General features: G+C 66.1%; 51 protein-coding genes (2 of these 51 cut by a window edge). 29 read left to right on the top strand and 22 right to left on the bottom strand.

Features of this window, described 5'->3' with window-relative positions; all coding sequences use genetic code 11:
* Together WS46_RS15535 and WS46_RS15530 are read left to right on the top strand one after the other, a co-directional pair.
* On the top strand, positions 1-3,484 hold the 3' portion of the coding sequence (locus WS46_RS15535) for an ATP-binding sensor histidine kinase (RefSeq protein ID WP_082725335.1). 2,066 nt of this gene lie to the left of the window's left edge; the window shows 3,484 of its 5,550 coding nt (coding positions 2,067-5,550); its start codon lies off the left edge, out of view; the stop codon is at positions 3,482-3,484.
* Positions 3,485-3,668: 184 nt separating this feature from the next.
* Positions 3,669-4,829 carry an NAD-dependent formate dehydrogenase gene (locus WS46_RS15530; protein ID WP_059691033.1) on the top strand — a complete coding sequence of 387 codons (1,161 nt, stop codon included), beginning with the start codon at positions 3,669-3,671 and terminating at the stop codon, positions 4,827-4,829.
* Positions 4,830-4,889: 60 nt separating this feature from the next.
* Here the strand turns inward: WS46_RS15530 and WS46_RS15525 are convergent, their stop codons facing one another.
* The 4 genes from WS46_RS15525 to WS46_RS15510 form a co-directional block, all read right to left on the bottom strand.
* Complete coding sequence (locus tag WS46_RS15525; RefSeq protein ID WP_059530666.1) at positions 4,890-5,945, bottom strand: alpha/beta hydrolase; 1,056 nt, start codon at positions 5,943-5,945, stop codon at positions 4,890-4,892.
* A gap of 225 nt (positions 5,946-6,170) precedes the next feature.
* Positions 6,171-6,839 carry a response regulator transcription factor gene (locus WS46_RS15520; protein ID WP_059691032.1) on the bottom strand — a complete coding sequence of 223 codons (669 nt, stop codon included), beginning with the start codon at positions 6,837-6,839 and terminating at the stop codon, positions 6,171-6,173.
* A complete protein-coding gene (locus WS46_RS15515) occupies positions 6,829-9,024 on the bottom strand; it encodes a PAS domain S-box protein (protein WP_059691050.1) in 2,196 nt (731 codons plus the stop codon). The genes WS46_RS15520 and WS46_RS15515 overlap by 11 nt, the downstream gene beginning before the upstream one ends.
* Before the next feature lie 42 nt (positions 9,025-9,066).
* Entirely contained in the window at positions 9,067-9,453 is a 387-nt protein-coding gene (locus WS46_RS15510; protein ID WP_059691031.1) for a response regulator transcription factor, read from the bottom strand.
* Between the two features lie 441 nt (positions 9,454-9,894).
* Between WS46_RS15510 and WS46_RS15505 the strand changes: the two genes are divergently transcribed.
* Complete coding sequence (locus WS46_RS15505) at positions 9,895-10,248, top strand: DUF4148 domain-containing protein (RefSeq protein ID WP_059530672.1); 354 nt, start codon at positions 9,895-9,897, stop codon at positions 10,246-10,248.
* A gap of 53 nt (positions 10,249-10,301) precedes the next feature.
* Here WS46_RS15505 and WS46_RS15500 read toward each other — a convergent pair whose 3' ends face one another.
* A complete protein-coding gene (locus WS46_RS15500) occupies positions 10,302-11,123 on the bottom strand; it encodes an alpha/beta fold hydrolase (RefSeq protein WP_059691030.1) in 822 nt (273 codons plus the stop codon).
* 322 nt (positions 11,124-11,445) lie between these two features.
* Here WS46_RS15500 and WS46_RS15495 point away from each other — a divergent pair, with 322 nt between their 5' ends.
* The 7 genes from WS46_RS15495 (at position 11,446) to WS46_RS15465 (ending at position 18,822) form a co-directional block, all read left to right on the top strand.
* Positions 11,446-12,753: a sensor histidine kinase gene (locus WS46_RS15495; RefSeq protein ID WP_059691029.1), complete on the top strand. Its 1,308-nt coding sequence runs from the start codon at positions 11,446-11,448 to the stop codon at positions 12,751-12,753.
* An 80-nt stretch (positions 12,754-12,833) separates the two neighbouring features.
* Positions 12,834-14,066, top strand: coding sequence for an MFS transporter (locus tag WS46_RS15490; RefSeq protein WP_059691049.1), 1,233 nt, complete (start codon positions 12,834-12,836; stop codon positions 14,064-14,066).
* Positions 14,067-14,306: 240 nt separating this feature from the next.
* On the top strand, positions 14,307-15,338 hold the full coding sequence (locus WS46_RS15485; protein WP_059530679.1) for a DUF4331 family protein: 1,032 nt from the start codon (positions 14,307-14,309) through the stop codon (positions 15,336-15,338).
* Between the two features lie 74 nt (positions 15,339-15,412).
* Positions 15,413-16,522, top strand: coding sequence for a HoxN/HupN/NixA family nickel/cobalt transporter (locus WS46_RS15480; RefSeq protein ID WP_082725334.1), 1,110 nt, complete (start codon positions 15,413-15,415; stop codon positions 16,520-16,522).
* Between the two features lie 43 nt (positions 16,523-16,565).
* Entirely contained in the window at positions 16,566-17,471 is a 906-nt protein-coding gene (locus WS46_RS15475; protein WP_059530682.1) for an SDR family oxidoreductase, read from the top strand.
* Positions 17,472-17,575: 104 nt separating this feature from the next.
* A complete protein-coding gene (locus WS46_RS15470; protein WP_059530685.1) occupies positions 17,576-18,316 on the top strand; it encodes an SDR family oxidoreductase in 741 nt (246 codons plus the stop codon).
* A gap of 155 nt (positions 18,317-18,471) precedes the next feature.
* Entirely contained in the window at positions 18,472-18,822 is a 351-nt protein-coding gene (locus WS46_RS15465; RefSeq protein WP_059691028.1) for a hypothetical protein, read from the top strand.
* 83 nt (positions 18,823-18,905) lie between these two features.
* Here the strand turns inward: WS46_RS15465 and WS46_RS15460 are convergent, their stop codons facing one another.
* Genes WS46_RS15460 through WS46_RS15450 form a run of 3 tightly spaced genes read right to left on the bottom strand, consistent with a single transcriptional unit; the run spans position 18,906 to position 20,525 of the window.
* On the bottom strand, positions 18,906-19,337 hold the full coding sequence (locus WS46_RS15460) for a DUF3331 domain-containing protein (protein WP_179949155.1): 432 nt from the start codon (positions 19,335-19,337) through the stop codon (positions 18,906-18,908).
* Positions 19,337-19,588: a hypothetical protein gene (locus WS46_RS15455; protein ID WP_059530693.1), complete on the bottom strand. Its 252-nt coding sequence runs from the start codon at positions 19,586-19,588 to the stop codon at positions 19,337-19,339. Before WS46_RS15455 ends, WS46_RS15460 begins: the two co-directional genes overlap by 1 nt.
* A complete protein-coding gene (locus WS46_RS15450; protein ID WP_059691048.1) occupies positions 19,575-20,525 on the bottom strand; it encodes a helix-turn-helix domain-containing protein in 951 nt (316 codons plus the stop codon). The genes WS46_RS15455 and WS46_RS15450 overlap by 14 nt, the downstream gene beginning before the upstream one ends.
* Positions 20,526-20,683: 158 nt before the next feature.
* Between WS46_RS15450 and WS46_RS36450 the strand changes: the two genes are divergently transcribed.
* The 4 genes from WS46_RS36450 to WS46_RS15425 all read left to right on the top strand — a co-directional run bounded on the left by WS46_RS36450 (position 20,684) and on the right by WS46_RS15425 (position 28,205).
* Positions 20,684-21,565, top strand: coding sequence for a BON domain-containing protein (locus WS46_RS36450; protein WP_257129999.1), 882 nt, complete (start codon positions 20,684-20,686; stop codon positions 21,563-21,565).
* Between the two features lie 406 nt (positions 21,566-21,971).
* A complete protein-coding gene (locus WS46_RS15435; protein WP_059691025.1) occupies positions 21,972-25,220 on the top strand; it encodes an efflux RND transporter permease subunit in 3,249 nt (1,082 codons plus the stop codon).
* Positions 25,221-25,276: 56 nt separating this feature from the next.
* Positions 25,277-26,656: an efflux RND transporter periplasmic adaptor subunit gene (locus WS46_RS15430; RefSeq protein ID WP_059691024.1), complete on the top strand. Its 1,380-nt coding sequence runs from the start codon at positions 25,277-25,279 to the stop codon at positions 26,654-26,656.
* A 31-nt stretch (positions 26,657-26,687) separates the two neighbouring features.
* Positions 26,688-28,205 carry an efflux transporter outer membrane subunit gene (locus tag WS46_RS15425; RefSeq protein WP_059691023.1) on the top strand — a complete coding sequence of 506 codons (1,518 nt, stop codon included), beginning with the start codon at positions 26,688-26,690 and terminating at the stop codon, positions 28,203-28,205.
* On the opposite strand, the gene WS46_RS15420 is transcribed toward WS46_RS15425, so the two are convergent.
* Together WS46_RS15420 and WS46_RS15415 are read right to left on the bottom strand one after the other, a co-directional pair.
* Positions 28,183-29,646, bottom strand: coding sequence for a heavy metal sensor histidine kinase (locus WS46_RS15420; protein WP_059691022.1), 1,464 nt, complete (start codon positions 29,644-29,646; stop codon positions 28,183-28,185). The genes WS46_RS15425 and WS46_RS15420 overlap by 23 nt on opposite strands.
* Positions 29,643-30,320: a heavy metal response regulator transcription factor gene (locus tag WS46_RS15415; protein ID WP_027786146.1), complete on the bottom strand. Its 678-nt coding sequence runs from the start codon at positions 30,318-30,320 to the stop codon at positions 29,643-29,645. The genes WS46_RS15420 and WS46_RS15415 overlap by 4 nt, the downstream gene beginning before the upstream one ends.
* A gap of 616 nt (positions 30,321-30,936) precedes the next feature.
* Here WS46_RS15415 and WS46_RS15410 point away from each other — a divergent pair.
* The 10 genes from WS46_RS15410 (at position 30,937) to WS46_RS15375 (ending at position 40,520) form a co-directional block, all read left to right on the top strand.
* Entirely contained in the window at positions 30,937-31,443 is a 507-nt protein-coding gene (locus WS46_RS15410) for a Dps family protein (RefSeq protein WP_059691021.1), read from the top strand.
* A gap of 97 nt (positions 31,444-31,540) precedes the next feature.
* Positions 31,541-31,663 (top strand): hypothetical protein, encoded by a 123-nt coding sequence (locus WS46_RS36445; RefSeq protein WP_257129997.1) that lies wholly within the window; start codon positions 31,541-31,543, stop codon positions 31,661-31,663.
* A gap of 435 nt (positions 31,664-32,098) precedes the next feature.
* Positions 32,099-33,763, top strand: a complete 1,665-nt coding sequence (locus tag WS46_RS15405; RefSeq protein ID WP_059691020.1) for a cbb3-type cytochrome c oxidase subunit I — start codon at positions 32,099-32,101, stop codon at positions 33,761-33,763.
* Between the two features lies 1 nt (position 33,764).
* Positions 33,765-34,364, top strand: a complete 600-nt coding sequence (locus WS46_RS15400) for a cbb3-type cytochrome c oxidase subunit II (protein ID WP_059691019.1) — start codon at positions 33,765-33,767, stop codon at positions 34,362-34,364.
* Positions 34,361-34,954: a cytochrome c gene (locus WS46_RS15395; protein WP_059691018.1), complete on the top strand. Its 594-nt coding sequence runs from the start codon at positions 34,361-34,363 to the stop codon at positions 34,952-34,954. The genes WS46_RS15400 and WS46_RS15395 overlap by 4 nt, the downstream gene beginning before the upstream one ends.
* Positions 34,951-37,233: a cation-translocating P-type ATPase gene (locus WS46_RS15390; RefSeq protein WP_257129996.1), complete on the top strand. Its 2,283-nt coding sequence runs from the start codon at positions 34,951-34,953 to the stop codon at positions 37,231-37,233. The genes WS46_RS15395 and WS46_RS15390 overlap by 4 nt, the downstream gene beginning before the upstream one ends.
* Positions 37,230-38,474, top strand: coding sequence for a molybdopterin-dependent oxidoreductase (locus WS46_RS15385; RefSeq protein ID WP_059691016.1), 1,245 nt, complete (start codon positions 37,230-37,232; stop codon positions 38,472-38,474). The genes WS46_RS15390 and WS46_RS15385 overlap by 4 nt, the downstream gene beginning before the upstream one ends.
* Before the next feature lie 15 nt (positions 38,475-38,489).
* Entirely contained in the window at positions 38,490-38,924 is a 435-nt protein-coding gene (locus tag WS46_RS15380; protein ID WP_059691015.1) for a cytochrome c, read from the top strand.
* Between the two features lie 194 nt (positions 38,925-39,118).
* The gene (locus WS46_RS33955; RefSeq protein ID WP_082721789.1) at positions 39,119-39,466 is read left to right on the top strand and encodes a DUF4148 domain-containing protein; all 348 of its coding nucleotides are present in this window, start codon (positions 39,119-39,121) and stop codon (positions 39,464-39,466) included.
* 97 nt (positions 39,467-39,563) lie between these two features.
* Positions 39,564-40,520, top strand: coding sequence for a LysR family transcriptional regulator (locus WS46_RS15375; RefSeq protein ID WP_059691047.1), 957 nt, complete (start codon positions 39,564-39,566; stop codon positions 40,518-40,520).
* Between the two features lie 308 nt (positions 40,521-40,828).
* On the opposite strand, the gene WS46_RS33950 is transcribed toward WS46_RS15375, so the two are convergent.
* The 10 genes from WS46_RS33950 to WS46_RS15335 all read right to left on the bottom strand — a co-directional run bounded on the left by WS46_RS33950 (position 40,829) and on the right by WS46_RS15335 (position 49,171).
* Positions 40,829-41,257 (bottom strand): DUF3331 domain-containing protein, encoded by a 429-nt coding sequence (locus WS46_RS33950; RefSeq protein WP_082725333.1) that lies wholly within the window; start codon positions 41,255-41,257, stop codon positions 40,829-40,831.
* Positions 41,258-41,259: 2 nt separating this feature from the next.
* Positions 41,260-41,769, bottom strand: a complete 510-nt coding sequence (locus WS46_RS33945; protein WP_373558361.1) for a hypothetical protein — start codon at positions 41,767-41,769, stop codon at positions 41,260-41,262.
* A gap of 586 nt (positions 41,770-42,355) precedes the next feature.
* Positions 42,356-43,162, bottom strand: coding sequence for an extracellular solute-binding protein (locus WS46_RS15370; RefSeq protein ID WP_082725332.1), 807 nt, complete (start codon positions 43,160-43,162; stop codon positions 42,356-42,358).
* A 62-nt stretch (positions 43,163-43,224) separates the two neighbouring features.
* The gene (locus WS46_RS15365; protein ID WP_059691014.1) at positions 43,225-44,211 is read right to left on the bottom strand and encodes a malate dehydrogenase; all 987 of its coding nucleotides are present in this window, start codon (positions 44,209-44,211) and stop codon (positions 43,225-43,227) included.
* 103 nt (positions 44,212-44,314) lie between these two features.
* Positions 44,315-45,466 carry a TDT family transporter gene (locus WS46_RS15360; protein WP_059691013.1) on the bottom strand — a complete coding sequence of 384 codons (1,152 nt, stop codon included), beginning with the start codon at positions 45,464-45,466 and terminating at the stop codon, positions 44,315-44,317.
* Between the two features lie 212 nt (positions 45,467-45,678).
* Positions 45,679-45,987: an integrase core domain-containing protein gene (locus WS46_RS15355; RefSeq protein WP_179949154.1), complete on the bottom strand. Its 309-nt coding sequence runs from the start codon at positions 45,985-45,987 to the stop codon at positions 45,679-45,681.
* Positions 45,988-46,248: 261 nt separating this feature from the next.
* Positions 46,249-46,731 carry a hypothetical protein gene (locus WS46_RS15350; protein ID WP_059691045.1) on the bottom strand — a complete coding sequence of 161 codons (483 nt, stop codon included), beginning with the start codon at positions 46,729-46,731 and terminating at the stop codon, positions 46,249-46,251.
* A gap of 154 nt (positions 46,732-46,885) precedes the next feature.
* Positions 46,886-47,353 carry a hypothetical protein gene (locus WS46_RS15345; protein WP_059691012.1) on the bottom strand — a complete coding sequence of 156 codons (468 nt, stop codon included), beginning with the start codon at positions 47,351-47,353 and terminating at the stop codon, positions 46,886-46,888.
* 34 nt (positions 47,354-47,387) lie between these two features.
* Positions 47,388-48,047, bottom strand: coding sequence for a hypothetical protein (locus tag WS46_RS15340; RefSeq protein ID WP_059530720.1), 660 nt, complete (start codon positions 48,045-48,047; stop codon positions 47,388-47,390).
* A gap of 167 nt (positions 48,048-48,214) precedes the next feature.
* Positions 48,215-49,171 (bottom strand): LysR substrate-binding domain-containing protein, encoded by a 957-nt coding sequence (locus tag WS46_RS15335; RefSeq protein ID WP_059691011.1) that lies wholly within the window; start codon positions 49,169-49,171, stop codon positions 48,215-48,217.
* Positions 49,172-49,228: 57 nt separating this feature from the next.
* Here WS46_RS15335 and WS46_RS15330 point away from each other — a divergent pair, with 57 nt between their 5' ends.
* From WS46_RS15330 to WS46_RS15320, 3 genes are all read left to right on the top strand, one after another.
* Positions 49,229-50,131 (top strand): DMT family transporter, encoded by a 903-nt coding sequence (locus WS46_RS15330; protein WP_059691010.1) that lies wholly within the window; start codon positions 49,229-49,231, stop codon positions 50,129-50,131.
* A 558-nt stretch (positions 50,132-50,689) separates the two neighbouring features.
* A complete protein-coding gene (locus tag WS46_RS15325) occupies positions 50,690-51,844 on the top strand; it encodes a branched-chain amino acid ABC transporter substrate-binding protein (protein ID WP_059691009.1) in 1,155 nt (384 codons plus the stop codon).
* Positions 51,845-51,932: 88 nt separating this feature from the next.
* Complete coding sequence (locus tag WS46_RS15320) at positions 51,933-52,235, top strand: hypothetical protein (RefSeq protein WP_059530732.1); 303 nt, start codon at positions 51,933-51,935, stop codon at positions 52,233-52,235.
* Positions 52,236-52,317: 82 nt separating this feature from the next.
* Here WS46_RS15320 and WS46_RS15315 read toward each other — a convergent pair whose 3' ends face one another.
* Complete coding sequence (locus WS46_RS15315; RefSeq protein ID WP_059691008.1) at positions 52,318-55,377, bottom strand: FAD-binding and (Fe-S)-binding domain-containing protein; 3,060 nt, start codon at positions 55,375-55,377, stop codon at positions 52,318-52,320.
* A gap of 150 nt (positions 55,378-55,527) precedes the next feature.
* On the opposite strand from WS46_RS15315, the gene WS46_RS15310 reads away from it, so the two are divergent.
* Positions 55,528-56,421 carry a LysR substrate-binding domain-containing protein gene (locus WS46_RS15310; RefSeq protein ID WP_059691007.1) on the top strand — a complete coding sequence of 298 codons (894 nt, stop codon included), beginning with the start codon at positions 55,528-55,530 and terminating at the stop codon, positions 56,419-56,421.
* 24 nt (positions 56,422-56,445) lie between these two features.
* Here the strand turns inward: WS46_RS15310 and WS46_RS15305 are convergent, their stop codons facing one another.
* On the bottom strand, positions 56,446-57,297 hold the full coding sequence (locus tag WS46_RS15305) for a LysR substrate-binding domain-containing protein (protein WP_059691006.1): 852 nt from the start codon (positions 57,295-57,297) through the stop codon (positions 56,446-56,448).
* Between the two features lie 106 nt (positions 57,298-57,403).
* On the opposite strand from WS46_RS15305, the gene WS46_RS15300 reads away from it, so the two are divergent.
* Positions 57,404-57,671: the start of a LysE family translocator gene (locus tag WS46_RS15300; RefSeq protein ID WP_059691005.1), read on the top strand. Its footprint extends 380 nt past the window's final position; 268 of the gene's 648 nt are visible here — the first part of the coding sequence; the start codon lies at positions 57,404-57,406; the stop codon falls past the right edge of the window.

The following is a 57,671-nucleotide window of genomic DNA, read 5'->3' as shown; positions in this document are numbered from 1 at the left end:
GATTCCCAAGGCGGTACGGGCCGAAACGCACCGGGACATCGGTCGGCGCCTGCTACCGCATCTGCCCGACGCCCACGACGACGGGCTGCTGTTCGAAATCGTCGGGCAATTCGAGCGGGCCGGCAGTCACGCGATGTCGGCGGACGAGCGATACGTAGCGGCGACGCTCAACCTGCGCGCCGGCATTCGCTCGAAAGCGTCCGCAGCGTACGGTGCCGCACTACGCTACTTGCACGCCGGAGTGGAGCTGCTGACGCGCGTGCCGGACACGCGCTGGCCCGGCGTTCGCTTCGAGTACGAGCTGGAGCTTGCCGAATGCGAGTTCCTGACAGGCGAACTCGCGGCGGCCGAGCGCCGACTTGCGGCGTTGCGCGTCGATACGCTGAATGTAATCGATCGCGGCCGCGTCGCCGTCCGGGCGATGGACGTCTATACGGCGCTCGATCGAAGCGGCGACGCGATCGCGGTCGCGCTGGCATTCCTGTCTGGCGTGGGCATCGACGCTTCGGCGCACCCATCCGATCTGGAGGTTAGCGACGAATACTCGGCGCTTCGGCGCCGCGCGGCCGGTCTGACGGTCGACGACATCGTCGAATTGCCGTCGATGCGCGATCCAGTCGGGCTGACTACGCTCGAAGTATTGACGCGCCTGCTGTCCGCTGCGTGCTTTACCGATTTCAATTTGAATTCGCTGATCACATGCAAGGCCATCAACATCAGCCTCATCAGCGGAAACTGCGAAGCATCGTGCGTTGCGTACGGCACGTTGAGCCGGATCGCCGGACCGCGTTTTGGCGATTTCGAGCTCGGCATCCGGTTCGGCAAGGCCGGCTACCGGATTGCCGAACTCAATGCACAGCATCGGTTCCATGCGAGCACCTGCATGGTGTTCGTCATCTTCACGTTGCGCTGGATGATGCACGTCCGGCTGTCCGAGGATGCGCTGAGGCGTGTGTTCGCCGCAGCGAACAAGGCCGGCGACCTGCTGTACGCGTCGTATTCACTCACGTGCCTGAACACGAATTTCCTGTTTGCCGGCGATCCGCTGCCGGCCGTCGGCGACGAGGCCGAACGTGGACTGGCGTTCGCACGCAACGCGCGACATGGCCTCGTCGTCGACATCCTGTCGACGCAGCTCGCTCTGGTCCGCACATTGCGTGGACAAACGCGACGGCCCGGATCGTTGGATGACGCACAGTTCGACGAGCACACGTTCGAATCGCATCTCGCCGCCAATCCGGGCCTCGCGATCGCCGAGTGCTGGTACTGGATACGCAAGATGCAGGCGAGCTATCTGTTTGGCGATAACGGAACGGCGCTCGAATCGCTGCGGCGTGCGGAGTCGCTGATATGGACGTCGTCGATGTTCCTGGAGGAGGCGGAGTTCCATTTGTATGGGGCACTCACGCTGGCCGCCGCGATCGACCAGGCCGCGGCCGACGAACGCGCAGGCCTGCTCGCGCGCTTCGTCACGCATCAGACGCGTATCGACGTGCTGGCCGGCCAGTTCCCTGAGAACTTCGAGACCCGCGCGGCGCTGGTCGGTGCCGAGCGTGCGCGCGTCGAATCGCGCACGCTCGATGCGGAACATCTGTACGAGCACGCAATCCAGTCGGCCCGCGCGGGCGAATTTCCGCACCAGGAAGCAATCGCGAGCGAACTTGCTGCCCGCTTTTATCGCGCGCGAGGCTTCAACATCATAGCCGACGCATATTTGCGCAATGCCCGCAACGGATACATGCGCTGGGGTGCGGACGCGAAAGTCCGCCAGCTCGACGAGACGTGTCCACATCTTGGCGCCGAAACAGGCAGCCACGATCGCCGCGAAACGATCCGGTCAACGGCCGGCGAAGTCGACTACGCGATGTTGATCGATGTATCGCAGCGCGTTTCGTCGGAGATCGATCCGGAGAAGGTGATCGACACGTTCATGAAGGCCGCGCTCACGCACTCGGGCGCCGATCACGGATTGCTGATCCTCGCCTCCGGCGACGGCGACGCAAGCATCCGCGCTGACGCCACGGTTCACGGCGACGAGGTGATCGTCGTGCAGGAAAGCTCGCCGCTCGATGCGCGTCGCCTGCCGATTGCGACGATCAACTATGTGCTGCGAACCCGCGAGACCATATCCAGCCCCGATGCGTCGAAGGAGCCGGTCTGCGCGTCCGATCCCTATACGCTCGCGGAGCGCGTGCGATCGATGCTGTGCATGCCGCTCGTGCGCGGAGATGAACTGACCGGTGTGCTGTACCTCGAGAGCAGACTCACCACCGGCGTATTCGCACCGGCGCGCCTCGCGGCGCTCGGCGTGCTCGCGTCGCAGGTGGCGATCACGCTGCAGAACGCACGGCTGTATCGCGATCTGTCCGAGCGCGAAGCGCGGATTCGCCGGCTCGTCGATGCGAACATCGTCGGCATCTTCATTTATGCGCTCGACGGAACGATCGTCGAAGCGAATTCCGCGCTCCTCGACCTGATCGGCTACAGCCGCGAGGACCTGGAGCACGGGCAGCTGAATTGGCGATCGCTGACGCCGCCGGAATGGATCGAGGCGGATTTCCAGATCCACGAGCCGGCACTCCGGGCGACCGGCGTGCTTGCGCCGATCGAAAAGGAGTATTTTCGCAAGGACGGTAGTCGCGCACCCGTCCTGGTCGGCGCGGCGATGTTTTCGTCGACCGGTCAGCACGGCGTCGCGTTCGTGTTGGACTTGAGCGAGAGCAAGCGTGCCGACGCACGTGCGCGCGAAAGCGAGAGTCGCTTCCGCGAGATGCAGAAGGAACTCGCGCATGCGAACCGCGTGTCGGCCGTCGGGCAGCTGACCGCGACGATCAGCCACGAGGTCAAGCAGCCGATTGCCGCGATGGCGGCGAATGCCGATGCCGCGGCGCGTTGGCTGGCTGCCCGGCCAGCCAACATTGAACGGGCGTCGAAGGCGCTGGACCTGATCGTCCGCGACGCGTTGCGCGCCGGCGACGTCATCGACCGCATCCGCAACTTCGTCCGCAAATCGCCCGTTCGCGAAGAGGTGGTAGACGTCAACGCAGCGATTCTTGACATCCTGTTCGTCACGCGGCGCGACGCGGAAAAGAACGGCATCTGCATCGACACGACCTTCGCATCACCGTCACCGCTCGTTGTCGGCGATCGCGTCCAGCTCCAGCAGGTGATCCTCAACCTGATCGTCAACGCGATCGAGGCGATGCACGCAGTCAACGAGGGCCGCCGAAGCCTCGTCATTTCGACGTCGAATATCGAAGGCCGCAGCGTCGAAATTCGCGTGACGGATTCGGGACCCGGCGTATCGGACGCCCACATGGAACGGCTCTTCGAGCCCTTCTTCACGACGAAGGATACGGGGATGGGCATCGGCCTGTCGATCGCTCATTCGGTGGTTCTCGCGCACGGCGGCCAGTTGCATGCGAGCTGTCGTGAACCATCTGGTACGACATTTCACGTCACGCTTCCGTCAGCGCGAGTCTGACAGTGCTCTACAGGCAACCGCCGTGCAACGGCGGCAACGTCGCGCGTGAGCGCACTGCGATGCAGGCCCATGCGATTTGGCAAAGATCCGTGCACCGATAGAACGACGCCCTCAACACCTCTCCTAATCTGCGACGAGAACGCGTTCCGCAGACGATTGAATTCGTAAAACCAGGAGAAGAAGAATGGCGAAGGTGCTTTGTGTGTTGTATCCCGACCCGACGACCGGCTATCCGCCGTATTCCGTGCGAGACGACATACCGGTCATCACCGCGTATCCGGGCGGGCAACGCGTGCCATCCCCGCAAGGTAGCCCCGGGTTTACGCCGGGCGAGCTGGTCGGATGCGTGTCGGGTGAACTCGGCCTGCGGCCGTATCTGGAAGCGCATGGCCACGAGTTGATCGTGACGAGCGACAAGGACGGGCCGGACTCCGTATTCGAGCAGCACTTGCTCGACGCGGACGTGGTCATTTCGCAGCCGTTCTGGCCCGCGTACCTGACGCGCGAGCGGATTGCGAAAGCGAAAAATCTGAAGCTCGCACTGACCGCGGGCATCGGATCGGACCATGTGGATCTTCAGGCGGCGACGGAGCGCGGTATCGTCGTTGCGGAGGAAACTTTCTCGAACAGCATCAGCGTGGCCGAGCACGTCGTCATGACCGTGCTCGCCCTCGTCCGCAACTTTCTTCCGGCTCACCGCTTCGCGGTGAACGGCGGCTGGAACATCGCCGATTGCGTAAGCCGCAGCTACGACCTCGAAGGGATGCACTTCGGGACGATCGGTGCGGGACGCATCGGTCTCGCAGTCCTGCGCCGACTGAGACCGTTTGACGTGCATCTGCACTACTCGAGCCGCCATCGTCTCTCGTCCGATCTCGAACACGAACTCGGTCTCGTCTACCATCCCACCCCGCAATCGCTAGTGCAGGTCTGCGACGTGATCAATCTGCAATGCCCGCTGTATCCGTCGACTGAACATATGTTCGATGACGAGATGTTCCGTCACGTCAAGCCAGGCGCATACCTGATCAACACGGCGCGCGGCAAGCTGTGCGACACGGGCGCGGTCGTGCGCGCGCTCGAATCCGGACGCCTCGCCGGCTATGGCGGCGACGTGTGGTTTCCACAGCCGGCCGCGGCCGATCATCCGTGGCGCCGGATGCCGAACTCGGCGATGACGCCTCACATTTCGGGCACGTCGTTGTCCGCGCAAGCGCGCTATGCCGCCGGCACGCTCGAAATCCTGCAATGCTTTCTCGAAGGCAGGCCGATCCGTCCGGAATATCTGATCGCCGATGGCGGCAAGCTCGCCGGCACCGGCGCCGCATCGTACAACCTGACGTAAAGCGCACAGCGGGGCCGGCCAACGCCGCAGCCGGCCACGCTCGCGGCCGTTGTTGCAAGGTTACTGCCCAATGTGCTCGCGAATGCCGCTACTGATCTGCTCGAGCGCCGCCTCGGTCGACGGCACTTGACGCAGCGCGTTTAAAAGGACGAAGTCGTGAATCGTGCCGTTGTAGCGGACGGCCGCGACGCTCACGCCTGCGTCTTTCAACTTGCGTGCATACGCCTCACCCTCGTCCCGCAGCGGATCGTTCTCCGCGGTCACCACGAGCGCGGGCGGAAGCCCCTTCAGTTCATCGTTGCTTGCACGCAGCGGTGACACGTACGGGTTCTCGCGCGTCTTCGCATCGGGCGCGTACAGATCCCAGCCATACTTCATGAAGTCACGGGCAAGGAATCGCCCCTTCGCATACATGCGATACGAATCGGTATCGACGCTGGCGTCAGTCGCCGGAATCAGCAGTGCCTGGTAGCTGATCTTCGGACCGTTGCGATCCTTGGCCATCAACGTCAGCGCCGCAGCCATGTTTCCGCCGACCGAATTGCCTGCCACCGCAATCCGGGAGCCGTCGGCGCCGAACTGGCTTGCGTTGGCGGCGGCCCACTTCAGCGCCGCATATGATTCCTCGAGCTGCGTCGGGAATTTCGCCTGCGGCAGCGGCGTATATTCGACGAACACGGCGACCTGCCCCGAGCCGACCACGAGGTCGCGCACGAGGCGCTGGTGATTCGCGAAGTTGCCGACGATCCACACGCCCCCGTGGATGAACAGTAGCACGCCCGGCTTACCTTCGACGTGAGTCGGCTTCACGATGTAGAGCTTCACCGTGCGCCCGTCCTGGGTAATCGTCCGCTCGGTGGTCGTAATGCCAGACATGTCGACCGGCGTCTGATTTTGAAGATGCGTCAGGATCTCCTGCGGCTTCGGCTGCGGCAGTTCCCAGAACGGGCTGCTGTCCTTGTTGAGCGCGACGAGAAACGATCGAATCTGCGGATCGATGTGCTCGTCCGTCGCAGGATCCGCCGGTGACGCGGCGTAGGACGGCGTCGCGACGCCGAGCGTCGCACACGCGGCGATGGCCGCGACAATGAGCATCTTCCTGAGTGGCATGTTCATTTGATTTCCTTAGCATTTCCAGATGTGATGGGATAACGCGTCGCGCCTTTTCGCTGCGCCATACGCAGTGCGCGACCTGCACGCCGCGAGCGAACGTTCTCGCAGGCGGAGCCATCATGCCCAGTTGCATCGGGGGATTTTTTCGCGACCCGAGCGCGGTTGCCGATTCGAACGGCGACGCGCCTTTGCTGGCCGCTTGGGGCGGTCGCGATGCGACGCCCGGATTCAGGTCCGGCGAGTCCCCGGCGTGGCGTCGTCGGATTGAGCGATGCCCAGCGCTTCGGCCTTTTTGACGAAGTCGGCCAGCGAGCGCGCGTCCATCTTCTTCATCGCCTGCCCACGATGGATCTTCACGGTGATTTCGCTGAGGTTCATTTCGGCCGCAATCTGCTTGTTCATCAGTCCGCTCGCGACGAATGCCATCACTTCGCGCTCGCGTGCCGACAACGTTGCATATCGGGAACGCAGATCGGCCAGCGCGCGCTGCGCGCTCTTGCATCGCTCGTCGCGTGCCAGCGCGGCGGAGACGGCATCCAGCATGTCCTGTTCGCGGAACGGTTTCGCGAGGAAATCCATTGCGCCGGCCTTCATTGCCTTCACCGACATCGCTATGTCGCCGTACGCGGTCATGAAGATGATCGGCAGCCGCAGGTCGGCGGCTGCGATCTGCTCCTGAACCGCGAGACCGCTCTGACCTTTCAGGCGCACATCGAGGATCAGGCAGCTCGGCACGTCGGGTTTGTCGAACGCAAGAAATTCGTGCGCGGACGCAAACAACTGAACGCGCATTCCCACCGACCGAAGCAGCATGTCGATGGCCGTGCGCATCGATTCATCGTCGTCGACGACGTAGACGATCGACTGCTCGGGCGAATCTTGCGCGTCAGTGCTCATTACACATTTCCTCATCGATTGGCAACACGAACTGCATGACCGCACCCGGACACTCGCGCAGGTCGGCCCAGATGCGCCCGCCGTGCGCTTCCACGATCGATCGGCAGATCGACAGCCCCATTCCCATGCCATCCCCCCTGGTCGTGAAGAACGCGCTGAACAGACGGTCGAAATCGGCATGCCGGATCCCGGTGCCACTGTCCTCCACGACGACCTGAGCCTGCCCGTCGTCGCACGTGTGCGTGCGAATCCGCAAACGGCGCGCGCCGGGCGCGACGGCCGACATCGCCTGCACTGCATTCATCACTAGATTGATGACGACCTGCTGCAGTTGCACGCGGTCGCCGCGCACGCGCTGCGGTGTTGCCGAATAGTCGGCTTCGACGTCGACCCGCTGGCTGTCAAGCTCGCGGCGCACGAGTTCGAGCGATTCTCGCACAACGACGTTCAGATCGAGCGACGTCTGCTCGGGCGCGCGCTTACGCGCCATCGCGCGAATCTGCCGGATTACGTCCGACGCCCGCTTGGCGTCGCGGATCATCTGTCCGACCGATTGCTGCACCTCGCGCAGGTCGGGCTCAGGGCGGTCGATCCAGCGCAGCGCCGCGTCGCCTGCCGTCACGATCGCGGCGAGTGGCTGCGTAACTTCATGCGCGATCGACGCGGCCAGCTCGCCCAGCATCGTGACCCGCGTCGCGTGCGCGAGCTCGGCGGTGGATCGGTCAAGCGCGTCCTGCGCGACAACACGTTCGGTCACGTCCATCAACGCGCCGACGTATTCGGCATCGGCCGGGTGCGGCATTAGATGCGCGACGTAATGAACGTGCTTGACGCGGGAATCGGGCATCATCAGCCGGAACTGGATATCGAGATACGGTTCGCCGGCCATCAGCCGGCGCCACGCGTTGGTCACTCGCAACACGTCGTCCGGGTGGGTGCGGCCGGTAATCCATTCGATGCTCGGCGTCGTATCGCGCGTCAGCTCGAAGATCCGGTAGGTTTCGTCGGACCACCACATCGCGCCCTCCGGCACCCGCATCGCGATGCTTCCGGTATGGCTGAGGCGCTGCGCGTCCGACAGCAGCGCCTCGCTGCGGCTCAACGCATGCTCGGCCTGCTTGCGCGCCTCGATATCGGTATTCACGCCGTACCAGCGCACGACGCGCCCACCGTCATCCCGAAGCGGCTCGGCGCCGATGTGCACCCATCGGTAGACGCCGTCCCGACGCCGGATACGCGCGACGCTCTCGAACGGCGCCCCTGTCGCAACCGCATGCCGCCACGCGACGTGCATCGTATCGAAGTCGTCGGGATGGACGACGGCGCGCCAGATGTCTTCGCCGTTCTCGGCCACCGACACACCGAACTCGGCCCAGCGCCGGTTCACGTAACCGATCTTGCCGTCGCTGCCCGAATTCCACACCATTCCCGGTATCGCGTCGATCATCGCGCGCAGTTCGCTCTGTTGACGCAGCAGCTCGCCTTCCATGCGCTTGCGGTCGGTAATGTCGTTGTTGGTCGCGAGGATCGCGACCGGCTTGCCGCCGGCATCGCGCCACAACGCGAGCCGGCTGGAAATCATCACCGTCTCGCCGTCGCGGCGCACGCGCTGCAGTTCGCCCCGCCACTGCCCGGACGTCAGCACAATGCGGTGAATGTCCTCGAGCGGCACCGATGCTCGCGTCTGCGTCAGCTCGTGAACCGGCTGACCGATCGCCTGCTGCGCCGTCCATCCGTACAGCGCCTCTGCGCCTTGATTCCAGAATGCGATCCTGTCCTGCAGGTCATAGACGACGATCGCGTCGTGGGTCAGGTCGAGCAGTTGCAGCCGCTCGCGCAGTGTCGCGGTGTTCGACAGATTGCGCAACGCGAGGAATGCCGTGGTGACGATCGCGAGCAGGCTCACCCCGCAGCGCGCGAGCGCGCCGGCAGAATAGCGTTCGTCGTGCGATAGCGCGAGCGCGAGCAACGTGAGCGAGATGCACGTGCAGGCGGTCATTGAAGTCGCGCGACGCGAGCCGGCCGATGCGGCGAGCAGCACGACGGCCACGTACAGCACCGCGATCGCGATGTCGAGCGGCGTCAGGTCGATGACGAAGACCGCAGCGGCCAGCGCGCCGGCCAGCGTATACAACACGCGCGAGTCCTCGCGCCAGAGCTTGATCGTGCTTTGGTTGAGCATCATCGCCATCGTGCGGCACGCCGCGAGAACAAACGGAAAAGCGGATCAGCGTGCCGCATCGGTCCCGCCGGCCTTCACCGATTCCAGATGACGCGCCATTTCCGCCGAGTCCACCGGTTTGCCGAGTACGCAGATGGCGCCCATGTCGATTGCTTGCCGCCGGACCGAATCCGACGCAAACGCGGAAATGAAAATGACCGGCAGCGCGATGCCGCCGTCGACGAGACGACGATACATTTCCAGACCGGAAATGCCGGGCATCTGGACGTCCGAGACGATACAGCAGACGTCCGCGAGGCCGCCCGCTGCGAGAAACTGTTCCGCGGACGCATAGAGGCGGGCCGTCCAGCCAAGGGAACGCACCAGGCTCGACGTGGCGACGCGAACGGATTCGTCATCGTCGATAATCGAAACGATCGGATTTTTCTGCAAACCTCGGGCCCTCGGCCGAAATCGTACGACGGGCAGCCCGCTACCGGCCGCCCCAACCACAGTCATATTAGAGAAGTCGGCGGTCCGCGGAAATCATATGTACGTATAGTCGCCGCCCCTTCCCGGCCGCCATGGGCCGACGGCCGGACCGGCAACCGCCGTCGCACCGCGGCGCGACGGGCGGGCGCTGCTCGCGATCCGGCGAATTCGCAGTCTTGCGTGCGTTCGCTCAACGACGCGCGACGCGCGCTCTCTATATTCCAGGCGTCGATCAACGATCGACAGCCGGCACGCCATCGTCGCCACTCCAGTCGCGGCGATCCTGCACGCCGGGCGTACCCCCGGGCCGCCGCATCGACCGAGCTCCACGCAGCACCGGTCGTCACCGGTGTGCTTGCACGCATCGCCACCGTCCCCGCTGATATCCGAAGGAGCGTCATCATGAAGAACATCGCCGTCTCACTTATTCTGAGCGCATGCGCGCTGATCCCCGCCGCCGGTTTCGCGCAAACCGCCGCACCAATCACGCGCGCGCAGGTACGCGCGGACCTGGCTCGCGTCGAGCAGGCGGGCTATCTGCCGTCGCGCGGCGCCAATGCCGACTATCCGGCCGACATCCAGGCCGCCGAAGCGAAAATCGCTGCGGACGGCACACGGCAGGCGCTCGCGCAGGGATACGGCGGCGCGCCCGACTGGGGCCGCAGCGCGGCCGGAACCCGCGCCGCACGCACTGTCGCGAACGGCGGGAGTTGCGTCGCACCGGCCAGCTTCTGCAATCCGTACTTCGGCAGCTGAACCGCGCCGCCCGCCCGCGCGCCGAGCCTGCGCGCGCGAGGCGGGACGGCGATTCACGCGCGGATGAATGCGAGCAGATCCGCGTTCACGCGATCGGCATGCGTCGTGCACAGCCCGTGCGGCGCGCCGGGATAGATCGTCAGTCGCGCGTCGCGAACGATCTCGGCCGACAGCCTTCCCGAATCGTCGAGCGGCACGATCTGGTCGTCGTCGCCCTGCAGGACGAGCGTCGGCACGTCGATGCGGCGCAGGTCGTCGGTAAAGTCCGTTTCGGAGAAGGCCTTGATGCAGTCGTATGCGCCCTTGATGGAGCACTGCATGCCGGCATACCAGAATGCATCCACCGTGCCTTGCGAAGGCTTCGCACCGTCGCGATTGAAGCCGTAGAACGGCACCGCAAGATCCTTGAAGAACTGCGAGCGGTTCCCGGCGACCCCGCTGCGGATATCGTCGAATACCGACAGCGGCAACCCGCCGGGGTTCGCGGCAGTCTTCAACATCAGCGGCGGCACGGCGGCGATCAGCACCACCTTCGCGACGCGCTGCGTGCCGTGCCGGCCGATGTAACGCGCCACTTCGCCGCCGCCGGTGGAGTGACCGACGAGCACCGCGTCCTTCAGGTCGAGCGACTCGATCAGTTCGGCCAGGTCGTCGGCGTAACGCGACATATCGTTCCCGTTCCACGGCTGGCTCGAGCGACCGTGTCCGCGGCGGTCGTGCGCGATCGCGCGAAAGCCGCGCTCGGCGAGATACATCATCTGCGCGTCCCACGCGTCGGCATTCAACGGCCAACCGTGCGAGAACACCACGGGCTGGCCCGTGCCCCAGTCCTTGTAAAACAGTTCAGTGCCGTCTTTCAGTACGAGCTTTGCCATTTTCATGCTCCTTCGAGAATGCCGCTATCGCCCGCCATTGCGGGCATGCGGCGGTGTCGCACGGCGCGCGCTGGCCCTTTGCCGATCGCGCCGCCGTGCATCCGCGCCATTCTCGTCATCGCGTGACCGACCGGATTTCCGGACGCATGCTGCATTTCCGTTCCGCACGACGGCGACATCGGGCGTGTCGCGATCGACCGGTGCGGCTTCGAGCGGCAATCCGGCCATTTTGTCTGTGTATAATCGGCGCGCATTTTTCGGCGAGATGGTGCCCCGTGTCGTGGGGCGTCGCCCGGACGCACGGCCAACGTGGCATCCCACAATGAACGAACCTCACGCAGCGGCTGACACGATGCACGATCGGGATACGCGCGCAGGCGACGACGCGCTGTTCCGCTGCGCGCCGATCCCGATCCTGATCGAAGACTGGTTCGGCATCAAACGCTGGATCGATACGCTGAAGGCTCGCGGCGTGACGGATCTCGAGGCCTACCTCGACGCGCATCCCGACGTCATCGACGAAGTTCGTCGGCTGCATGCGTTCGTCGATGCGAACGACGCGACGCTGTCGCTGTTCGAGGCGACATCGAAGGACGCGTTTTTCGCCGCGGCCGGACAACTGCTGCCAGCCAGCCGGATCAGCAATTCGCAGGTCCTGCACGCGATGTTCGAAGGCCGTTCGGCGTGCCAGGGAGAACGTACGCTCTCCACGTTGACCGGCAGGAAAGTGCCGATCGTCTGGCGCTGCTCGCTGCCGGCCGAAGACGACAAATATCGCCGACTTCATTTCTACGCATTCGACGTCACCGAGTACAAGGAGAACGGCGAACGGCTCGACGCGCTGCGTGCGCAACTCGCGCGCACGGCCCGGGCGTCGATGATGGGACAGCTCGTCGCGTCGATCACGCACGAGATCGGCCAGCCGCTCGGTGCGATCCGCACGGCGCTCGACGCGGCCGTCCGGTGGCTGGACCGCACCGAGCCGGACGTCGCCGAGGCCACCACCGCCTTTCGCCACGCATCGCGGTGGACGGACGACATGGCGAACATCTGCCGGCGGCTGCGCGGGTTCCTGGCCGGTGCGCCGGTGGAGGCGATCGAACTCGACTGCGCAGAGGTCGTGGCCTCCGCGGTGCAGTTGGTCGCGTCGGAAGCAAGCGCGCATGCGATCACGCTCGCCGCCGAAGTCGCCGCCGGCGCGACGGCGCATGCGGACCGGATTCAACTCCAGCAAGTGCTGACGAACCTGCTCATCAATGGCATTCACGCGATCGACGCGGCACCCGCCGATGCGCGCAAGCCGCTGTTGCGCGTGCGAGCGGGCCGCTACGATGACACGCACACGCTGTTCGAAGTCGTCGACAACGGCTGCGGGATCTCGGGCGCGCCGCACGAAGCGATCTTTCAACCGTTTTCCAGCACCAAGCGCGACGGCATGGGAATGGGCCTCCCGATTTCGAAATCGATTGTCGAAGCGCACGGCGGCACGATCTGGATCGGCGATACTGGCCCGCACGGCACGCGGATCTGCTTCACGCTGCCTTCGTCTGCGCACGCGGCGGCCGCGCAAAGCGAACGCCGCGGCGCGCCCGACGGTGCCGGACCGGCTCCCGGCCGGGCCGACGATTGAGCCGGCACCGCGCGAAACCACCCGCCGGCGCTGCGCGCGCGGGCACCGCCGCTGCGCAGCGGCGTGCATCCGAGCACCGGATCCTCGCGACGGTCGTCGCGGCGAACGCGCTCGAATTCTTTGACTATTTCTCGTATGCCGTTTATGCGGCGTTCATCACGCGTACGTTCTTCCCTCACGTCGTCGGCGCCTACGGCCCGCTCCTGTCGCTCGGCACTTTCGCCGCCGGATTCCTGTCGCGGCCGCTTGGCGCGATTGCGATCGGCGTCCATGCGGATGCCGCCGGACGCAAGCCGGCGCTGCTGCTGAGCGCTGCGCTCGTGACGGTCGGCTCGTTCGGGCTCGCCGTAATTCCGGGCTACGCGACGCTCGGCATCGCCGCGCCGATCGCCGTGCTGCTGTGCCGGATCCTGCAGGGCATTGCGGTGGGCGGCGAGATGGGCGCGTCCGGCGCGCTGCTGATCGAGCGGTGCCCGCCCGAGCGCAAATGCACGTACGCGGGCTGGCTGATGGCCGGACAGGGGCTCGCTCTGGCCGCCGCCGGCGCCTGCGGGATCGCGCTGCACGCGACGCTGAGCGTCGCGCAGATCGAGCACTGGGGATGGCGCGTGCCGTTCGCGCTCGCGACCGCGCTGATTCCCGTGCAAATCTACCTGCGCCGCCATATCGACGAGACGTGGGAACGGCGCACCGCAACGACCGCGTTCGGCGGGCTGCTCCTGCAGCATCGCGGCCGATGGCTGTTTGCGATCGCACTGATTTTCGGCGGCACGGTGCCAACGTACGTCGCCACCTATACGACGACGTTCGGCGTCGCCGGCCCGCCGCCGTCCGCGTATGCATCGTTCGTGACGACCGCGGCCGTCGGCGCGGTGACGTTCGCGTTGTCGATCGCGGGCGGCCGTCTTGCCGATCGCATCGGCCGCATCCGCACCATCGTGCTGGCCCGCGCGCTGACGATGGCCGTCGTCCTCCCGGCATTCCACTTCGCGGCCGTCCATGCGCATCCACTCGCGCTGCTCGGCGTGGTCGCGCTGTTCGCCGGGCTGTCGGCACTCGCCGGCGCGCCGAGCATCGTCGCGATCCTCGACATGTTCCCCGCGCGCGGCCGGGCAGCCGCCCTGTCCGTGGTCTACGCGACCGGCGTTGCGCTGTTCGGCGGCACCGCGCCGTTCGTCGTCGCGTCCGTGAACGCATGGGCCGGCACGCACGTCGCGGCCGGCGCATACGTGTTCGTATCGGCCGCCGTCACGCTGGTCGCGCTTGCCGTCGTTCACGCAACCGACGCGCGAACATCCGCCGTTCGACGCTGAGCGCCGCTTCCGGCGGCGGCTGCCGCCACGTCGCCGTCGTGCGATTCCGCAATTGCCCGCCGTTTGCCGACAGCGCCCATCCCTGCTCCCTTCCAGAATCCGCCTGTCGTCCGACGCATCTTCGATCGAAGCGTCCGACGTCCCGCTGAAAAGCGTCGAAGACCGTGCCGGCGCGTATCGCGCGATACGCGAGACGGCACGTCTCCCAACCCGCAGCCCCACTTCGGACAGGATCGAACCATGTCACATCATCTCGACTCCCCGCTCGCGCGGCAGGACATTCGCCTCGACATCACCGACCTCTACTGCTTTCGCGGGGACACGGGAACGGTACTCGCGATCAACGTCTGCCACTCGATCGCGGGCGACGTGCCGACGCCCGGCTATCACCCGGAAGGATTCTACGAATTCAAGCTCGATCTGAATGGCGATGCGCTCGAAGAGCTCACGTACCGGATCTGCTTCGACGCGCGCGATGCGCACGGGCGCCAGCGCTTCGAGCTGCGCCGCATCGCAGGTGCGGCGGCCACCGATCCGCATGCTGACGGCGAACTCGTGGTGCGCGGCAGCACCGACGAAGTAGTCACTGCGCCGTCCGGTACGCGCGTATGGGCCGGCAAGGCAGGCGATCCGTTCTGGATCGAACCCGACGTGCTGCATGCGGTCGGCCATGCGTTCCAGGACGGTACGCCGCTCGACCTCGGCACGTGGCAGCCGGGCGATGCGCGCAACCTGTTCGCGGGCCATACCGTGTACTCGATCGTGCTCGAAGTGCCCGACGCCGAGCTTGTCACGAATGCCAGCGCGAACCGCAAGGTCGGCGTATGGGCGGTGGCGACGCTCGCGACGGACGCGGGCGGCTGGCGATCGATCAATCGCGTCGGGCTGCCGATGATTCATCCGCTCTTCACGCAATACAACGAGGACCTCGGCGACCGGCTGAATGCGGGCCGCCCCGCCGACGACTTCGCCACGTACGGCGAAACGGTGATTGCATCGGTGGCCGGCGCGGTGCGCGCGAACGGCACCGCCGAAGATCCGATCGGCTACGCAACGGCCGTCGCGCATCGATTCCTGCCGAACATCCTGCCGTACACGATCGGCACGCCCGCCGTGTTCGGCATGGTCGAGTGGAACGGGCGATCGCTTACCGACAACGCGCCGGACGTGATGTTCACGATCGCTTCGAACACGCCGATCCGGCTCGGCATCGGCAAGGAGTCGGTCACGTCGAAGCCGTCGCCCACGTTCCCGTACGTTCCGAAGGCCTGACGCCGGTCCGGCGTCTCCGGTACCCGGCGTCCGCGCGCGCCGGGTGCGCCCTCTCACCTTTTTTCGAGGCTGCCATGCATGCACGTCGACACCTCCCGCTACCCGGCGCAGCCAGGGCCGGCCGACATCGCGTCACGTCGCTCAGTCCTGCCGCGATCGCGATCGTCGCGTTCATCGTGCTGTTGCACGTCGTCGGCTGGGGTACGCTGATCGCGCTGATCGTCCCGCAGCATCTGAGCGTCGGTTCCCGCGCGTTCGGAATCGGCGCGGGCATCACCGCGTATTCGCTCGGCATGCGCCATGCGTTCGATGCGGACCACATCGCCGCGATCGACAACACCACGCGCAAGCTGCTCGGCGAAGGCCAGCGCTCGGCGAGCGTCGGCTTCTGGTTTTCGTTCGGTCACTCGAGCGTCGTATTCGGGCTCGCCGTGCTCGTCTCGCTCGGCATGCGCTCGCTGTCTGCGCACATCGTCGACGCCGGGTCGACGCTGCGCGGGGTGACCAGCGTGCTGGGCGCGATCGTGTCGAGTGTCTTCCTCTATGCGATCGCGGCGCTGAACGTTGCGGCGTTCCATGACCTGTATGCGGCCTTTCGCGCGATGCGCACGGGCCGCTACGACGAATTGCAGCTCGAGCGACACCTTGCTTCGCGTGGTCTCGTCGCGCGCGTGCTCGCGCCGCTGATGCGCATCGTGCGCAAGCCGCCCCAGATGTACTTCGTTGGACTGCTGTTCGGGCTCGGCTTCGATACGGCCACGGAAATCGCGCTGCTGGTGCTGACCGGCTCCGGAGCCGCGTCCGGTCTGCCGTGGTACGCGATCCTCTGCCTGCCCGTGCTGTTCGCGGCCGGCATGCTGCTGTTCGACACGATCGACGGTTCGTTCATGCACGTCGCGTACAGCTGGGCGCTCGCGCAGCCCGTTCGCAAGATCTACTACAACCTCGTCGTCACCGGTCTTTCGATTAGCGTCGCGCTCGTCATCGGCACCGTGGAGGTGCTCGGCCTGCTCAACCGCGCGTTGGGCACGCACGGCGTGGCCGGCACTTGGCTCGCGGCGCTCGATCTGAACGATCTCGGCTTCGCGATCGTCGGCCTGTTCGTCGCGACCTGGGCCGTCTCGATAGCGATCTGGAAGCTCGGACGCATCGAGCAGCGTTGGGCAGTCGGCCGCGACGCATAGCATTCCGCAACACGACGTTCACCGCCTACGGAGGGCATCCATCATGAGCAAAGTCATACTCGTCACCGGCGCATCCAGCGGCTTCGGCAGGCTGACCGCCGAGGCGCTCGCGCGCGCCGGTCACACCGTCTACGCGTCGATGCGCGACATCGGCGGGCGCAACGCGCCGGTGCTCGAACAGATGCGCACGCTCGCACACGACGCACGCGTGGACCTGCGCCCGCTCGAACTCGACGTACAGTCGGACGCATCGATCGATCGCGCTGTCGCGCAGGTGATCGAGCAAGCCGGCCGCATCGACGTGCTGATCCACAATGCCGGCCACATGGCGTTCGGGCCGGCCGAAGCGTTCACGCCGGAGCAGTACGCGCAGCTGTACGACATCAACGTGCTCAGCACCCAGCGCGTGAACCGCGCCGTGCTGCCGCACCTGCGCGGCCGGCACGAGGGGCTGCTGATCTGGGTATCGAGCAGCAGCGCCGCCGGCGGTACGCCGCCATATCTCGCGCCGTATTTCGGCGCGAAAGCCGCGATGGACGCGATCGCCGTGCTGTACGCGCGCGAACTGTCGCGCTGGGGCATCGAAACGTCGATCGTCGTACCCGGTGCATTCACGCAGGGCACGAACCATTTCGCGCACGCGAGTGCGCCGACCGACACTGCGCGTGCGGCCGAATATGACGCCGGCCCCTATGCGGACTTCGGCCGCGAAGTGCAGGAAGCGTTCGCCGCGATCGTGCCGGCGGACGCGCACGCGAGCCTCGTCGCCGATGCGATCGTGAGCGTCGTCGCGGCGCCTGCCGGCAAGCGGCCGTTCCGCGTACACGTCGATCCGACCGAAGACGGCGCGAACGTCGGCTTCGCGGTGCTCGACCGGCTGCGCGCGGAGATGCTGCATCGCGTCGGCCTGTCCGATCTTCTGTCGCCGCGCGTCCCGACGCCGGATTGAGCGTATCGCGCACCGTTGCACCCGTACCCGATCATCCACTCGTCCGGTTCGGCCGCGCGACGCGTCGCGTCCGCGGCCGCCCGGCACTCATCGAAGGAGTTCACATGTCTCAATCGTCCGGCAAGATCGCCCTCGTCACCGGTTCGTCGCGCGGCATCGGCGCCGATATCGCGGTTCGCCTCGCGCACGACGGGTTCAAGGTCGTCGTCAACTATGCGAGCAATGCGGCATCAGCGGAAGAAGTTGTCGCGCGCATCCGCCAGGCGGGCGGCGACGCGTTGCTCGTCAAGGCCGACGTCGCCGATCCGGCGGCCACCATCGCGATGTTCGATGCGGCCGAAAAGGCGTTTGGCGGTGTCGACGTCGTGGTCAACAGCGCCGGCGTCATGCTTCAGGCACGGATCGCCGAATTCGACGACGCAACCTTCGACCGGTCGGTCGCCATCAACTTCAAGGGCGCGTTCAACGTGTGCCGCGAAGCCGCGCGCCGCGTGCGCGACGGCGGCCGGATCATGAACCTGACGACCAGCGTGACCGGCGTGCGTCTGCCGACCTATGCGGTGTACATCGCGACGAAGTGCGCGGTCGAAGGGCTCACGCAGGTTCTCGCACAGGAACTGCGCGGCCGTCGCATCAGCGTCAACGCGGTCGCGCCGGGGCCGGTGGCCACCGAGTTGTTCCTCGCCGGCAAGAGCCCGGAACTCATCGAGCGCATGGAGAAGATGAATCCGATGGAACGGCTCGGACAGCCGGAGGACATCTCGGCAGTCGTCGCATTCCTCGCGAGCCCGCAGGGCGGTTGGATCAACGGCCAGATCGTGCGAGCGAACGGGGGAATGTGCTAAGGCGCGCTGGGCGAGCGCGCGTGTCCGCCCAGCGGCCACGCGCGCATCGCGGCGGGCTGCGACCGGCCTACCGGATCCTACGCCGACACGCACGAGTGCACGTTGCCCGGTCGGCGTCTTTCGCGCCGCCTGCCGTCGTTCGATAAGGAGCCTTCATGAACCCGCTCGTCATCCGATCGTTGAAAGCACTGTGCCTGTCGAGCGCCGTAGCACTTGCCGCCTGCATCGTCGGGGCGGCCCAGTCGCCACGGTTCGTCGATACGATCGAAGTAGTCGGCTCGGATACGGAATTGCCGCTCGAGCGCATCGCGATCGGCGGCACATTCGTCGCTGCGGAATCGCATGCCACGCACGCGTCCGCGCGCTTGCCCGCGCGTCTGCCCGCACGGAACGCCGCGGATCATCCCGCCGCGACTCGTCGAGCGCACGTCGCCAAGCGGCTCGATCATGCCGACCGCGTTCGCGGTTACCGGCACGAGATCAACGATGCGAAATGCTGGACTTAGCGCGATATGTGCGGCCGCGATGCGAGCGACGCGCGCACCGCACCGGTGCGCGCGCCCTTACGATGGACTGCACGCGCGTACACTCACGCCGTTTCCTCGATCTGTTCCAGCATCGATGCAAGAATCATCGCGCCGGCATTGATCGGTACCGGACGCGTTGGCCGCGGCCGGTAAACCGGATCGCCTGGCTCGATCCGACACCCGCTCACCGCGCACACGCCGCCGACGCGCGCGCGCGCCGTCTGCCAGACCTGATCGCCATACGAGCACCGCGTCGCATCGCGCCATGCGATCGACACGGTCGTCGCGCTATGGCGCTCGACGACACTGATCGCGACCGCTCGCCGTTCGGATATCGCATGCGGCTTGTTCCTCGCGTCGGCGCCCGCGCGCGTGCGACGCGCTTCGCGTGGCCGTGCGGACGCACGCACGTCGCGCGGCGCACACAGTTGCGTAAGCAGGCCGAGGGTCTGCGTCCACGGATCGACGTCCGGCGCGTTCGTTCGAAGTTCCATCACCGCTCCTCTCCGTTGCATGAACCCATCGCCCTTTCCTGCCGCGCGTCGCACACCGGCATCGTTGCGTGCCAGCCCGCTGCGTGCCCCGCGCTGCCGCCCGTGCAGACTACGCACGACGCGATCGTGTCGCGCGTCGGCGCCGGCGTCGGTTGCCGCCACCGCGGCGTATCGTCATGCGCGCGCGCGGCGCCGCACAGAAACCGCTCGCTGATCGCGAGGAACGCGCTGATCCGCTCACCGTTGTTCATGGACGCTCGTCCTCCAGCAGCAAGGCGTTTGACCGACGAAGCGCTTGAACACGGTCGTGAAGTGCGCCTGCGAGCGAAAGCCGGTGCTCAACGCCACGTCGAGCACGTTGTGGCGCGATTCCAGCAGCAGCTGCTGCGCGCGCTCGATCCGGCGGCGCATCAGGTATTCGTGCGGACGCAGCCCCGTCGCGTGACGGAACTGCGCGGCAAAGTGCATGCGCGTGAGACCGGCGCTTTTCGCCATGTCGGCGAGGCCGATCGAATCGGCGAGATGCGCTTCCACGTACTCGACCACGCGCCGCATCCGCCACGACGGCAGCTCGGCCGTCCGTCGCGCATCGCGTTGCGGCACCGAGAAGTGTCGGGCGATGACGCGCGACACGATCGCGAGGCTGACGCCGTCGGCAAACACCTTGCCGAGCACGCCGTCACGCGTATGCGACACCGCGAGCGCCTGGCCGAGCCGCTCGAGGGCCGGGTCGCGGATCAGGCGCGGGTCGTCGATGACGACATCGCCCGACGGCGGCCGGCCGAACAGGTCTTCGTAGCATTCGGCAAGCACGCGCTGCGACGCGAACAGGTGCAGCACGTCGCTCGCGCCGTGGAAGTCCGCCTGGCAGTGCACGCCCGGCGCGGTGACCTGCGCGGCGCCCGCGGTCACGCGTCCGTCGACGAGCACACGCCCCGCGTGCGTGAACGTCAGCGACGTGCATTTGAGGCTGATGCCGATGCAGTGCCATCGATCGCTACCGTCGTGCGACACGGCGACGGACGTCGCGTCCTGTCGTGTCCACCGCGAGAGCGCCATGTCGGCCTGCGGCGCGGCGCCGGGTTCGCGCCACGCGCGCTCGACGTTGATCGGATCGTGCGCGGCCGGCAGCCGGCCGCACGCGTCGACGCCGTCGACGGAACCCGGGAGATTCGGCAAGGAAATCATCATGATGGTTATCCGGAAAAGATCGTAAGACGATGATCGGCAGCGGTGCGCCGCGTCGACTCAACGGTAGCGAATCGGTACCGCGCGGGCCAGCCGTACATAGGGATGCGCGAAAGCGGCAATCGATGGGTCGCGTCATATCAAGGTTTAATGCCGCGATGCGGACACCTTCCGGCGGTTTCGCCCGCATGGCGCGGCGTGCCGCCCGCATGGCGCCGCCGCACGCCGGCATGGCGCCGATCGAACGGGGCATCGATCCGGCGAACGCCTTCATACCTTCGTATAGTCCGGCGATGCGATCGGGTGGCGCGATGGCGACGAACGTCGAAACCGTCCCGCCGCCCGGCAAGCGCGCATTCCACCCGCAACGGCGAACGCTGGCTTTCCGATATGCACGACCGCGACCGGACGGTGCGCGCCACGCGCGGGTACGGCGCGCCCGCACCGTGCCAGTGGACAAGCCGGCGTGCGTTCCGGCAATCCTGACCGGAGCGCGGAGCCGATACTCCGGTTACCCGAACGACGACGATATCGATGCGCCACGCGACGCCGGCGCCGTCTCGCGCCTGACCGCGCCGGCGGCCCGCTCGCGCCGCGATCGCACCGGTGCGTCGCGAGCGGGGATGTCCACACACGCACGGGCCGGGCGTCGACGCGCGGCTCGGCGCCACGTTCAACGAGAGGAAAACATGCGCCCCATCAAGCTCGCCGTCTTGGCACTCATCCCGCTGTTCACAGTGGCGACCGCCGCAGTCGCGCAAACTGCGGCCCCCGCTTCGGCATCCGCCGTATCGACACCCGGCAAGAAGCAGCTTCGCCGCGCAAACTGGCACACTGAAACGCAGGTGCGCAAGGCGCTGACGTCGACACGCGGCCTCGCGACGTCGGACATTCGCGTCGTCGCGCGTGCGGACACGATCACGCTCGACGGCACTGTTCCCGACCAGGCACAGATCGAGCTCGCGCAAACTGCGGCGCAGGCCGCCGCGCCGGCGAAGTCGGTGGTCAACCGCCTGTCCGTGAAGGAAGCCGGACATTGAAGAGCACATGACGGCGGAGGCATTCGCCGCGCCGACGGCGCGATGCCTCGCGTGCGCCACCACGGCCGGCGCGACGGTCGTGGACGCGGGCGAAACCGCGATCTCGGCAATGCATACGGGTTTCATCACGACACGCTCCCGACGGATTCGACACGCGCGCATCGTCGATGCGCCGCCGGCAGCATGGCCGCGGCGGCGGCTGCCTGACATGAGCATTCTCGGTAACGCACCTGCGCGCGGCGCTGACCGGCAGATGACAAATTCGAAATCCACGTCTGATGCCGCCCCGTCCGCGCAGATAACGGCTTCGTAATCTTCGAGTCAGGGTAGGGTCAACGCCGCGCCGGCAGACTGCACGCTCGTCGCATCGAATGCGCATCCGAGCCCTGCTTCGAGGAGCACCATCATGTGGATCGTCCGGCTGGCGTTACGCAGGCCTTACACGTTCGTCGTACTCGCGCTGCTGATCTTCATCGCGGGGCCGCTTGCGCTGCTGCGCACGCCCACCGACATCTTCCCGAGCATCGACATTCCGGTCGTCAGCATCGTCTGGTCGTACAACGGCTTCTCCGCGGAGGACATGGCCAAGCGGATCACGTCGAACTACGAGCGCGCGCTCACGTCCGACGTCGACGACATCGAGCACATCGAGTCGCAGTCGCTGAACGGCGTGTCGGTCGTGAAGATCTTCTTCCACCCGGGCGCCGACATCAATCGCGCGATCGCGGAAGCCGCGAGCAATGCCGCGTCGATCCTGCGCATCCTGCCGCCCGGCACGTTGCCGCCGAACATCATCACGTACAACGCGTCGACGGTGCCGATCCTGCAGCTCGGGCTGTCGAGCGACACGCTCGCCGAGCAGCAGCTGTACGACCTCGGCAACAGCTTCATCCGCACGCAGCTCGCGACCGTCCAGGGCGCGGCGGTGCCGCTGCCGTTCGGCGGCAAGATCCGCCAGATCGTCGTCGACCTCGATACGCGCGCGCTGCAGGCGAAGGGGCTCGCGCCGATCGACGTCGTGAACGCGATCAACGCGCAGAACCTGATCCTGCCTGGCGGCACCGCGAAGATCGGCACGCACGAATACAACGTGCAGATGAACGGCAGCACGCAGACGGTCGCCGCGCTGAACGATCTGCCGGTGAAGACGATCGGCGGCAACGTCGTGTACGTGCGCGACGTCGCGCACGTCCGCGACGGTTACGCGCCGCAGACCAACATCGTGCGGGCGGACGGCAAGCGCGCGGCACTGCTGACGGTCGAAAAGACCGGCAGCGCATCGACGCTGACGATCATCGACCAGGTGAAGGCGATGTTGCCGAAGATCGCGGCCGGGCTGCCGAAGGCGCTGCACATTGCTCCGCTCGACGATCAGTCGGTGTTCGTGAAGGCGGCGGTCCAGGGCGTCGTGCGCGAGGCGCTGATCGCCGCGTGCCTGACCGCGCTGATGATCCTGCTGTTCCTCGGCAGTTGGCGCGCCACCCTGATCATCGCGATCACGATCCCGCTCGCGGTGCTCACGTCGCTGCTCGCGCTGTCCGCGCTCGGCCAGACCATCAACATCATGACGCTCGGCGGGCTCGCGCTCGCGGTCGGGATCCTCGTCGACGACGCGACCGTCGCGATCGAGAACATCACGCATCATCTCGAGCTCGGCGCGCCGCTCGAGGACGCGATCCTGACCGGCTCGGGAGAAATCGCGGTGCCGACCTTCGTGTCGACGCTGTCGATCTGCATCGTGTTCGTGCCGATGTTCCTGCTCACGGGCGTCGCGCGCTATCTGTTCGTGCCGCTGGCCGAGGCCGTCATCTTCGCGATGATCGCGTCGTACTTCTTCTCGCGCACGCTGGTGCCGACCCTCGCGATGGCGCTGATGCGCGCAAAAGGAAACGGCCGGCCGCCGCGCGGCGTATTCGCGCCGCTCGTGCATTTGGCGCGTTTCCAGGCTGCGTTCGAGCATCGCTTCGAGGCCGTGCGGCTGCGCTATCGCGCGCTGCTCTCGGCGGCGATCGCGCGGCGTCGCCGCTTCGCGGCCGCATTCCTGCTCGCATGCGTCGCGTCGACGGGCCTCTACGCGTTCGCCGGGCAGGACTTCTTCCCGTCGGTCGACACCGGCGAGATCCGCCTGCATATGCGCGCGCCGACCGGCACGCGGATCGAGGAAACCGCGCGGCTGACCGACGAGGTTGAAGCGAAGATCCGCGGCGTGATTCCGGCGGGCGAACTCGCTGGCGTGCTCGATAACATCGGCGTGCCGGTGAGCGGAATCAACCTCACGTACGATTCATCGGATCCGATCGGCACCGAGGACGCCGACGTGCTGGTCACGCTGAAGCCGAATCACGCGTCGACCGCCGCATACGTCGCGAAGCTGCGCAACGTGCTCGCGCAGTCGTTCCCCGGCGTGACGTTCGCGTTCCTGCCGGCCGACATCGTCAGCCAGATCCTCAATTTCGGGCTACCCGCGCCGATCGACATCCAGATCGTCGGCAACAAGCTCGACCAGAACCGCGCGGTCGCGAATGCGCTGCTCGCGAAGCTGCGCGGCGTGCGCGGGCTCGTCGACGCGCGCATCCAGCAGCCCGGCGACGAGCCGGCGATCAATGTGAACGTGGACCGCACGAAGGCGATCCAGGCCGGCCTTGAACAGCGCGACGTCGCGCAGAACCTGCTGATCGCGCTGTCCGGCAGTTCGCAGACGACGCCGAACTTCTGGCTCGATCCGCGCAACGGCGTCAGCTACCCGGTGCTCGTGCAGACGCCGCAATACACGGTGAATTCGCTGCAGTCGCTCGCGAACGTGCCGCTGCCCGCCGGCACCGCGCGCTCGCCGCAGACGCCGGCTGGCGGCCCGGCCGCGGGCGCACCCGCGCAGAATCTGCTCGGCGCGCTCGGCACGTTCTCGCGCTCGACGCAGCAGGCCGTGGTGTCGCACTACAACGTGCAGCCGGTGCTCGACATCTTCGCGTCGGTGCAGGGGCGCGATCTCGGCGGCGTCACGGCCGACGTGACGAAGCTCGTCGACGCCGCGCGCGCGCAGCTGCCGCCCGGCTCGTCGATCGTGCTGCGCGGCCAGGTGCAGGCGATGCACGAGTCGTTCGCGGGCCTGCTCGGCGGCCTCGCACTCGCGATCTCGCTGGTCTACCTGCTGATGGTCGTGAACTTCCAGTCGTGGCTCGATCCGCTCGTGATCGTCGGCGGCCTGCCGGCATCGCTCGCCGGCATCGCGTGGATGCTGTTCGTCACGCGCACCACGCTGTCGGTGCCCGCGCTGACCGGCACGATCCTGTGCATCGGCATCGCGACCGCGAACAGCATTCTCGTCGTGAACGCGGCGCGCGAGCTGCTCGCGGGCGGCGCGTCGCCGTGGCAGGCGGCACTCGACGCAGGCTTCAGCCGCTTCCGGCCCGTCGTGATGACCGCGCTCGCGATGCTGATCGGCATGTTGCCGATGGCGCTCGGCCTCGGCGACGGCGGCGAGCAGAACGCGCCGCTCGGCCGCGCGGTGATCGGCGGCCTCGCGTTCGGCACGTTCTCGACGCTGCTGTTCGTCCCGGTGCTGTTCGGCTTCGTCCACGCATGGCTCGCGCGGCGCCGCGACGCCTCGGCCACGCGGCGCACGCAGCAAGCGCCCGACGCGCCGGCGCTGCGTTGAGCTCGGACGGCCGCCCCTCCTCATCATCCTTCGATTCGCCCGACCCCGGACCCATCATGAACGACTCGATCGAACCCGTCGCCCCGCCGCCCGCCGCCGAATCGGCCACCGCGGCCACAGCTGTGCCGTCCGCCGCGCCCGACACCCCGCCGGCTCGTCACGGCCGTAAGCTGGCCGTGCCGCTCGCGGCCGTCGCGCTGGCCGCCGCGCTGCTCGCGCTCGGCATCGTGCCGCGTATCGATGCACGCGCCGCACAGCGTGCACAGGTGGCCGCACAACAGGCGGTGCCGGTGTCGGTCATCGTGCCCGGCGCGGCGCCGGCCGACCAGACGCTGACGTTGCCCGGTTCGGTGGCGCCGTATGCAGACGCGTCGATCTACGCGCGCACGAGCGGCTACATCGCGCACTGGAGCGTCGATCTCGGCACGCACGTGAAGGCCGGCCAGACGCTCGCGCAGATCTCGGCGCCCGATCTCGACGCGCAGTTGCGCCAGGCGCGCGCCGACGAAGCGAGCGCGCAGGCGAACTACGACTACGCGAAATCGACCGCGCAGCGCTGGCAGGACATGCTGAAAACGCAATCGGTGTCACAGCAGGACACCGACACGAAGGTCGCCGACATGAACGCGAAGCGCGCGATGCTCGCGTCCGCGCAGGCGAACGTCGCGCACCTTGCCGAACTCGTGTCGTACGAGTCCGTCACCGCGCCGTTCGACGGCGTGATCACCGCACGCAGCGTCGACGTCGGCACGCTGGTCACGGCGGGCGGCACACCGGGCAGCCCGGGCCTGTCCGGGGAACTGTTCCATCTCGAACAGACGGACACGCTGCGCGTGTTCGTCGACGTGCCGCAGGACAGCGCAACCGGCGTATCGACCGGCACGACGGTTTACCTGACGACACCGCAGTATCCGGGGCGGCGCTTTGCCGCGCGTGTCGCGCGCAGCGCGGGCGCGATCGATCCCGTCACGCGCACGCTGCGCGTCGAGATCGACGTCGACAACCGCGACGGCGCGCTGATGCCCGGTGCGTATGCGCAGGCGCATCTCGTCGTGCCGAGCGCGGCGCCGGCGCTCGACCTGCCGGTCAGTGCGCTGCTGTTCCGCCCGAACGGCGTGACGGTCGCCACCGTCGGTGCGAACGGGCGAACCGCGCTGAAGACCGTGCAGATCGGACGCGATTTCGGCACGCGCGTGGAGATCGTTGCGGGGCTCGCGGCGACCGATCGCGTGGTCGACAACCCGGGCGATGCGATCACGGCCGGCGAAGCCGTGAAGATCGTGTCGACCGCGCCCGCTGCGGCGCCGGCCGCGGCTTCGCCCGCCCGGGCCGCGCAACCTGCTTCCGCCACCGCCGTGCGCGACGTGCCGCCGATGCGCGCCGCCGGTACCGCGACGGCCGCATCGGCGCCGGTTGCGGCGCCCACGCACGGCTAACCCGTCGACGACAACCCACGAGATGCCTGCCATGCGCCCTCTTCACCCGCTCCCGTTCGCTCGCCGCATCGTCGCGCTCGGCGCCGCCACATTGACCGCCTGCTCGACGCTGCCGCCCTATTCGCCGCCCGCCGTCACGGTACCCGCACACTACGCGGGCGCACCGGCCGCGCAGGCCGGCTGGCATGTCGCGATGCCGGCCGACGGCGCCGCGCGCGGCGCATGGTGGACCGTGTTCGGCGACGCCGAACTGAACGCGCTCGAAGCGCGCGTCGACGTGTCGAACCAGACTGTGAAAAAAGCGGTCGCCGATCTGCAACAGGCCCGCGCGATGGTCGACTACCAGCACGCCGGATTCCTGCCGACGATCACCGCAGGCGCCTCGCAGAGCCGCGCGCGAGTCTCGCAGAACCGGCTCGGCTCGTCGCTCGCCGGCAAGACGACACCCGACTACCAGGCGGGCGTGGCCGCGAGTTGGGAACCCGACGTGTTCGGCCGCGTGCGCGATGCGGTGACGAGCGCGCAGGCGAACGCCGCCGCGAGCGCGGCCGACCTGCAGGCCGTGAAGCTGTCGATCACGGCGGAACTCGCGACTGACTATTTCGCGCTGCGCTCGCTCGACACGCAGAAGCAACTGCTCGACGACACGGTGCGCGCTTACGCGGACGCACTGACGCTGCTGAAGCAACAGCTCGCGGCAGGTGCGATCGATGCGTCGGCAGTCGCGCAAGCCGAGACGCAACTCGAATCGACGCGCACGCAGGACACCGACATCGACGCGTCGCGTGCGCAGTTGCAGCACGCGATCGGGACGCTCGTCGGGGAAAGCGCGTCGACGTTCGCGCTGCCGCCGCGCGTGCAGGCGTTCCACGTGCCGGCCATTCCGGCTGGCGTGCCGTCGCAGCTACTGGAGCGGCGGCCCGACATCGCGGCCGCCGAGCGCCGCGTGGCGGCCGCGAACGCACGGATCGGCGAGGCGCGCGCCGCGTTCTTCCCGGATCTCGTGCTGTCGGCGAGCGCAGGCCTCGAGAGTTCGTTCTTCGCGCCGTGGCTCGCCGCGCCGAGCCTGTTCTGGTCGCTCGGCCCGCAACTCGCCGGCACGCTGTTCGACGGCGGTCGCCACAGTGCGTCGCTGCGCGGCGCGCATGCGCAATACGACGGCGCGGTCGCCGATTACCGGCAGACCGCACTCGTCGCGTTCCAGCAGGTGGAGGATCAGTTGTCGACGCTCGACGCGCTCGCGTCCGAAGCCGGTAGCCAGCAGCGCGCGACCGACGCGGCCGACCTGTCGCTGCGGCTGACGACGAATCGCTTCAACGCCGGCGCCGTCAGCTATCTGGACGTGGTGACCGCGCAGACGATCGCGCTGACGAACCGGCGCACGGCCGATCAGATCGACGCGCGCCGGATGGAGGCCGCGGTCGGCCTGCTGAAGGCGCTGGGTGGCGGCTGGCAAGCGAGCGCGGACGCGGCATCGAAAACCGGCACGGACGAACGTACGGCCGCCCCGTTGCCCGATCCCGTCGTCACGCAGCCGACGGCCGGTTGAACGTGAGCACGAAGCGCGTGCCGCGCGCATCGCTTTCAACCTGCGCGGTGCCGCCGTGCAACTCCATCACCGAGCGCACGATCGCGAGGCCGAGCCCGGCCGTGCCGCCCGGCGCACCGCCGCTGCGGGCGGGGTCGCCGCGCACGAACCGGTCGAAGATCCGCGGCAGCAGCGCGGGATCGATCGGCTCGCCCGGATTCGCGACCACGACGCGCAGCGCGTCGGGCGTGTCGTCGACGGAGAGCGTGATCACGCCGCCGGCCGGCGTGTAACGCAGCGCGTTCGCAAGCAGGTTGCCCACCGCGCGGCGGAACAGTTCGACGTCGGCGGTCAGATGCCCCCGCCCTTCGACGCGCAACGTCGAGCCCGCTTCGTCGGCGAGCCCCTCGAAATACTCCGCGATGCGCTCGAGTTCGTCGTGCACGTCGAACGCGCGCTGCCGCGTGACGAAGCTCGGATGCTCGGCGCGCGCGAGAAACAGCACGTTCTCGATCATCCGCGCGAGACGATCGTATTCCTCGAGATTCGATTCGAGCAGCGTCTGGTACTCGTCGGCCGAACGCGGCCGCGCGAGCGCGACCTCCGTGGCGCCGCGCATGTTGTTCAGCGGCGTGCGCAGGTCGTGCGCGAGATCGGCGCTGAATTGCGACAGATGCGCGAACGCCTGCTGCAGGCGGCCGAGCATCGCATTCTGGGCATCGACGAGCGCGCGCAGCTCGGCCGGCGCGCGCGATGCGTCGAGCCGCGTGTCGAGCTTGTCGACCGTGATCCGGCCGGTGTTGTCGACGATCTCGCGCAGCGGCGCGAGCGCCTTGCGGATCAGCCAGTAGCCGAGCAGCAGCGCGAACAGCGCGCCGAGCGCACCGGCGAGCTTCAGTCGGTCACGGTAGCCGCCGAGCAACGTCGCGCGGTCGCGCATGTTGCGCGCGACCGCGATGCGGATCGGCGTGTGATCGCCGAGCGCAGCCTCGATCACGACGCCGCGCATTGGCGTGCCGCCGTCGGCCTTCCACGTCGCGAGCCTGTCGGCAGTGATCCGGTCGTTCGCGGGCACCGGCAGCGCATGCGGCGCAAACAGCTGCGCGTCGGCCGGCAACGCGCCCGATGCGGGAACCGGCGCATCGTCGAGCGCGGCGAGCCTGACGTTGTGGCGCGCGAGCACGTCGCCGCGTGCATTGACGACGACCATCGACAGCGCCTCGTTGCCGAGCACCTGGCTCGTGAGCCGTTCTGCATGGGTGCGGACTGCATCGAGCGACTCGAGCTCGCCCGCGAGCCGGCGCGTGTGGCGCGCGGCCAGCACGATGTCGAGGTCGTCCTGTGTGTTCACCTGCCGTTCGAGGCCCGCATACACGTATGCGCCGACCAGCGCGAACGCGGCGAGCGTGGTCGCGGCGAACGCGAGCGCGAGCGTCGCGGCGAGCGAGCGCGGCCGCGTCATGCGTCGTCCTTCGGTTCGAGCACGTAGCCGACGCCACGCACGGTATGGATCAGCTTGACTGGAAACGCATCGTCGATCTTCGCGCGCAGGCGCCGGATCGCGACCTCGACGACGTTGGTGTCGCTGTCGAAATTCATGTCCCACACGTACGATGCGATCTGCGTGCGGCTCAGCACCTCGCCCTGCCGGCGCGCGAGCAGCTGCAGCAGCGAGAATTCGCGCGGCGTGAGGTCGATGCGCGTGGCGCCGCGCTTCACGCGGCGGCGCACCACGTCGATTTCCAGATCGCCGACCGCCAGGTGTTCGGTCTCGCGCGGCGGCCCGCGACGCGCAAGCGTGCGGATTCGGGCAAGCAGCTCGACGAACGCGAACGGCTTCACGAGGTAGTCGTCGGCGCCGAGTTCGAGACCGTGCACGCGGTCCTGCACGTCGTCGCGCGCGGTCAGGAACAGCACCGGCGTCGTATGCGTATCGCGCAGTCGCTTGAGCACGCCCCAGCCGTCGAGCACGGGCAGCATCACGTCGAGCACGATCACGTCGTAACGCTCTTCCTGTGCGAGCGTCAGCCCTTCGCCGCCGTCCTTCGCGAGATCGACGCTGAAGCCCGATTCCTCGAGCCCTTTCTTCAGGTATGCGCCCGTCTTTGGTTCGTCTTCGACTATCAGAATGCGCATGGCTGACTCCGTCGTATTGGTGGGGATATCCGACGATGTTACCGGGAAACAGCGACGAGCAATCGCTCCGCGCGGGCGCGAACGCCGTTGATTACAAAATGGTAATCGAGCGGTCAGCCTGGCATGCGGTCGCGAAGCCTTGATGCAGGACGCGGTGGCTATGTCCGCCTTCCCGATCGCCCGTTCACCAATGAGTCGCCGTGAATTACGTCCAAATCTATTGGAACGATAGGAAACCCTTGCGGCACGACCCGACAGTTTCGGCGAGACGGCGACACGGCTGCTATATCGCCACGCACACGCTCGGCTCCTTTTGATACCGTTCGGGGTTTTCGCCTCAGCACGCTCATCCGCGGAATTCAGGCTCCGGCGCCAGGACGCGCTACGCATCGCTTCCCCGAGGATCGCCGTTCCTCCGTGCGAATCAGCGGTACAACGGGCGAACTCGAAAATCGCCGATCGAAAAGTCCGTCACCATTCCCGCACGTTTCGGCCTTTCGCCTGCTCACCGACATGCCGCCTAACGCGCGATGTATTCGAATCGGCGAATCCATCGCCACGCGGCACGAGCACTGCGCGTGACGCGTTCGCCCTTCCCGTTGAAAGGAGCTACATCATGTCAAAAGCAAGCCAGATCATACGCCCCGTGACTCCCGCAGCCACGACCGGCTTCGACGAGCGCGCTGTCGAGGCAATCTCGGAGGCGCTCAACCCGCTGCTCGCGGACGTATTCGCGCTTTACGTAAAGACGAAGAATTTCCATTGGCACATGAGTGGGCCGCATTTCCGCGACTACCATCTGATGCTCGACGAGCACGGCACCCAGATATTCTCGATCACGGACGACATCGCGGAGCGCGTGCGCAAGATCGGCGGAGCCACGCTGCGGTCGATCGGGGACGTGGCGCGACGTCAACGCCTGGCGGACAGTGATGCGGCGGACGCCACACCCGAGGCGATGCTCGACGAACTGCGCCGCGACAACCTGCTGCTCGCCCAATTCATGCTCGCGGCGCATGCTGTTTGCGACGCGCATCATGACGTGGCGACGGCAAGCCTCATCGAAAACTGGATCGACGACGCTCAACGGCGCGCATGGTTTCTGGCCGAAGCCTGCCGTTAGCGCGTGCAGCCCGGATGCCCCGCTGACCGGGGCCCGGCACGCGACATACCCAATCGCGGTGCGTGCGAATTCGACACGCACGCCGCTGGGACATCCGATGACCTACGATCGTGTCGGATCGCTACCTGCCGGTCAGCCGGGATACGGCCTTCTCGACCATCCCGATCAGGCCGATTTCTACACGGCGGGACGCGCATTCAACGAAGCGGCATTCCTCTAAATTGGCATCGCTGGTTTGGCATCCGCACGCATAAATCCATCTCCATTACCTCGGTCAAGCAATTCATTGTCAACGTGCGCGGCGAGCCGGATAGTCAGGTCAACGTAATCGTGCGATTTTCAAACCCGAAATGGCGAAATGAAAAACGCGGGCGGAGAAGCACGCATACTGCAAGTGTTTTATAGGGATATGTGCGCAGAATCCTCCGTATCGTCGATCGGCAAGCATACAAAAAAAGCATACACGCGATGATTAATTTGAATATTACACACGCGCTGGTGATACCTATACTGGCTTCCGCTGAAACAATCAATTTCCCACGATAGCTATATTAGGCCGATCTTTTTCTGACGCCGTTCTCTCGAGCACCTTCCTATTCAGCAGGATGCCTTAATTATTTGCTCGAATCTTAATTCAGCGAGGAGCTTTGTCGAAATGAACGTCACAATTGGCACGTTGCTCGCGTTGTCGTTCCTGATCTCCGTCCTAGGACTCTTCCTGTTCCTGTGGGCGCAGATGAACGGCCTGATGCGGGCGGGCCCGGATGCAGCCGAGGTAATCTTCGCCGGCGGAGAAGTCGGACAGACCGAAGATCCAGCTCTGTCCGTCATGCATCGCGAGCGCCTCCAGCAGGCCGCATCGCACACGACACGCGGCTCATTGCCTGGCCCATCGGGCGACTCGCTCGCACTAGGCCGGGACCTCCAGGAACGCGCGCAGCAAGACGCTTCGAGCCGGGGGCCGACCTTCATCTTTCTGTGCTCTTCGGTGTTCTGGCTGTTGCTGGGTTCAGTTGCGGGCCTCGTCGCCTCGCAAAAGCTCACCTCGCCTGACTTTCTCACGCAGTCCGCCTGGCTCACGTTCGGCCGCATCCGTACCGCGCATCTGAATATGGTGGTCTACGGATGGGCGTCGATGGCAGGCATCGGTATCTCCCTCTGGATGCTGCCGCGCCTGCTCAAAACGCAGCTGGCGGGCGAACGCTACGCCATTGCAGGCGCATGGCTCTGGAATGCCGGCCTCGCCGCCGGCATCGCCGCCATTCTCTCGGGATGGACCGATGGCCTGCAATGGCTCGAGATTCCCTGGCAAATCGGCATCCTACTCGCGATGGGCGGCGCGCTCGCGGCAGTACCGCTACTCATGACCATTGCACGGCGCACCACACGCCATCTCTATGTCTCGGTGTGGTATCTCGCCGCCGCGCTGTTGTGGTTTCCGATCCTCTACATCGTCGCGAAGGTGCCGGGCGTGCACGTCGGCGTGGAGCAGGCCATCGTCAACTGGTGGTTCGCGCACAACGTGCTCGGCCTTTGGCTCACACCGATCGGGCTGGCCGCCGCCTACTATTTCATCGCGAAGGTGCTCGGGCGCCCTATCTACTCGTATGCGCTCTCGCTCGTCGGCTTTTGGGCGCTCGCCATGTTCTACAGCCAGGCCGGCATTCACCACCTGCTCGGCGGCCCGGTCCCGCAATGGCTGCAGAGCGTCTCGGTCGTCCAGAGCGTGATGATGATCGTCCCGGTACTCGCGGTCGGCGTGAACCATCACATGACGGTGGCAAGCCACTTCGGCGCGCTGAAACACTCGCCCACGCTGCGCTTCGTCGTGCTGGGCGCCGCGCTGTACACGCTCGTGTCGCTACAGGGGTCGCTCGAGGCATTGCCGTTCTTCAACCGGCTCGTGCATTTTACGCAATACAAGGTGGCCCACGCGCACCTCGGCCTCTACGGCTTCTTCTCGATGATCATGTTCGGCTCGATCTACTTCGCGATGCCACGCGTGCTGGATCGCGAGTGGCCGTATCCGAAACTCGTCTGGCTCCATTTCTGGCTCGCCACCGTCGGCTTTGCGATCTACTTCGTCTCGCTCACGATCGGCGGCGTCCTGCAAGGCATCGCGCTGCTCGATCCCGCGCGTCCGTTCATGGCATCCGTGCAAGTCCTCACGCCATATCTGCAAGCCCGCACGCTCGGCGGCGCACTCATGACGGCGGGCCACTTCGTATTCGCGTATCACTTCTTCACGCTCTCATTCGGACGGCAGAGCGAGCGCCCTGACGCGGCACCTGCTCGTCAAGCGATCTCGATGGGGGCCTGACATGAATCGCGTCCTGACTGTCGTAATCGGCTCATTGATCATGCTCGCCATGGCGACACTCGTGCTCGTCGCGCTTCCGTATCGGCAACTGCACGACGAAGCGCCGCCCGAATCGCTGAAGCCCTACACCATCGCTCAACTGCGCGGACGCGCAACCTACGTGAACATGGGATGCGTCTATTGCCACTCGCAGCAGCCGCGCGCGTCCTCGTTGGGTCCGGACGAACTGCGAGGATGGGGACGCCCGTCCGTGCCCGCGGACTATGTGTACGACTATCCGCACCTGCTCGGTGTATCGCGCACAGGGCCCGATCTCTTCAACATCGGTGCCCGGCAAACAAGCGCCGCATGGCAGCTCGCGCATCTCTATCAGCCGCGCTCGGTGACGCAGGGCAGCGTGATGCCAGCCTATCCGTTCCTGTTCAAAGTCGTCGATCACACGCGCCCCGATGAAGTCGTCGTGCAATTGCCGCCGCAATTCGCGCCCGCCGGCGGCAAGCAGGTTGTGGCGTCGCAGGACGCACTCGATCTCGTCGCCTATCTCACGGCCCTCAACCACACCTATCCGGCTTCGGCCGATCCGTCGGGAGCAATGAAATGAGCGAACAAGACAACGCCAATGCCGTTCGCGCGCGCGAGCACGAAGAACCGGTCGAACGCGGCAATCCGGTGCCATGGCTGCTTGGCCTCGTGGCCGCCGCGCTGGCGGTCTGGGGCGTGAGCTACTTCCTACTGAATCCAGCGCTCGGGCCTGGTTCGACGGTCGCCCGTGGGGCCATGCCCGGTGGCCCGGGAACGGTCGCCGCGGCTCAAGATACGCCCGACGGCGCCATGCTCTTCGCGAGCCGCTGCGCCTCCTGTCATCAGGCCACGGGCGCGGGCCTGCCTGGTGTGTTCCCGCCGCTCGCCGGCTCGGAATGGGTCAACGGCGATCCGAAGCGCGTGGCCCGCATCCTGTTGCTCGGCGTCACTGGAAAGATCACGGTAGCCGGCAGCACGTTCAACGGATCGATGCCGGCGTTCGGCACAACGCTATCCGACGCGGAGATCGCAGCAGTGGCCTCGCATGTTCGGTCGAGCTTCGGCAACCACGCTCCAGCATTGACCGCCGATGTCGTGAAAGCCGAGCGAGCGACCATCGGCAATCGCACGGCACCATGGGCGGGCGAAGACGAGCTGAGGCGCCCGTGAGCGACGCCGCTTCCATCGCGCCGGGCACACCCGACAGCGCAACGCTCGACGTACGCGGCATGTGGTGCACGAGCTGTGCGAATGCGCTCGAACGGGTGCTGCAACGCCAGCCCGGCACGCTCGACGCACGGGTGAGCTTCGCCTCCGAATCCGCGACTGTCGAATGGGACCCGCGCCGCACCTCGCTCGGACATCTGCTCGAGGCCGCGGAGAAGCTCGGATACGCATGCGTGCCGGAAACCGATACGCCGGACCGCCGCGCACATACGGCCGCGCTGCTTCAGAATCTCGCGGTCCGTCTCGTCGTCGCCGTCTTCTGTTCGATGTGGGTGATGACGGCACAAACCACGCTTTACTTCACCACGGCCGCCACGGTGCCTGAGCACGTGCGCTATGCGCTCGCAGCCCTTGCCGGCGTCGCCACGCTGCCCGTGGTCGGTTATTGTGCGCAGCCGTTCTTCAAGGCCGCGTGGCGAACCTTGCGTGCATGCGTGCCCGGCATGGACTGCCTTGTCGCAATGGGTACGAGCGCGTCGTTCCTGCTTTCCGTGTGGCGGGTTGCGCACGGCGAATCGGTCGTCTATTTCGATTCCGCAGCCATGATCGTCACCTTCCTGCTGGCGGGCCGCTGGCTCGAACTGCGCGTGCGCAGCCGCATGTCGGACGCAGTTCGCGTCCTGCTCGAGCTGCCTGCGCAGACCGCGCGCGTGCTGGCGAGCGACGGCGCGCAAACGGTCGTACTCGCCAAGCGCGTCGCACGAGGCAGCCTCATTCGCGTGCTGCCGGGCGAGCGTCTTCCGCTGGACGGCATCGTCACGGACGGTCAGTCATCGCTCGATCGTTCGCTGCTGACGGGCGAAAGCGAGCCCGTCGGCGTACGGCGCGGCAGCTTCGTCGAGGCGGGTGCGCTCAATGCCGACGGGGAACTGGTCGTATGCGTGAAGTACGGATGGGGCGAGCGGCGCGTAGACGCGATTGCCAGAAGCGTACGTGCGATGCTCGCCCGCAAGACGGCGTCCCAGGCCATCGCCGAACGCTTCACGCGCTGCCTCGTTCCGGCCATCGCCACCGTCGCGTTGCTGGTGTTCGTCGCTGGCGGCCTGCTGGGCATGATGTGGACGAATGCGCTGGAGCGCGCCGTCGCGGTGCTCGTCATTACCTGCCCGTGCGCACTCGGCATGGCCGTGCCGCTCGCGCTGAGCGCAGGGGTGGGACGCGCGGCACGCGAAGGCATTCTCTTTCGCGACGTCGAGGCGATCGAGAAGGCCGGCAAACTCTCCACGTTCTTCCTCGACAAGACCGGCACGCTGACCGAGGGCAAGCCCCGGCTCGTCCGTGCACTTCCAGCGAGCGACGTTCTCGAAACAGAACTCTTCGAGGATGCTGCGCTCGCCGAACGCGGCAGCGAGCATCCCATTGCAGCCGCCATCCGCTCACTCGTCTCGCCCGACAGGCTCGCGTGCGTCGTGGACGCCGCGCCCGGCACCTCGCGCGCGGTGCCAGGCGCCGGCGTGGTGTGGGGAGGCAGCCATGGCGAGCGCATTCTCGCCGGCACCGCGGCGTTCCTGCGCAGCCACGACGTACGGGTACCCGATATCGACGATGCGAACATTACCGTCCACGTCGCCCGCGACGGCCACTGGCGCGGCATGCTCGGCTTCGCCGATCGCCCACGCGACGGCGCTCGAGAAGCCATAGATTTGCTGCGCGCGCACGGTGCAGCGGTGGCCATGCTGACTGGAGACCGGTTGGCCGTCGCGCGCGCCATCGCGCCGGCTGTAGGCCTGGCCGATTCGGCCATCTTTGCGGCGCAGTCCCCCGAACAAAAGGCGGCACACATCGTTGAGGCACAGGCTACGCGGCGCGGCGCGGTCGCATTCGTCGGCGACGGACTCAACGACGCGCCGGCCCTTGCCGCCGCCGACGTCGGCATCGCCGTAGGCAGCGCTTTGCCCGCGTCGATGGCCGCGGCATCGATCGTGCTGGTCGACGCGGGTGTCGAAAAGCTTGACCTCGCCTTGCGGCTCGCTCGCCGCACCACACGCGCCATGCACCAGAACCTCGCCGCCGCGGTCGTCTACAACGCGCTCGCCATTCCGGCCGCGGTCTTCGGATTCGTTTCGCCCGCCACAGCGGCCGCACTGATGGTCGCGAGTTCGATGTCGGTCACGCTGAACGCCGCCCGCCTCGCGCTCCGCACAGACATACGTTCGCCAGGCGCCGACACTTCGCGCCCCACACCCGCTTTGACCATCGAACAGACCTGGAGCAGCACATGAGTCAACACGATTACGATCCTGTCTCGTCCCACCGGCGGCGACTGCTGAGCGGCCTCGGCGCGCTCGGTGCGGCAGCGTTCATGACGCCCATGCTCGCGCGCGGCGCGTCGAGCGGCACCATCGAGCTTCCGTTCGAGAATGGGAGCCGTCCGCTCACGTCGGACCTGCCGCAGAAATCCCGCGTGATCCTGCAGCGCACTCGGCCGCCACTGCTGGAAACACCGTTCGACGTCTTCGATCAAGGCGTCTTCACGCCGAACGACCGCTTCTACGTGCGCTGGCACCTGGCCAATATTCCAACCTCGATCGATCCGGCCACGTACCGCGTCGCCGTTCGCGGCGCCGTCGAGCGAACGCTGAATCTTTCGCTCGACGACCTGATGCGCAGGTTCCCGCGCTACGAAATCGCCGCGGTCAATCAATGCTCGGGTAATTCGCGCGGCTTCTTCAGCCCGCGTGTACCGGGGGGCCAGTGGGGCAACGGCGCGATGGGCAATGCGCTATGGAAAGGCGTGCGCCTGAAGGATGTGCTCGACCATGCGGGCGTGCGCGCCAATGCCGTTTGCGTGCGCTTCAACGGCCTCGATTCAGGCGTGATTCCGCAAACACCCAAGTTCCTCAAGTCGCTGGATATCGACCATGCACGCGACGGCGAGGTCATGCTCGCCTACGCGATGAACGGCGAGCCGTTGCCGCTGCTCAACGGCTATCCGCTACGGCTCATCGTACCAGGCTGGTTTGCCACGTACTGGGTCAAGATGCTGACCGATATCGACGTGCTCGACGCGCCCGACGACAACTTCTGGACGGCCAAGGCATACAAGGTCCCTGCCAATCACTTCGCCAACGTGCGGCCCGGCGAGACCGACGTGCCGCAGATTCCCATCAACCGGATGCTGCCGCGCTCGTTCTTCACCAACCTCAAGACCGGCGACAAGGTCGGCGCGGGGCGACCGATACAGGTTCGCGGCATTGCATTCGGCGGTATCAACGCGCTCGCTCGCGTGCAGATTTCGACCGACGGCGGCCGCACCTGGGCCGATACGCAACTGGGGCACGACTACGGCAAGTACAGCTTCCGCCAATGGCAGACAAGCGCGCATTTCGCACAGCGCGGCCAGCAAACGCTGATGGTGCGCGCCGTCGACTCGACGGGGCAGGCGCAGCCGGCCACACCGAACTGGAACGGCGCGGGGTTCATGCGCAACGTCATCGAATCGATTCAGCTCGACGTGGCCTGACAAGGAGCGAAGAACATGAACGCAAGACCCAAGCGCATGGCGTTAATGCTGGCCGTACCTGTTTCCCTGGGCGCGCTGCTCGGCGTGGTCGGCCGGCACTACTTTCCCGAATCCATCGCATCGCAGGCTGCACGCCAGGCCGAGATCGCGCCGCCGGTGCACCTGAGCGCCCTCAGCGTATCCTTGCCGCCCGGGCAGTCGACGTTTCCGCCAGGGCCGGGGGTGGACATCGCGAATTCGAATTGCGTGATGTGCCACTCCACGGGAATGGTGCTGCGGCAACCGCCGCTGACCACAGGCGAATGGAAGGTCGAGATCACGAAGATGCGCAATGCGTTCGGTGCCCCCATTCCGCCGGACCAGATCGATGCACTGGCTCATTACCTGAACAGTATCGATGGCCGCAAGCCGCAGGCGGGGCCCTCCGGCGTCGACAATCAGGCAAGCTAAATGTCATAACGCCACGTCATGGCTGGCATCGAAACAATGCATTTTTTGCGGGCGCCGTGCTTCGATAACCTTCTCTCATCGACTCGCAACCTGTCACCCTGCGAACGCCGTCAACGGCACGGCTATCGGACAACTGCGAAATCGGTCAACAGTGAAAAGTGTTTCGTATTCAACCCAACCGAAGGAGTCGCACCATGAAAACGCTTGCATGCCTCGCCATCGTCGTAGGAACCTTCACCGCTCCCGCGCTGAGCTTCGCTCAAAGCGCCACACCGCTCACGCGCGCGCAAGTACGAGCCGATCTGGTTCGCGTCGAACGGGCTGGCTATAATCCGGCAACAGGAAACGATCCGCAGTATCCTTCGGACATTCAGGCAGCCGAAGCAAAAGTCGCTGCTCAGCAGCAGCAGGCAACGAGCGGTTTCGGCAGCGCACCGCCGGACGGTACGTCAGCAAGCGGCAAGCACGTTCTCGCACCCAAGCATGCATCGGCTTCGTGCGTCGGGCCGGCGAGCTTCTGCAATCCCTATTTCGGTAGCTGACTGCCCAAGCGCCGTGCGCTGCCCGGCCGAACTCGCCCGCTCGGCAGTTCAGCCGGGCATGCGTGGCGCGCAGTTGCCGCCACCCTCCCCGGACGCCATGAACTTCACCCATCTTCTCGCCTTTTACGAAGTGGCGCGCGCTGGCAGCATCAGCGCCGGCGCCGAGCGCTTGCACGTCAGCCAGCCGGCCGTCACCAGGGAGGTCCGCGATCTTGAAGATCGCCTAGGTATCATCCTCTTCGACCGGCTGCCGCGCGGCGTAGCGCTGACGGAGGGTGGCAAGCTGCTCTACGAGTATGCAAGTCGCATCTTCACACTCGCGGATACGGCCGAGAAGGAACTCGCGGAGCTCTCGGGCCTCGGCTCGGGTCACATGAAAATTGGCGCGAGCGGTACGCTCGGCGTCTTTTTCGTACCCGAAGCAATTGCGCGGTTCAATGCAAGCCACCCGTCCGTCGCCATCGACCTCACGGTCACGAACACCGAGCGCGTGGAAGCAGGGCTGCATGACCTCACCTTCACGATCGGCTTTATCGAGGGGCCATTCGACGACTCCATTCTGCATGCTCGACACATTGGCTCCGACGAAATCGCCATCATCGCAGCGCCCGGCCATCCCTTCGCGGGGACGACGCTACATGCGCGGGAACTCGTGGATCGAGCCGTCATCATGCGCGAGCCCGGGTCGGGAACGCGTGCCATCATCGAAGAATCGTACCGGCGCGCCGGGCTCGAGATCGAGCCGCTGATGTCGGTAAGCCACACTGAAGCAATCAAGCGAATGTTGCTGTCCCAGCACGCGCTCGCCTACATCTCGACGCTTAGCGTGACGGAGGAATTGCGCCGTGGCGAGCTGACCATCATCGACGTCGAGGACATGCAGATTGTCCGACCGCTACACATGGTATGGGCGAAGGGACGATCGCTGTCGCCCAGCAGCCAGGCATTGTTCGACCTGGTGGCGAGCGGCACGCTGAACACAGCGATCGCAGCGGCCGATGCCAGCGACCTGCGTCAAAGGGCAAGGAACGGCGCTCTCGATACGCGCGCGTGAAACTCTCGCTGCTTTCGAGGCGGCACGTGTCGACCCTGTTCTTCCCGCGAAAGGCACCGCATCTCGTGCTCCGCCATGCCTCGATACCCTGCCTGAAAGCCTGATGTTCGTCGGCCTCGACATTGCAGAAAAGTCCGGCTCGGGACCAACGAGACAGGATTTCCTCGGAAGCGCATTGCCGGCGCACCGCCCGGCATGGACGTATCATTGCCCTGGCGCACGATCTCGGACTGAATCGGGGCAACCAGGTTCGCGAGCAGGCGAGCACGCCTCCCGCCCGGGCGCAGCTTGCCGCAGTGTCGTAGACATCAACGATTTTCTTCCGCTTCGTCGAGCGCCGGCGCCAGGATCATTGCCCCGGCATTGAGCGGCCTTGGTCGGCCACGGGGCTGATAGACGGTGTCACCGATCCGGACCGGCCGGCCGCTGATCACACAGACCCCGCTGGTGCGAGCGCGCGTTGCATGCCACGCCTGATCGCCATACGAGCAATGCGTCGAATCGCGCCATGCAATAGTTACCTCTGTCGCGCTCACGCGATCGACGAAACTCACCGAGACGGTCCGACGCTCCGCTCCGGTCGTCCGCAGGCGCGACCGATGTTCCGTCCGGTGTGCATGCAGCGACTCGCTCGAAGACGCAAACGATCGCGCATCGTTGCTTCGGCACAATTGAAAAAGCAGGCTTAGCGTCTGCTTCCATGGATCCATCGCCATCACGTCAGTCGAGAAATTCATCGTCATCCTCTATGCGACACGGCGAGTGCCCGACCGAGGCGCTCGAGCGCAGGATCCCGGATGAGACGCGGAGCGTCGATGACGATGTCGCCCGCACGGGCACGACCGAACAGGTCGGCATAGCATTCGGCAAATACCGCTTGAGACGCAAAGAGGTGCAGTACGTCGCTCGGCGCGTCTAATACGGCGCGACACGCGATGCCCGGTTCCGTTATTTGCGTGGTACCGGCCGTCAGGCGGCCTTGCACCAGCGTGCGGCCCGCGTGCGAGAAGGTCAGAGAAGTACATTTGAGGTTGATTCCGACGCAGTGCCAATTCTCACTGCAGTCGTTCGTCACCTCAAGTGTCCCCGAACCATTCCGCGTCCAGCGCGAAAGCGCGACGTCGAAATCCCGCCCGGCGCCCGGGTCGCGCCAGGATTTCTCGGCAGCGATAGGGCTGGACGCGTGAAAACCAACAAGGGTGTCGGCGTCGGCGACTGTTTTGGAAGAACACGATGACAAGAGAATCATGACTGACTTCCTGACAGGATCACGAAGCGCTGCGCACGGCCAGCGCGGTGAGTACACGGTATCGAAACGGACTACGTTGCACCAGCCGTACAAAAGGTTGCTTGAACTTATCCACGGGTGGGGTCGGTCATACCGAGGTTTAATCCACTGATCGAGGCGGTACAGACCGACGATGTGCGCCGATGCGGGGACGGATGTTCCGCTGTTGCCCCGCACGCCGACACCGCGAGCGGCCGGTGTGCGCGACGCCGAACATCCGAGTCGGCACTCCGCCTACCATCACTGCCGAACTCACCCTCCACGAACCGAGGGCGCTAGCTATACGAAGGTATTGGTGAGTCTGTAAATCTTCTCGATGTTCGTCCACGATCGAACTGGCATAGCCAGCCACCGTTCGCCAACGCGGGCCTGTTTTTTCATCGTCGTTGCCTTCACGAACTGTAGAGATGCCAATTTCGGCGCTGGCATTGCAACAAGCGCATTCTGCGGAAAGCGCTGTGGGCGATCCGCATGAACCTGCTTTGATGCACCCGCGCCGGCCGGTGGAACGACCGACGCGGCTCGATCGTTCCACCGAGCAATGCGCTTAACGCACCCACCCCTCGGTCTTCATGATTGCGGCACCACGGTCGCTATTCAGGAAATCGAGGAACTGCCTTGCTTCGGGATCCGCGTCCGGAGCGAGCGCCACATTGACGTCTCTCCAGATCGCTCTGTTGGCAGGCAAGCTGACGTAGTCGGCCTTGTCGGCGTGCGTGATCGGCCAGTCAGGCCACGTGATCCAAGCATCCGCGTCCTTTTCGACGAACATCCTGAAACTCGGACCGCTGCCCGTGCCGAGTCCGACGATATTTCTTCTGAATCGTCTCACGTCGTCGAAACGCCCTATGCGGCCGGCAACATCCTCCCACGTGCCCGTGCCGGACGTATTCGCCACCCCTGCGCCTTCCGTGACGACGATACGGACGCCGTCCTTGAGCAGATCGTCGAAGTCTCGGATATTTTTCGGATTGCCCTTCTTCACGGCAATGACGGCCGGGCGAATATAGATCGGCGTGACGTCATTCCAGCGAAATGCCTTGTACGTTTCGAGAAGGCCGGCCATATCTTCTTCCGACGTTCCCCATAGAATATCCGCGTCAGCCTGTGCTCTTCTGGTCCATGTGGGTTCGGGCCCGCCCGTCACTTCCACCTTGATACCGGTCTCGTCAGTAAAGACCTTTGCGACCTTCGTAAATGCGGTATCCGGGCCGCCTGCGCCGTACAAACGTACGACGCCGTCGCGGGCATCCCGCTGTATAGTCGGATCGGGGACTTCGTGCGCAAAAGCTCCCGACGAGAACATCAGGATTACCAACGATAAAGCCGTCTTCCTGATCGAAATGTCGAACATGACTTGTCCTTTCGTGTTGTCTGAAACGGAAATTGATCGAATGCGAGCTGCTTCGAATCACCTCAAAGCGCAAGAATTGCTCGTACTGCCTGCAGTTCGTCCGTGAGCTCCGCAACCGACGTGTCGATTCGGGAGCGCGCGAACGAGTCGATCTGAATATCCGGGACGACACGATATCGCCCTTCGCTGCAGATCGTCGGCATGCCGAACACGAGGCCGCGCGGAATGCCATACTCGCCGCTCGAGACGATGCTCATCGACACCCAACGCCCGTCACTTCCGTGGATCCAGTCGCGCATCTGGTCAATCGCCGCATTGGCTGCCGACGCCGCGGACGATGCTCCGCGCGCCTCGATGATCGCGGTGCCCCGGCGCGCGACTTCCGGAATGAACGTGTTGCGAACCCAGCGCTCATCCCCTACGAGCATCGGGGCCGGTTGCCGGTCGATCAATGCAGAGCGATAGTCCGGGTACATCGTCGGCGAGTGATTGCCCCACACAATCATGCGGGTCACCGCATCGACTGCCACGCCGCATTGCGCAGCGAGCCTGGACACCGCGCGATTGTGGTCGAGACGGATCATCGCAGTAATCGCGTCCACCGGCAGATCGGGCGCATGGTGACGGGTCACCCACGCGTTGGTATTGGCCGGATTGCCGACGACGAGCACCTTGACGCGCCGGCTCGCCACCTCGTTGAGCGCCAGCCCCTGGGCGCGAAAGATCGCCGCGTTCGCCGCGAGCAGGTCGCGCCGCTCCATGCCCTTCCCGCGCGGCCGCGAGCCGACGAGCAGCGCGTAATCGGCGTCGCGAAACGCGACGCGCGGATCATCGCCGATTTCGATCGACTGGAGCAGCGGGAATGCGCAGTCTTCGAGTTCCATCACCACGCCGCGCAGCGCTTCCAGCGCGTTCGGCAGTTCGAGAAGCTGAAGGATGACGGGCTGATCGTCGCCGAGCAAATCACCGCGGGCGATTCGGAACAGCAGCGAATAGGCAATTTGACCGGCCGCTCCAGTCACGGCCACACGGCGGGCAGGTTTGGACATTCTGGATCTCCTTCGAAGGATCAGTGACATGCATGGACATCTCTACACGTCGGCAAGCCGCCCTTTGCAGGCACGACCGCCGAAGCTGGCGCCGAGAACGCGTTCAGGCGAATGCAACGCGTGCCCGGCCAACAAGACAGGGGGCGTGGAACAGTTCACCGCGGACGAGGCCGCGCACCGTGCGCGAAAGAACGGTCACCCACAACGCGCCGAGCAGGGCGGCGAGCAGCATGCCGACGGCGGCGAACGCGACGAAGCCGGTCGTCCGATAAAGACTGAAGGTCGCGACGGTATATACACCGAGAGGGAACGTGAAGCCCCACCATCCCAGGTTGAACGGCAGCCCGTCACGGGAATACCGCACGGTGAACAGGATCGCCGTGGCCAGCCACCACAGGCCCACACCCCAAAGCAGCAAGCCGCCGATCAATCCGATGTCACGCGCGACGATCGCGGTCGCCACGAAAGGCGTGCCCGCAAAGGCGCCTGGCGCAACCTGGCCCAGTGCGAGCAAGCCCAGCGCGCCGGTTCCGATCGGGCCGAGTGTCAGCCAGCTGGACGGTGCAAGGTCACGATGCGGCAGCTTGTGTATCACCAACCGGAAGAAGACGACCGTGAGCACGGTGAAAGCGAGCGGCACCGACACCGCCCACAGAACGTAACCCGCAGTGACCAGGAAACGCGCGGTTTGCCCGTCGACATGCGGCGCGAGTACGGCCGCGCTCGAGGCGGCCACTTCGGGTGCGACGATAGGCAACAGCAACACCGCCGTGATGCGCTCGAGCGCATGGTCTTGCGCAGTGAACATCATGTATGGCACGGCGATGGCAACGGCGAGTGCCAGCACGGCGTCGACGCACCACAGGCGGTAGGCGAGCTGGCTCGCAGCTTCACCCGCATGCGGTGCCGCAAAGATGACCAAACCGTTGATGATCGGCGCGAGACCCATCGGCACCGCGCCGAGGAACATCGACTGCAGCGGGTGATGCAGCATCGGGCGGATCGTGTCCGCATAGAAGATCCAGCGCGCCGCAAACATGCCGGCAAAGACCACATAGAGCACGCTATCGGCTGCCCAGAGCATTCGCGCCAGCTGCATCTGGCCGGCGAAGTGCCAAGGCAGTCCGGCAATGACGAGAAACACGATGCCGTTGCCCATCGTCATCGCAAACCAGTTCGGCGTGAATTGCCGAATCTTATCTCCAATCTTTTGTCGGCTATCTGCCGCCGTCACGCCAGGCATTGTCTGTTTCATCGCAGTTCTCTCTGGAGGAAATCGAATATCGACAATGTAGGCGTCGAGCATCCATACAAAAAATACATAATTTGCATGGCCCGAATACCTTCATGTTATGGATGCGGCTCGCGAGACGTGGCGTGCAGAAGCCCCCGCGTCGGAGGGCTTGAGAGGTGGCCTCACTCATTCGGACAGTTTTCTGAGATTTTTAAGTGGGACGTCCGAGGCAATCATGCTGCCGATTTGATCGCAGGCGGCGTCGCGAAGTATGCCTCGTCCGACGTCTGATCCGCCAGGGTCGAATGGGGCCGTTTCCGGTTGTACAGCTTGATGTATTCGCTGATGGAGCGCAGGGCGTGGCTGACCGACTCGTACGCTTTCAAATAGACTTCTTGGTACTTGATACTGCGCCAGACCCGCTCGACGAACACGTTGTCGCGCCAGGCACCTTTACCGTCCATCGACAACCGGACCTGTCGACCCAGCACGGTATCGATGAACGCGCCCGTCGTGAACTGACTGCCCTGATCGGTGTTCACGATGTCCGGCAGCCCGTAGCGGACAAACGCTTCTTCCAGCGTCTCGACAGCGTGCGAGGCTTCCAGCGTGACGGCTACGCGTCACTGGCTGCCCAGCTCACCGAACGTGGGTTCGAGCGCTTTCAGAAGGATGGCAAGACATCGTCATGGCAATGGAAGCTCAGGATCGACGAGCAGATGGATGTCATCGTCGAGTTTCTGCGTGATGCCGTTGGCCGGACGCGCATTGCGGTGTGCGGCCGCCGCGCCGTGTGCGCAGGTCTAATGCCGGCGCATCCCGCCGAACCCGTGCTCCCCGCCGACAAAGGTCGGACCACGATGAAAGCCGCTACCCATCGGAACGCCGACGCGGCCACGCATGCCCCCGTCGAAGTGACCGAAGTGACCAACGTGACCGAAGTGGTCGAAGTGATGACGATGATGGAAACGGTCGATGAAGACGAAACTGACACCCGTGCCGACGAACACCGCCGGCCCCCAGTACCACGGGTCGGCATACGGATAAGCGGTGTCCGGATACCACACGATGGTGCCGTCCTGGCTTTGCATCATCTGCCAGGTGCCGTCGCTTTGCCGGCACGCGCGCCCGACGATCTGCTGTTCCGTGCCGTCGATTTCCGCTTGCACGACGACCGCACGGCAACGGGCGCCCTCATCCGGCGTGTCGTCGTACGTTTGCGCAAGCACGCACATGGAGCAGCCGAGACAAACGACGCCCATCCCGACCCGAAACAAGTTGCACATGATCGGCTCCTGCATGATTGCCCCGCCCCCCCGATCCTTGGCATCACGAACGACTCGCGGCTTCGTATCGAGTCACCCGATCATTAGACGATGTAGCGTGCCGGATTATTCCAGGGGTCGGGATGCGAATGCGCGACGCAGGGACCATCGGCGATCATGCGCGCGGCGAGCGCCGGACGATGCAGTAGACGCCCGCCGCAACGACACCGAACGCCACATGGGCGACCAGCGTGATCGCGCCGCGCACTGCGGCGAACCACGGGAACACCGCGGTGAACACATGCAGGTTGATGCCGTAGAGAACGCATCCAAACGCTCCGCCCGCAAGCAGCGCGACGCCCGGCGACAGGTTGCGGACCATTCTCGCCAGCACGGCCGCATAGGCAAGCGACAGCGCGGCATGCACCAGCGTCGCCACGCCCATGATCGTCGGATCGAAGCCCGCTGGCGCACCGAGCACGGATCGCCCCATCACGAGGGCGGCCGTCAGGCGCGCGTCGCGAAGCAGGTTGTGAAAGGCGTCTTCTCCGGCGATCGGCCAGAGCAGCAACTCGACGACGGTCGAGCCGAACGCCGCGCCGAACGCTGCCCAGAGAATCGGGACCGCACCGGTCTGCTTCAATTGCCCTCCGCGGCGACGGCGCGCCGTGCGCGCCTTACAACGGGCGTTCGCAATCCGTCCAGTACGCGAATGGATCGCGATGCTTCGGGTAGTGCTCGTCGAGCCATTTAAGCAACGTCGCACGGGCGTTGTCCAGATCGGCCTTCGACGACGACGTCGTCATCTCGTGCACTTCGACGGACTTTTCCCGATCCATCACGTAGCAGTTCCAGTCGGGGCCGTCGAGATCCGGATCGTCGGACGCCTTCGACGACTTGCGCCAGCCGAACCCCTTGCGCGCATCGATGTAATAGCGCGGATGCACTTTCAGATACGACATCTCGCCGCCCTGCAGGCTGCTTTCCGCGCGCAGCACGTCGCGTTCATCGACGATCTGCGTGACTTCCGGAAGCCGGCGCGAGCGCCAGCCGGCCGGCAGCGTCGCCGTCGCCCGCACGGCGTCGTACGGGCCCCACGCGAGGCCCCAGGCTTCGGCCATGCGCTTCATGAACGCATCCGCGCCCGGATAGCCGCGCAACTGGATTCTCGTCGACAACGTGACTTCGACGCGGCCGTCGGCGCCGGCGGGGTCGCCTGCCGCTTCGAACGGATTGCCCGGACGCGACGCGCGCTGCTGCGCGTCCGCGGGCGCCATGCCCGAAAACAGCTGGTCGAGCGCCGCACGCGCTTTCGACGACTTGTCTGGTCTATTCATTACTCACTCTCTCCCTCTGCATCCGCACGTCTGCAAAAACTGTCGATTCTCGTTCATCTTCGGATCTCGCGGTTTTCCGCGGTCGCATTGTCGACGATCCCATGGCCGCGGTCGAGCACCGGCGGCGTCGACGCACGTCGCGTCGCCGGTCCCGACGCTGCCGTCGCCTACCCCAGCGCCGCCCGCATCCGCTCCATCAGCGCGAGCACTTCCGGACGATTCTCGCCCTTCGCATGCACGAAGTGATACCTCAGCAGCGACTCGACCTCATGCCGGCTCACACGCACGAGCGCGCTGCGCTTGAGATACGCATCGGCGAGCGGCATCCGCGCCAGGGCCACGCCGAGCCCGGCTTCGGCCGCCGCGAGCACCAGGTTGTAGTCCTCGAAGCGGCGATCCTGCGCGCGCGGCTTGAACAGAATGCCGAGCGCGTCGAACCAGGTACGCCAGCCCGTCACGTCGGAGTCGTGCAACAGCGGCATCTCGAGCAGCGCGGCGTCGCCGTTTCGACGGCGCAGCGCGGCCAGTTGCGCGGCGAGCCGCGGATGCGCGACCGGATAAAGCGTCTCCGGCATGAACTCGCGCGTCTCGAGCCGACGCCAGTTGCCGCGCCCGTAACGGATCGACAGATCCGCTTCGCCGGCGGCGATATCCACGTTGCGAAGCTCGATGCCGAGCTCGATGCGCAACGCGGGCGCCTCGCTCTCGAGCGCATGCTGGCGCTCGAGCAGCCAGAGCTGCGCGAACGCCGGCACCACGCTCATCCTGACCAGTCTCGGCGTGCGCGGCAAGCGCCACTGATCGGCCGCGCCGTCGATGATCGCGAACGCCTGTTCGATCCGGCCGACGAAGCGCTGACCGTCCGGCGTCAGCCGCACGCCGCGCGCATGACGTTCGAACAATGTCATGCCCAGCCAGTTCTCGACGGCCGCCACGCGCCGGCTGATCGCGCCATGCGTGACGCCGGAGGCATCGGCGGCCGCCAGAAAAGACCCCTGGCGCGCCACCGTGCAGACGGTCTCCAGACTGGCCAGCGGCGGACGCGGGCCGGGTGCCGACGCGAGGGCCGGCAGCGCGTCCGCCACACGCCGCCGCATGCGCACCGAGCTGTGAGCCATATTCATACCCGCATGTTGATCTGTGCGCTAGCTTAACATCTGACCACGTCGCACCATTGCCGCATGAACACGCTTTCTTCCTCCTCGTCGCGCGGCGCGCGACTGCCGCTCGTCGCGGCCGGCGCGGTGGCGTTCACGATCGTCTCGTGGGCCTCCGCCTTCCCGTTCATCCGCATCGGCCTGCACGGGCTGGCCCCGCTGCAGCTCGCGGCCGCACGCTTCGCGACCGCGGCCGTGCTCGTGATCGCATGGCTCGCGTGGCGGCGGCCTCGACTGCCGGCCACGGGCGACGCGTTGCGCTTCCTCGTCTGCGGCTTGCTCGGCATCGCGCTCTACAACGCGCTGCTCAACACCGGCGAGCAGACCGTGTCGGCCGGCGCCGCGAGCTTCATCGTGAACACGCTGCCGATCTTCACGGCGGTGCTGGCCGCGCTGTTTCTGCGCGAACGCTTCAATCGCTGGGGATGGCTCGGCTCGCTGGTCAGCCTGGCCGGCATCGCCGTGATCGCGCACGGACAGCCGGGCGGTCTCGTCCTCGGCTCCGGGAGCACGCTGATTCTCGGCGCGGCACTGTGTTCGGCCAGCTATTTCGTGTTGCAGCGGCGGCTGATCCCCGTGTACGGCGCGCTGCCCTGCGCCGCCTATACGCTGCTGGCGGGTGCGGTGCTGCTCGCGCCATGGCTGCCCGGCGCGCTCGTGTCGCTCGGCGGCGGGGCTTCGCGCGACACGGCGCTTGCCGTCCTGGTGCTCGGCGTCTTTCCCGCCGCGCTGGGCTACGCGACGTGGACCTTCGCGCTCGGCCACTTCGGCGCGGCGCGCGCCGCCAATTTCCTCTATCTGACGCCGGCGGTCGCGACGGCATTGTCGATGGCGCTGACGGGCGAGCGCCCCGGCATCGAGACGGTGTGCGGTGGCCTGCTCGCAATTGCCGGCGTGATACTCGTGGCCTTGCGCGGACGGACATAGGCGCGCGGTTTCGTCGGACGGCAAGACTTGCTCGAAGAACGACGGGGGCGCGGTTCCGCCAAGCCGGGCCCCGTCGGCTGCAAAACTGGACACACATGCAGTTCGACACCGCGCGCCAATTCATCGACGCGGGCGGACTTGACCGTTAGTTGCATCGAGTGGATGGCGACTTCGCCGTGGCGTGACGATGAAAGTGTGCAGACAAACCGACCGAACAGTTCTCGATTGATTGCATGGCACTGTCCATGGTCATCGGTGGCGGTCCGGTCGAATAATCGGAGCATTCGACGGTACAAAACAGCCACATCTGCGCGAAAAGCCGCGCAAGCGCATCACATTTGCGCAAGGCCGGGCAATTCGCGCAAGCGGGCGCAAACGGGTTCGGATATATTCATACCAATTGCATGTCGTCAGACGAAATCGCCGGTCTCGACGGCCCGGCGACATGCAAGCCGAACCCGTCATGGGTCACGGAGACGCGTCCGGCTCGCCGATCGCCTCACGAGGGCGCGCGGCCGACCGGACGGCAATAGAAATATCAATCAACGGAGATGGCAGATGGAACGAAGCATTGTCGGCATGCGCTGCAAACCCCTGATGACCGTCGCACTGGCCGCCGCCGCATTCGCGGCCGCATCGGGCGCGATGGCCGACCAGGTCGTGAAGATCGGCAGCGTCGAACCGACGACGGGCGGCATCTCGCACCTCGGCAAGGACAACGAGAACGGCGCGCGCCTCGCGGTCGAGGAAATCAATGCGAAGGGCCTGACGATCGGCGGCAAGAAGATCACGCTGCAGCTCGACGCGCAGGATGACGCGGCCGACCCGCGCCAGGCCACGCAGGTCGCGCAGAAGCTCGTCGACGACAAGGTCGTCGCCGTCATCGGCCACCTGAACTCGGGCACGTCGATTCCGGCGTCGAAGATCTACAGCGACGCCGGCATCGTGCAGATCTCGCCGTCGGCAACGAACCCCACCTACACGCAGCAGGGCTTCAAGACGACCTATCGCGTGGTCGCGACCGACGCGCAGCAAGGTCCGGCACTCGCGAGCTACGCGCAGTCGAAGGGCGTGAAGAGCGTGGCGGTGATCGACGATTCGACCGCGTACGGCCAGGGCCTCGCGAACGAATTCGAAAAGAAGGCGAAGGCGCTCGGCCTGAAGGTGCTCTCGCACGATGCGACCAACGACAAGGCCGTCGACTTCCGCGCGATTCTGACGAAGGTCAAGGGCGAGAACCCCGACGCGATCATGTACGGCGGCATGGACGCCACCGGCGGCCCGCTCGCGAAGCAGGCGAAGCAGCTCGGCCTGCGCGCGAAGATCCTGTCCGGCGACGGCGTGTGCACCGACTCGCTGGCCGAGCTGGCCGGCCCGGCGGCCGACAACGTGCTGTGCTCGCAGGCCGGCGCGGCGCTCGAGAAGATGCCGGGCGGCGCGGCGTTCCTCGCCAAGTACCAGAAGCGCTTCAACCAGGGCATCAAGTTCGACGCGCCGTTCGCGTACGACGCGGTCTACATCGCGGTCGACGCGATGAAGCGCGCGAACTCGACCGCCCCGTCGAAGATCCTCGCGGCGATGCCGTCGACGAAATATGAAGGCGTGATCGGCACGACGACGTTCGACGCGAAGGGCGACCTGACGCACGGGATCATCTCGATCTACGGCTACAAGAGCGGCAAGAAGACCTTCCTCGACCAGGTGAAGATGTAACGCCCCGCGACGCCGGCACGACGGGAACGCCATCCGTCGGCGCCGGCGCCGCGCGGAGCCGATTCAAGTTTTGCGGAGATGAAGCGACATGTGTGCAATGGCGTATGCGGAATTTCAACAGGAGTTGAAGAAAGCGCAGTTGACGGCTCGGGAATTCGCCCGCCTGATCCGTATGAACGAAAGTTCCATCACGAACTATTCGAGCAAGGGCACCGTCCCTTCCCACCTCGCGGTCATCGCGACCCTGATCGGCGCGCTCGCCGCGCACGAGATCGATTTCCGGCACGTCATCGGTAAAACGGGCATCGAGCCGAAACGGCCGCGCGGCGTCGGCGCGTTTCCAGCAGCGCGCAAGCAACGCGCCCGGAAGACCGCGAAAGCCGGCGCCTGAGCCAGGGCGGGTGTCAGTCGCGGCATTGCACGTGCCGCTCAATCCGGCGCGTGCGCTGCCGCATCACGCTCACCACCGCCCGTCACCCCGCCGCACGCACGTGATCGAGCAGCGCCTGCAGCGGATGACGCAGCTGCCGCGCGGACATGCGCTTCACCTGGCTGCGGCACGAATACCCGGTCGCCAGCGCTTCGCCCGCCTCGTCCGGCGCATCGACATGCGCGGCCCACGATTGCGCATAGATCGCCCGCGACGTCTGCAGGTTGCGCGCCTCGTGCCCGTACGTCCCCGACATCCCGCAGCAGCCGGCCGCCTGAACCGCCAGGCGCAGCCCGCGACGCGCGAACACCTGCGCCCACTGCTTGCCGCTGTCCGGCGCGTTGGTCTTCTCGGTGCAATGCGGCAGCAGCCGATACGCCGCCGATACGCCGCCCGAACCCGCGCCCGCCGCGACTTCCGGCAGCGCGTGCAGCAGCCACTCCTGCGGCAGCGCGACCTTCGGCACGTCGGCGAGCCCCGTCACCTTCAGGTATTCCTGCCGATACGTGAGCGTCATCGCCGGATCGAGGCCCACGAGCGCGACACCCGAGCGCGCGAGCGCGGCCAGTTGCGTCGCATTGCGAATCGCCGCCTGCTCGAACGCGCGGAGGAAGCCCTGCACGTGCAGCGCCTTGCCGTTCGGCGCGAGCGGCGCGAGCCACACCTGGAAGCCGACGCGCGCGGCCAGCTCGATCAGCGTCGCCAGTTGCTCGGTGTCGAAATAGCGCGTGAAGGTATCCTGAACGATCACGACGCTGCGCGCGCGCTGCGCATCGTCCAGCGCGGCGAGTGCCCGCGGATCGGCCGGCCGCACGTTCCACTGCCGGATCACGGCCGCGAGGTCGAAGCGGCTCAGGAGCGGGCTGTCGACCATGCCGACGTGCCGCTCGAGCAGCGTGCGCACCCAGCCGGCACGCATCAGGCCGTTGTACAGCGCGGGCACGCGCGCCATCCACGGCATCGTGAATTCGAGCGAGCCGATCAAATAGTCGCGCAGCGGCCGCAGGTAGCGCTGGTGATACAGCTCGAGAAAACGCGAGCGGAACTCGGGCACGTTGACCTTGACCGGGCACTGCCCCGCACACGACTTGCACGCAAGGCAGCCAGCCATCGCGTCGTACACCTCTTGCGAGAAGTCGGCTTCGCCGTCGCGCGCGGCGCGGCTGTTGCGCCAGCGCGCAACGAGGCCGCGCAGGAACGGCTGTCGCGCGCGCGCCGCCGCGACGACGTCGATGCCGGCCTGTCCTTGCAGACGCAACCATTCGCGCATCAGCGACGCGCGCCCCTTCGGCGACTGCACGCGTTCGCGCGTCGCCTTCCACGACGGGCACATCGCGTCGTCCGGATCGAAGTTGTAGCACGCGCCGTTGCCGTTGCAGTGCATCGCCGTGCCATAGCTCTGCCACACGCGCTCGTCGATCTGCCGGTCGTGGTCGCCGCGCGTCGGCACTTCGTCGATCTTCAGCAGCCGCAGCGTGTTGTCCGGCGGCGTCGCGATCTTGCCCGGGTTGAACTGGTTGTGCGGATCGAACGCGGCCTTCAGTTGCTGCAGCGACGGATACAGCTCGCCGAAGAACGCCGGCGCATATTCGGAGCGCACGCCCTTGCCGTGTTCGCCCCATAACAGGCCACCATGCCGCTGCGTGAGTTCGGCCACCGCGTCCGACACCGGCCGCACCAGCGCGGCCTGCTTCGGGTCCTTCATGTCGAGCGCCGGGCGCACGTGCAGCACGCCCGCGTCGACGTGGCCGAACATCCCGTACTGCAGCCCGTGGCCGTCGAGCAGCGCGCGGAATTCGGCGATGTACGCGGCGAGATTCTCGGGCGGCACCGCAGTGTCCTCGACGAACGGCTGCGGGCGCGCCTCGCCCTGCACGTTGCCGAGCAGGCCGACCGCGCGCTTGCGCATCGCGTACACGCGCTTCACCGCATCGTCGCCGGTCGCGAGCGTGTGGCCCAGCCGCTCGACGCTCGTGTCGGTGCGCAAATGCTCGACGAACGCGCGCACGCGCGCATCGACGTCGTCGGCATCGTCGCCGCTGAATTCGATCAGGTTGATGCCGAGCGTCGGACGCGCGTCGTCCTGCGGAAAATACTCGGCCACGCTGCTCCACACGAAATCCTTCATCGCGAGCATCAGCACCTTCGAGTCGACCGTCTCGATCGACAGCGGCTTGAGCTCGAGCAGCGCACGCGCATCGCGCAACGCGTCCATGAAGCCGGCGTAGCGCACGTTGACGAGCACCGAATACTTCGGGATCGGCAGCACGTTCAGCTTCGCCTCGACGACGAAACCGAGCGAGCCTTCGGCGCCGCACAGCACGCTGTTCAGGTTGAAGCGGCCGTCCGGTTCGCGCAGGTGCGCGAGATCGTAGCCGGTCAGGCAGCGATTGAGCTTCGGAAACTTCGCGTCGATCAGCGCGGCCTTTTCGTCGCTGATACGGCGCGCGGTGCGATACACCTTGCCGACGCGGTCCTGCCGCGCGCAGCGGCGTTCCAGCTCGTCATCGGGGAGCGCGTCGCTGTGCAGCTGCTCGCCGCCCATCAGCACGAAGTCGAGCGCCAGCACGTGGTCGCGCGTCTTGCCGTACGTGCAACTGCCCTGCCCGCTCGCGTCGGTGTTGATCATTCCGCCGACCGTCGCGCGGTTCGACGTCGACAGCTCGGGCGCGAAAAAGAGGCCGTGCGGCTTCAGCGCGGCGTTGAGCTGGTCCTTGACGACGCCCGCCTGCACGCGCACCCAGCGCTCGCCGGCGTTGATTTCCAGGATCCGGTTCATGTTGCGCGACAGATCCACGACCACGCCGTCGGTCAGCGACTGCCCGTTGGTGCCCGTGCCGCCACCGCGCGCCGCCACGGCGACGTCGCGGTGCGCGGGCTCGGCGAGCAGGCGCGCGAGCAGCCGCACGTCGTCCGCATGCGCGGGGCAGACCACCGCCTGAGGCAGGCGCTGGTAGATCGAGTTGTCGGTCGCCTGCACGGTCCGGTTCGCATGGTCCGCGCGGATTTCTCCGGCGAATCCGGCCGCCTGGAGGGCGGCGAGAAAGTCGCGATAACGGCCCTCGGACGGGCTGACGGGACGGGGCAACGAAGCGATCGACATGGGATGAAAGCGCAATGTGGATGGAGCGGCGTGGCTTCGCTCGGAAACATGAGTTTTGAGCAAGATTCCCCGCAACGCGGAAATCCAGTATCTTCCGAATCATCGCCAGAAACAAACGAATTCTCCCCCGGCAAAACTTGCATAAAACTCATGAATTATCGTCGCCTGACTCCGTCCATGTCGTTGCTGCTCGTGTTCGAGGCCGCCGCGCGCCACGAAAGCTACACGCGCGCGGCCGACGAGCTGTCGCTGAGCCAGAGCGCGATCAGCCGGCAAGTCCAGACGCTCGAGGATCAGCTCGGCGTGCCGCTGTTCCGGCGTGAGGGCCGCTCGGTGAAGCTGACGGAAGTCGGACGGCGCTACTTCGTCGAGCTGAGCGGCGCGCTCGGGCGCATCCGCGGTGCGACGCTGCAGGCGATGTCGCATCAGGCCGGCGCCGGCACGCTGCGGCTCGCGACCTTGCCAACCTTCGGCTCCAAATGGCTGCTGCCGCATCTGCACGATTTCTACGCCGCGCATCCGGGCGTGACCGTGCACCTGCATTCGCGGATCGGCGGCATCGACTTCCACACCGACGACCTCGACGCGGCCATCACCGTCGGCGCGGGCGACTGGCCCGGCCTGCACGCGCACCGGCTGTACAACGAGTTCCTGATCGCGATCGCGAGCCCCGATGCGGCGGCCGGGCGCCGCAAGGCCGGCCCGCGTGCGCCGGCGTGGGCGGTGGGGCAGACGCTGCTGGGCGTGACGAGCAATCAGCACGCGTGGGCCGAATGGTTCTCGCATTTCGGGCTCGATCATCGCGAGATGCGGATCGGCCCCAGTTTCGAGCTGACGTCGCACCTGATCCAGACCGTGCGGGCCGGAATGGGGATCGGCCTCGTGCCGAAGGTGCTGGTGGAGGACGAGCTGAGCCGCAACGAACTGGTGTCGATCGGCGATGCGATCACCAGCCAGCGCAGCTATTACCTCGTGTATCCGCCGGAAAACGACACGCTGCCGTCGCTGGTGGCGTTTCGGGAATGGCTGCTGAAATCGTGCTGACGCGCGTGCGGACGGACCGCGCGATCACGCGCGCCATTCATTGAGAATCTGTTCGGCGAGGTAATCGCACGGCGGGCGCGCCGACTGCGCGCTGCGCGCCAGCACGACGTCGAGCGCGTCGAGCGGCGGCAGCCCTTCGTTCGGCGACAGTTGAACCAGATGCGCGGGAATGCTGCAGCGCGCGAGCGGCGCGACCGCGAGACCGGCCTCGACCATGCTGAGCAAGCCGAGGAAGCTCGGGCTCTCGTACGACATCCGGAACGGAATCTTCTGCCGGTTCAGCGCCTTGATCGCGTGATCGCGCGCCATGCTGCCGCCGTGCGTGAAGAACGCGACCGGCAGCGGCCGCTCTTCCCACACGTTCCGTTTTGCCGAGCCCGTCCACACGATCGGCTCGCGCCGCACCAGTTCGCCGGTCACGCCCTTGATGCGCGTGAGACAGGCAAGGTCGACGGTGTTGTCCTTCAGCATCGGCACGAGCGCGCTGCTCGGCTGGCCGATCACGCGCACTTCGACGCGCGGATGCATCGCGGCGAACTTGCCGAGCACCTGCGGCAGCAGCGACGAGATGTAATCGTCCGGCACGCCGATCGTCACGCGCCCGCGGATCTCCGGGCGCACGACCGACGCCCACGCCTCGTCGCGCATCGCCAGCATCCGGCGGCCGTAATCGGCGAGCATGCGGCCGTCGTCGGTGGCCGTGACGTTGCGCGTGTCGCGAATGAACAGCGGCTTGCCGAGCGCATCCTCCAGCGCCTTGATCTGCATGCTCACCGCCGACGGCGACCGGTGCACCGTTTGCGCGCCCTGCGCGAACGAGCCGGATTCCGTCACCGCCACCACCATTGCCAACACGTCGAGATCGAGCTTTTTCACGGTATTCAGAAAATCTGATCAATCGATTCAGTTTATCCCGTTTTACTGGCCGCCTCCATCGCTGGACAATGAACGCCATCGACATTCATCGCGGGAAGCAGCAACCATGCACACCTCCGGCTCGCTCTACGGATTCCTGGTCATCGGCGGCATGCTCGCGATCACGCCGGGGCCGAACATGGTCTACGTGATGTCGCGCTCGATCGCGCAGGGGCGCACCGCCGGGCTGATATCGCTGGCGGGCGTGATGGTGGGCTATCTGTTCTACATGTTCGGCGCCGCGTTCGGGATCACGACGCTGTTCCTGAGCGTGCCGTACGCGGGCACCGTGCTCGGCGTCGTAGGCGCCGCGTATCTGCTCTACCTCGCGTGGC

This window comes from Burkholderia sp. RF4-BP95 (assembly GCF_001521985.1).
GTDB classification, from domain to species: domain Bacteria; phylum Pseudomonadota; class Gammaproteobacteria; order Burkholderiales; family Burkholderiaceae; genus Burkholderia; species Burkholderia diffusa.
The sequence above is the reverse complement of the archived record's forward strand: the minus strand, read 5'-3'. Positions and strand labels throughout refer to the sequence as shown.

Excerpts from the sequence above, each read along its gene's own strand:
- WS46_RS15465 (WP_059691028.1), top strand. The coding sequence starts at position 18,472 with ATGAACCCGCTCGTCATCCGATCGTTGAAAGCACTGTGCCTGTCGAGC.
- WS46_RS36445 (WP_257129997.1), top strand. The coding sequence starts at position 31,541 with ATGACCTACGATCGTGTCGGATCGCTACCTGCCGGTCAGCCGGGATAC.
- WS46_RS15420 (WP_059691022.1), bottom strand. The coding sequence starts at position 29,646 with ATGACGCGGCCGCGCTCGCTCGCCGCGACGCTCGCGCTCGCGTTCGCC.
- WS46_RS15425 (WP_059691023.1), top strand. The coding sequence starts at position 26,688 with ATGCGCCCTCTTCACCCGCTCCCGTTCGCTCGCCGCATCGTCGCGCTC.
- WS46_RS15385 (WP_059691016.1), top strand. The coding sequence starts at position 37,230 with ATGAGTCAACACGATTACGATCCTGTCTCGTCCCACCGGCGGCGACTG.
- WS46_RS15370 (WP_082725332.1), bottom strand. The coding sequence starts at position 43,162 with ATGTTCGACATTTCGATCAGGAAGACGGCTTTATCGTTGGTAATCCTG.
- WS46_RS15360 (WP_059691013.1), bottom strand. The coding sequence starts at position 45,466 with ATGAAACAGACAATGCCTGGCGTGACGGCGGCAGATAGCCGACAAAAG.
- WS46_RS15495 (WP_059691029.1), top strand. The coding sequence starts at position 11,446 with ATGAACGAACCTCACGCAGCGGCTGACACGATGCACGATCGGGATACG.
- WS46_RS15330 (WP_059691010.1), top strand. The coding sequence starts at position 49,229 with ATGAACACGCTTTCTTCCTCCTCGTCGCGCGGCGCGCGACTGCCGCTC.
- WS46_RS15340 (WP_059530720.1), bottom strand. The coding sequence starts at position 48,047 with ATGAATAGACCAGACAAGTCGTCGAAAGCGCGTGCGGCGCTCGACCAG.
- WS46_RS15335 (WP_059691011.1), bottom strand. The coding sequence starts at position 49,171 with ATGAATATGGCTCACAGCTCGGTGCGCATGCGGCGGCGTGTGGCGGAC.
- WS46_RS36450 (WP_257129999.1), top strand. The coding sequence starts at position 20,684 with ATGCGGACACCTTCCGGCGGTTTCGCCCGCATGGCGCGGCGTGCCGCC.
- WS46_RS15520 (WP_059691032.1), bottom strand. The coding sequence starts at position 6,839 with ATGAGCACTGACGCGCAAGATTCGCCCGAGCAGTCGATCGTCTACGTC.
- WS46_RS33950 (WP_082725333.1), bottom strand. The coding sequence starts at position 41,257 with ATGAATTTCTCGACTGACGTGATGGCGATGGATCCATGGAAGCAGACG.
- WS46_RS15365 (WP_059691014.1), bottom strand. The coding sequence starts at position 44,211 with ATGTCCAAACCTGCCCGCCGTGTGGCCGTGACTGGAGCGGCCGGTCAA.
- WS46_RS15350 (WP_059691045.1), bottom strand. The coding sequence starts at position 46,731 with ATGTGCAACTTGTTTCGGGTCGGGATGGGCGTCGTTTGTCTCGGCTGC.
- WS46_RS15460 (WP_179949155.1), bottom strand. The coding sequence starts at position 19,337 with ATGGAACTTCGAACGAACGCGCCGGACGTCGATCCGTGGACGCAGACC.
- WS46_RS15400 (WP_059691019.1), top strand. The coding sequence starts at position 33,765 with ATGAATCGCGTCCTGACTGTCGTAATCGGCTCATTGATCATGCTCGCC.
- WS46_RS15375 (WP_059691047.1), top strand. The coding sequence starts at position 39,564 with ATGAACTTCACCCATCTTCTCGCCTTTTACGAAGTGGCGCGCGCTGGC.
- WS46_RS15315 (WP_059691008.1), bottom strand. The coding sequence starts at position 55,377 with ATGTCGATCGCTTCGTTGCCCCGTCCCGTCAGCCCGTCCGAGGGCCGT.
- WS46_RS15430 (WP_059691024.1), top strand. The coding sequence starts at position 25,277 with ATGAACGACTCGATCGAACCCGTCGCCCCGCCGCCCGCCGCCGAATCG.
- WS46_RS33945 (WP_373558361.1), bottom strand. The coding sequence starts at position 41,769 with ATGATTCTCTTGTCATCGTGTTCTTCCAAAACAGTCGCCGACGCCGAC.
- WS46_RS15480 (WP_082725334.1), top strand. The coding sequence starts at position 15,413 with ATGCATGCACGTCGACACCTCCCGCTACCCGGCGCAGCCAGGGCCGGC.
- WS46_RS15450 (WP_059691048.1), bottom strand. The coding sequence starts at position 20,525 with ATGATTTCCTTGCCGAATCTCCCGGGTTCCGTCGACGGCGTCGACGCG.
- WS46_RS15505 (WP_059530672.1), top strand. The coding sequence starts at position 9,895 with ATGAAGAACATCGCCGTCTCACTTATTCTGAGCGCATGCGCGCTGATC.
- WS46_RS15405 (WP_059691020.1), top strand. The coding sequence starts at position 32,099 with ATGAACGTCACAATTGGCACGTTGCTCGCGTTGTCGTTCCTGATCTCC.
- WS46_RS15485 (WP_059530679.1), top strand. The coding sequence starts at position 14,307 with ATGTCACATCATCTCGACTCCCCGCTCGCGCGGCAGGACATTCGCCTC.
- WS46_RS15515 (WP_059691050.1), bottom strand. The coding sequence starts at position 9,024 with ATGATGCTCAACCAAAGCACGATCAAGCTCTGGCGCGAGGACTCGCGC.
- WS46_RS33955 (WP_082721789.1), top strand. The coding sequence starts at position 39,119 with ATGAAAACGCTTGCATGCCTCGCCATCGTCGTAGGAACCTTCACCGCT.
- WS46_RS15410 (WP_059691021.1), top strand. The coding sequence starts at position 30,937 with ATGTCAAAAGCAAGCCAGATCATACGCCCCGTGACTCCCGCAGCCACG.
- WS46_RS15380 (WP_059691015.1), top strand. The coding sequence starts at position 38,490 with ATGAACGCAAGACCCAAGCGCATGGCGTTAATGCTGGCCGTACCTGTT.
- WS46_RS15395 (WP_059691018.1), top strand. The coding sequence starts at position 34,361 with ATGAGCGAACAAGACAACGCCAATGCCGTTCGCGCGCGCGAGCACGAA.
- WS46_RS15455 (WP_059530693.1), bottom strand. The coding sequence starts at position 19,588 with ATGAACAACGGTGAGCGGATCAGCGCGTTCCTCGCGATCAGCGAGCGG.
- WS46_RS15310 (WP_059691007.1), top strand. The coding sequence starts at position 55,528 with ATGAATTATCGTCGCCTGACTCCGTCCATGTCGTTGCTGCTCGTGTTC.
- WS46_RS15435 (WP_059691025.1), top strand. The coding sequence starts at position 21,972 with ATGTGGATCGTCCGGCTGGCGTTACGCAGGCCTTACACGTTCGTCGTA.
- WS46_RS15415 (WP_027786146.1), bottom strand. The coding sequence starts at position 30,320 with ATGCGCATTCTGATAGTCGAAGACGAACCAAAGACGGGCGCATACCTG.
- WS46_RS15325 (WP_059691009.1), top strand. The coding sequence starts at position 50,690 with ATGGAACGAAGCATTGTCGGCATGCGCTGCAAACCCCTGATGACCGTC.
- WS46_RS15530 (WP_059691033.1), top strand. The coding sequence starts at position 3,669 with ATGGCGAAGGTGCTTTGTGTGTTGTATCCCGACCCGACGACCGGCTAT.
- WS46_RS15475 (WP_059530682.1), top strand. The coding sequence starts at position 16,566 with ATGAGCAAAGTCATACTCGTCACCGGCGCATCCAGCGGCTTCGGCAGG.
- WS46_RS15525 (WP_059530666.1), bottom strand. The coding sequence starts at position 5,945 with ATGAACATGCCACTCAGGAAGATGCTCATTGTCGCGGCCATCGCCGCG.
- WS46_RS15500 (WP_059691030.1), bottom strand. The coding sequence starts at position 11,123 with ATGGCAAAGCTCGTACTGAAAGACGGCACTGAACTGTTTTACAAGGAC.
- WS46_RS15470 (WP_059530685.1), top strand. The coding sequence starts at position 17,576 with ATGTCTCAATCGTCCGGCAAGATCGCCCTCGTCACCGGTTCGTCGCGC.
- WS46_RS15320 (WP_059530732.1), top strand. The coding sequence starts at position 51,933 with ATGTGTGCAATGGCGTATGCGGAATTTCAACAGGAGTTGAAGAAAGCG.